This window comes from Fibrobacter sp. UWB3 (assembly GCF_002210405.1).
Taxonomy (GTDB): domain Bacteria; phylum Fibrobacterota; class Fibrobacteria; order Fibrobacterales; family Fibrobacteraceae; genus Fibrobacter.
Genome location: NZ_MWQJ01000001.1, coordinates 1 through 57671, shown reverse-complemented (window position 1 = coordinate 57671; position 57671 = coordinate 1). Strand labels below are relative to the sequence as shown.

General features: G+C 49.5%; 47 protein-coding genes and 1 other RNA gene (1 of these 48 running past the window's edge). 31 read left to right on the top strand and 17 right to left on the bottom strand.

Translation table 11 applies throughout. The annotated features are described in order from the left end of the window. Nucleotides 1–261 carry the 5' portion of a DMT family protein gene (locus tag B7991_RS00240; protein WP_088629078.1) on the bottom strand. Its footprint begins 111 nt before the window's first position, so the window shows 261 of its 372 coding nt (coding positions 1–261); the start codon lies at nucleotides 259–261; its stop codon lies beyond the left edge, outside the window. A 65-nt stretch (nucleotides 262–326) separates the two neighbouring features. After that, complete coding sequence (locus B7991_RS00235; protein WP_088629077.1) at nucleotides 327–893, bottom strand: DUF4416 family protein; 567 nt, start codon at nucleotides 891–893, stop codon at nucleotides 327–329. 26 nt (nucleotides 894–919) lie between these two features. Here B7991_RS00235 and B7991_RS00230 point away from each other — a divergent pair, with 26 nt between their 5' ends. The 4 genes from B7991_RS00230 (at nucleotide 920) to B7991_RS00215 (ending at nucleotide 4647) form a co-directional block, all read left to right on the top strand. Continuing rightward, nucleotides 920–1663, top strand: a complete 744-nt coding sequence (locus B7991_RS00230; RefSeq protein ID WP_235002959.1) for a glutaminyl-peptide cyclotransferase — start codon at nucleotides 920–922, stop codon at nucleotides 1661–1663. A 328-nt stretch (nucleotides 1664–1991) separates the two neighbouring features. Continuing rightward, nucleotides 1992–2352: a transfer-messenger RNA gene (gene ssrA, locus B7991_RS00225) on the top strand. A gap of 186 nt (nucleotides 2353–2538) precedes the next feature. After that, nucleotides 2539–2952, top strand: coding sequence for a hypothetical protein (locus B7991_RS00220; protein WP_088629076.1), 414 nt, complete (start codon nucleotides 2539–2541; stop codon nucleotides 2950–2952). A gap of 114 nt (nucleotides 2953–3066) precedes the next feature. Further along, the gene (locus B7991_RS00215; protein WP_088629075.1) at nucleotides 3067–4647 is read left to right on the top strand and encodes a glycosyl hydrolase family 8; all 1581 of its coding nucleotides are present in this window, start codon (nucleotides 3067–3069) and stop codon (nucleotides 4645–4647) included. A gap of 239 nt (nucleotides 4648–4886) precedes the next feature. Here B7991_RS00215 and B7991_RS00210 read toward each other — a convergent pair whose 3' ends face one another. The 5 genes from B7991_RS00210 to ilvB form a co-directional block, all read right to left on the bottom strand. After that, nucleotides 4887–5978 (bottom strand): radical SAM protein, encoded by a 1092-nt coding sequence (locus tag B7991_RS00210; RefSeq protein WP_088629074.1) that lies wholly within the window; start codon nucleotides 5976–5978, stop codon nucleotides 4887–4889. Beyond that, a complete protein-coding gene (locus tag B7991_RS00205) occupies nucleotides 5975–6634 on the bottom strand; it encodes a hypothetical protein (protein ID WP_088629073.1) in 660 nt (219 codons plus the stop codon). Before B7991_RS00205 ends, B7991_RS00210 begins: the two co-directional genes overlap by 4 nt. 25 nt (nucleotides 6635–6659) lie before the next feature. Continuing rightward, a complete protein-coding gene (locus tag B7991_RS14600; RefSeq protein WP_141099811.1) occupies nucleotides 6660–7205 on the bottom strand; it encodes a hypothetical protein in 546 nt (181 codons plus the stop codon). Nucleotides 7206–7618: 413 nt separating this feature from the next. Beyond that, entirely contained in the window at nucleotides 7619–8113 is a 495-nt protein-coding gene (ilvN, locus tag B7991_RS00195; protein ID WP_088629071.1) for an acetolactate synthase small subunit, read from the bottom strand. A gap of 15 nt (nucleotides 8114–8128) precedes the next feature. Further along, nucleotides 8129–9847 (bottom strand): biosynthetic-type acetolactate synthase large subunit, encoded by a 1719-nt coding sequence (ilvB, locus tag B7991_RS00190; protein WP_014547308.1) that lies wholly within the window; start codon nucleotides 9845–9847, stop codon nucleotides 8129–8131. Between the two features lie 434 nt (nucleotides 9848–10281). Between ilvB and B7991_RS00185 the strand changes: the two genes are divergently transcribed. The 23 genes from B7991_RS00185 to B7991_RS00075 all read left to right on the top strand — a co-directional run bounded on the left by B7991_RS00185 (nucleotide 10282) and on the right by B7991_RS00075 (nucleotide 38737). Further along, on the top strand, nucleotides 10282–10683 hold the full coding sequence (locus B7991_RS00185) for a hypothetical protein (RefSeq protein WP_088629070.1): 402 nt from the start codon (nucleotides 10282–10284) through the stop codon (nucleotides 10681–10683). Nucleotides 10684–10686: 3 nt separating this feature from the next. Beyond that, nucleotides 10687–12105: an MBOAT family protein gene (locus B7991_RS00180; protein WP_088629069.1), complete on the top strand. Its 1419-nt coding sequence runs from the start codon at nucleotides 10687–10689 to the stop codon at nucleotides 12103–12105. Between the two features lie 2 nt (nucleotides 12106–12107). Beyond that, entirely contained in the window at nucleotides 12108–13331 is a 1224-nt protein-coding gene (locus tag B7991_RS00175; protein ID WP_088629068.1) for a hypothetical protein, read from the top strand. Continuing rightward, nucleotides 13331–13828, top strand: a complete 498-nt coding sequence (locus B7991_RS00170) for a hypothetical protein (protein ID WP_088629067.1) — start codon at nucleotides 13331–13333, stop codon at nucleotides 13826–13828. Before B7991_RS00175 ends, B7991_RS00170 begins: the two co-directional genes overlap by 1 nt. A gap of 98 nt (nucleotides 13829–13926) precedes the next feature. Further along, on the top strand, nucleotides 13927–17481 hold the full coding sequence (smc, locus tag B7991_RS00165) for a chromosome segregation protein SMC (protein WP_088629066.1): 3555 nt from the start codon (nucleotides 13927–13929) through the stop codon (nucleotides 17479–17481). 165 nt (nucleotides 17482–17646) lie between these two features. Continuing rightward, complete coding sequence (locus tag B7991_RS00160; protein WP_088629065.1) at nucleotides 17647–18540, top strand: DMT family transporter; 894 nt, start codon at nucleotides 17647–17649, stop codon at nucleotides 18538–18540. Nucleotides 18541–18727: 187 nt separating this feature from the next. Next, complete coding sequence (locus B7991_RS00155; RefSeq protein ID WP_088629064.1) at nucleotides 18728–19807, top strand: hypothetical protein; 1080 nt, start codon at nucleotides 18728–18730, stop codon at nucleotides 19805–19807. Between the two features lie 77 nt (nucleotides 19808–19884). Next, entirely contained in the window at nucleotides 19885–20091 is a 207-nt protein-coding gene (locus tag B7991_RS00150; RefSeq protein ID WP_163443332.1) for a hypothetical protein, read from the top strand. Between the two features lie 127 nt (nucleotides 20092–20218). Then, on the top strand, nucleotides 20219–21967 hold the full coding sequence (locus B7991_RS00145; protein WP_088629063.1) for a 1-deoxy-D-xylulose-5-phosphate synthase: 1749 nt from the start codon (nucleotides 20219–20221) through the stop codon (nucleotides 21965–21967). 35 nt (nucleotides 21968–22002) lie between these two features. Further along, the gene (locus tag B7991_RS00140; protein WP_254917779.1) at nucleotides 22003–23172 is read left to right on the top strand and encodes an alpha/beta hydrolase; all 1170 of its coding nucleotides are present in this window, start codon (nucleotides 22003–22005) and stop codon (nucleotides 23170–23172) included. A 133-nt stretch (nucleotides 23173–23305) separates the two neighbouring features. Further along, nucleotides 23306–23746, top strand: a complete 441-nt coding sequence (locus B7991_RS15030) for a rhodanese-like domain-containing protein (protein ID WP_088629062.1) — start codon at nucleotides 23306–23308, stop codon at nucleotides 23744–23746. A gap of 9 nt (nucleotides 23747–23755) precedes the next feature. Continuing rightward, nucleotides 23756–25027, top strand: coding sequence for a bifunctional diaminohydroxyphosphoribosylaminopyrimidine deaminase/5-amino-6-(5-phosphoribosylamino)uracil reductase RibD (ribD, locus tag B7991_RS00130; protein WP_088629061.1), 1272 nt, complete (start codon nucleotides 23756–23758; stop codon nucleotides 25025–25027). Between the two features lie 84 nt (nucleotides 25028–25111). After that, nucleotides 25112–25711: a riboflavin synthase gene (locus B7991_RS00125; protein ID WP_088629060.1), complete on the top strand. Its 600-nt coding sequence runs from the start codon at nucleotides 25112–25114 to the stop codon at nucleotides 25709–25711. Next, complete coding sequence (locus B7991_RS00120) at nucleotides 25698–26945, top strand: bifunctional 3,4-dihydroxy-2-butanone-4-phosphate synthase/GTP cyclohydrolase II (protein WP_014547327.1); 1248 nt, start codon at nucleotides 25698–25700, stop codon at nucleotides 26943–26945. The genes B7991_RS00125 and B7991_RS00120 overlap by 14 nt, the downstream gene beginning before the upstream one ends. Before the next feature lies 1 nt (nucleotide 26946). Further along, the gene (gene ribH, locus B7991_RS00115; protein ID WP_088629442.1) at nucleotides 26947–27414 is read left to right on the top strand and encodes a 6,7-dimethyl-8-ribityllumazine synthase; all 468 of its coding nucleotides are present in this window, start codon (nucleotides 26947–26949) and stop codon (nucleotides 27412–27414) included. Nucleotides 27415–27416: 2 nt separating this feature from the next. Then, the gene (gene nusB, locus B7991_RS00110) at nucleotides 27417–27857 is read left to right on the top strand and encodes a transcription antitermination factor NusB (protein ID WP_014547329.1); all 441 of its coding nucleotides are present in this window, start codon (nucleotides 27417–27419) and stop codon (nucleotides 27855–27857) included. A gap of 5 nt (nucleotides 27858–27862) precedes the next feature. Next, nucleotides 27863–31084 carry a DUF2723 domain-containing protein gene (locus B7991_RS00105; protein ID WP_088629059.1) on the top strand — a complete coding sequence of 1074 codons (3222 nt, stop codon included), beginning with the start codon at nucleotides 27863–27865 and terminating at the stop codon, nucleotides 31082–31084. Nucleotides 31085–31099: 15 nt separating this feature from the next. Continuing rightward, the gene (locus B7991_RS00100) at nucleotides 31100–32038 is read left to right on the top strand and encodes a glycosyltransferase family 2 protein (RefSeq protein ID WP_088629058.1); all 939 of its coding nucleotides are present in this window, start codon (nucleotides 31100–31102) and stop codon (nucleotides 32036–32038) included. A 33-nt stretch (nucleotides 32039–32071) separates the two neighbouring features. Beyond that, complete coding sequence (locus B7991_RS00095) at nucleotides 32072–32785, top strand: polyprenol monophosphomannose synthase (protein ID WP_088629057.1); 714 nt, start codon at nucleotides 32072–32074, stop codon at nucleotides 32783–32785. A gap of 65 nt (nucleotides 32786–32850) precedes the next feature. Next, on the top strand, nucleotides 32851–34497 hold the full coding sequence (locus tag B7991_RS00090) for a glycosyltransferase family 2 protein (RefSeq protein ID WP_088629056.1): 1647 nt from the start codon (nucleotides 32851–32853) through the stop codon (nucleotides 34495–34497). Nucleotides 34498–34561: 64 nt separating this feature from the next. After that, nucleotides 34562–34819, top strand: coding sequence for a Trm112 family protein (locus B7991_RS00085; protein WP_088629055.1), 258 nt, complete (start codon nucleotides 34562–34564; stop codon nucleotides 34817–34819). Beyond that, complete coding sequence (locus B7991_RS00080) at nucleotides 34816–37635, top strand: tetratricopeptide repeat protein (RefSeq protein ID WP_088629054.1); 2820 nt, start codon at nucleotides 34816–34818, stop codon at nucleotides 37633–37635. Before B7991_RS00085 ends, B7991_RS00080 begins: the two co-directional genes overlap by 4 nt. Before the next feature lies 1 nt (nucleotide 37636). Continuing rightward, complete coding sequence (locus tag B7991_RS00075; protein ID WP_088629053.1) at nucleotides 37637–38737, top strand: type IV pilus twitching motility protein PilT; 1101 nt, start codon at nucleotides 37637–37639, stop codon at nucleotides 38735–38737. Between the two features lie 78 nt (nucleotides 38738–38815). Here B7991_RS00075 and B7991_RS00070 read toward each other — a convergent pair whose 3' ends face one another. Beyond that, complete coding sequence (locus tag B7991_RS00070; protein ID WP_088629052.1) at nucleotides 38816–40927, bottom strand: carbohydrate-binding domain-containing protein; 2112 nt, start codon at nucleotides 40925–40927, stop codon at nucleotides 38816–38818. A 238-nt stretch (nucleotides 40928–41165) separates the two neighbouring features. Between B7991_RS00070 and B7991_RS00065 the strand changes: the two genes are divergently transcribed. The 3 genes from B7991_RS00065 to B7991_RS00055 are packed head-to-tail and all read left to right on the top strand — an operon-like array spanning nucleotide 41166 to nucleotide 44518. Then, nucleotides 41166–42734 (top strand): hypothetical protein, encoded by a 1569-nt coding sequence (locus B7991_RS00065; protein ID WP_254917778.1) that lies wholly within the window; start codon nucleotides 41166–41168, stop codon nucleotides 42732–42734. A gap of 5 nt (nucleotides 42735–42739) precedes the next feature. Then, the gene (locus B7991_RS00060) at nucleotides 42740–44029 is read left to right on the top strand and encodes a U32 family peptidase C-terminal domain-containing protein (RefSeq protein WP_088629050.1); all 1290 of its coding nucleotides are present in this window, start codon (nucleotides 42740–42742) and stop codon (nucleotides 44027–44029) included. A gap of 27 nt (nucleotides 44030–44056) precedes the next feature. Next, complete coding sequence (locus B7991_RS00055; protein ID WP_088629049.1) at nucleotides 44057–44518, top strand: hypothetical protein; 462 nt, start codon at nucleotides 44057–44059, stop codon at nucleotides 44516–44518. A gap of 92 nt (nucleotides 44519–44610) precedes the next feature. Here the strand turns inward: B7991_RS00055 and B7991_RS00050 are convergent, their stop codons facing one another. The 6 genes from B7991_RS00050 to hisS all read right to left on the bottom strand — a co-directional run bounded on the left by B7991_RS00050 (nucleotide 44611) and on the right by hisS (nucleotide 53510). Beyond that, entirely contained in the window at nucleotides 44611–45678 is a 1068-nt protein-coding gene (locus tag B7991_RS00050; RefSeq protein ID WP_235002963.1) for a peptidoglycan DD-metalloendopeptidase family protein, read from the bottom strand. Nucleotides 45679–45852: 174 nt separating this feature from the next. Further along, entirely contained in the window at nucleotides 45853–46404 is a 552-nt protein-coding gene (locus B7991_RS00045) for a hypothetical protein (RefSeq protein ID WP_088629048.1), read from the bottom strand. Between the two features lie 274 nt (nucleotides 46405–46678). Next, nucleotides 46679–48529, bottom strand: a complete 1851-nt coding sequence (locus tag B7991_RS00040; RefSeq protein ID WP_085490479.1) for an MBOAT family protein — start codon at nucleotides 48527–48529, stop codon at nucleotides 46679–46681. 26 nt (nucleotides 48530–48555) lie between these two features. Next, the gene (locus tag B7991_RS00035; protein WP_088629047.1) at nucleotides 48556–50532 is read right to left on the bottom strand and encodes a GDSL-type esterase/lipase family protein; all 1977 of its coding nucleotides are present in this window, start codon (nucleotides 50530–50532) and stop codon (nucleotides 48556–48558) included. 19 nt (nucleotides 50533–50551) lie between these two features. Next, the gene (locus B7991_RS00030; protein ID WP_088629046.1) at nucleotides 50552–52168 is read right to left on the bottom strand and encodes a hypothetical protein; all 1617 of its coding nucleotides are present in this window, start codon (nucleotides 52166–52168) and stop codon (nucleotides 50552–50554) included. A 37-nt stretch (nucleotides 52169–52205) separates the two neighbouring features. Continuing rightward, nucleotides 52206–53510, bottom strand: coding sequence for a histidine--tRNA ligase (gene hisS, locus B7991_RS00025; protein WP_088629045.1), 1305 nt, complete (start codon nucleotides 53508–53510; stop codon nucleotides 52206–52208). A 184-nt stretch (nucleotides 53511–53694) separates the two neighbouring features. Between hisS and mdh the strand changes: the two genes are divergently transcribed. Beyond that, nucleotides 53695–54636 carry a malate dehydrogenase gene (gene mdh / locus B7991_RS00020; protein WP_014547218.1) on the top strand — a complete coding sequence of 314 codons (942 nt, stop codon included), beginning with the start codon at nucleotides 53695–53697 and terminating at the stop codon, nucleotides 54634–54636. Between the two features lie 625 nt (nucleotides 54637–55261). Here mdh and B7991_RS00015 read toward each other — a convergent pair. The 3 genes from B7991_RS00015 to B7991_RS00005 all read right to left on the bottom strand — a co-directional run. Beyond that, nucleotides 55262–56200, bottom strand: a complete 939-nt coding sequence (locus B7991_RS00015; RefSeq protein WP_088629044.1) for a T9SS type A sorting domain-containing protein — start codon at nucleotides 56198–56200, stop codon at nucleotides 55262–55264. Nucleotides 56201–56474: 274 nt separating this feature from the next. Continuing rightward, a complete protein-coding gene (locus B7991_RS00010) occupies nucleotides 56475–57461 on the bottom strand; it encodes a T9SS type A sorting domain-containing protein (RefSeq protein WP_088629043.1) in 987 nt (328 codons plus the stop codon). A 15-nt stretch (nucleotides 57462–57476) separates the two neighbouring features. Next, the coding region (locus B7991_RS00005) for a T9SS type A sorting domain-containing protein (protein WP_141099810.1) at nucleotides 57477–57671 on the bottom strand (195 nt) is incomplete at its 5' end.

Here is a 57671-nt window from a genome sequence, read left to right as displayed (position 1 = left end):
CGTAAGTGAAATGGCTTCTTGAATGATCTTCAATTGCATCAGGCTGAACGGACCGCCATTGATGCGGCTGCCGATGCTGTTTGCGGGAATCATAAAGCAGTATTCAAGGAAGGCAAGGCCCCACGAAGCGAGAATCACGAGAATCAGCGGCCAGTCGGTGCTGATGTGCATTTCTTTGAGTTTGAGGTTGCCGTACCAAGCGAACGTCATGAAAATGTTGGAACAGCAGAGGAGGAGAATTGTAAAAATACCAGCTTTCATAATTTAGTCATTAGCCAATGGTTATTAGTTGTTAGTGTTTTGTCATTGGGGCTTGCCCCATCCAGTTACTTCTGGGTCCGCAATCTATATGGTCTTCCTGTAGAATGTTGGTAGGCGAGGCGTTTGCGTACTTCTTCGAGATACTTGATGTAATTCTCGCTTTGGTAGTCGCGGTACGTCCAGTCAAAAGCGTGAAAATGTCCGTCCTGAAAATAAAGCGTCGGCTCCACGAAAATCCCGCGTTGCATATAAACGCGCTGGCGCTGGTCCTTGGTCGTTGCCAAAAAGAACTGCCCAAGCGTCATGTAGCCCGGATCGAGATTTACAGGGCGCAGTCCCGGAGTTCCGTTTGCTTTTGCAATTTCAAGTTCAATGTCGTTTGTCCAAAGCTTGATATCGACAATTGTTTCGCGGTCCACGAGCTGTTCGTAGCTAAAGAATGCTCGCACCGGAGCCATGCCGATTTCTTCTTTGTAGTAGTTGGTGAATGTGAACGGGAACGGTTCCAAGTTCAGGTCTTCTTCGCCGAAACGCGACTTGAGCACTCCGCGGACCGCTTCTACGGATTCGGCATCTTTTGCGAGAATGCCAACGATGATTTTCACTTTGGCAGGAGTTCTGATTTCACCCATGCGCGCAAATTTAGTAATTTTACGATATGTTTAGAAGTTTATCTTTTTGTGCTTTTCTCGTCTTTGCTCTCTCGTCTGCCTATGCCGAGGCTCCGCGTGTCGTGCCGACAATTCTTGATTCTATTCCGCACGAAAAGTCTCACTTTACGCAGGGGCTCTCGTTTGATGGCAAGGACTTGATTGAAACCACGGGCCAGTATGGGAAATCGGGGCTGTATCGTCGTACGCTCGACGGAAAAATTCTTGATTCCGCACGCATTGAAGATCGTTATTTTGGTGAAGGTTCCGTTGTGCTTGGTGACGAGATTTACTACCTCACGTGGAAATCGCACAAGGCTTTTATTTATTCTCGCAAGCCTTTCAAAAAGAAAGGGGAGTTTCGCATCCCGACCGAAGGCTGGGGACTTACGCTTTGGCGTGACCAGCTTTTGATGAGCAATGGCTCCGATGAACTTTTGCAAATTGCACCGGGTGGCTTTGCTGTGTCGGGGATTATTAAGGTAACCGACGGTCGTTATTCAATTAAGCTTTTGAATGAACTTGAAGTCGTCGGAAATCTTTTGTACGCAAACATCTGGCAAACGGACTTTATTGCTGAAATTGAACTTCCGAGCGGGAAGGTTCTCCGCTACATCGATTTCTCGAAAAAAGCGGGGGAGATTCGCGAAAAATTCCCTGGCGTAGATGTCTTGAACGGCATTGCCTACGACGGCAAGGATTTTTGGATTACCGGCAAGCTCTGGCCGCAAATCTATAAAGTCAAGTTTTAGATGAATCTTGTCATTCCCCTAACGGGGCTTGACTTGTTCGCCTCGGATATAGAAACATGCAAGCATGTTTCTGCATCGCTCGGCTCCGTTGTCATTCCCGGACTCCGTTCCGGGAGGAAATCTCCATCTCGAATCACTTTCCAAGTGCGATCGATTTTTGTATATTTGCGTTGAATCGGGGGTACTCTGGTTTGCTTCGAATAACGCTACTCGCGTTATTCTCACCCTTCGGGCTTTTCGAACGCACGGCGTTCTCAAAGGCTTAAACGCTCCTTAAAGTCGCGTTTAATCGACGGGTCTCAACCAGAGCACCCCCGGTGCAAGCACCGGGGGTGCTCTGGTTTCGACAGGGTTACCGAAGTGTTAGTTGCAAGTCGAGGTCTCAGACGAGGGCAACTCGTTAAAAAGTCTGAAAAAAAATAAGTGCTGACGAAAACTACGCACTCGCTGCCTAATTAACGGCAACGCCGGGCCTCATTCCGCTCCCATCGGGGTGTACGTCCGGACGCAATATGGGATAGGGAAGTGTCATGCCTGGGGGCATCTCCCGAGATTTACTAGGCTGGTCAAACTCCGCGCCGACCTTCTTGGGCGTGGATAAGACGAGATCTTAAATACGAAGGGAACACTTGTAGGAACGTACATGGACGTGATTTTGGACAGGGGTTCGACTCCCCTCACCTCCAGAAAAGAAAAGGGCTCTCCATGAGAGCCCTTTTCTTTTCTGTTTTATAAGAACCGCTCGGCTCTTGTGCAATTGGAAAAATCCATCTTCGCCTCGCTTTCGCGAACACGACCCGTTAATACGGGTCGCTTATCGCTCACAGAAGTAAATTTCAAAAAATCTTTCTAAATTAAATTCAAAAGGAGGTTGTATGGATTGCAGAATCTTAGTTCGCTTTATTGGAGTTCAAGAGGATCTTGATGCTTTGTGGTCCGAATTCATGGAGCATTTCCCAGAGGCCGAACTGCCGAGTGTCGATTCCGGAGAATGGTATTCTGTCGAAGACTACATGACTGATGAATACGAATGCCGTTTCGAAGAACTCCCTGAGTCCGAACTGTATGCGGTCGATGGAACCTTCCTTGTCGAAAACGAACCTCCTGAGGATGTCCTGACTGAAATCCTGGAACGCTTCGAGCGCGTGTATGCCGTGTTCAAGTGGTCTACGATGGATGTTGGCGTGGGCTGCGGAACGAGCGAAGGTTGGGGTGAATTCAATGCAGACCGCGCCGATGACGGTTCTGACGAAGCAAATGAAATCTCCGAAGCCGTGCTAGGTTTCTAAATATTTTTCGAATTGCTTTGTTTTTAAGCTCTTTTCTTGTCTAAAATTTTTCTTGCAATTTCAACATAAAACTTCTAAATTTGGTTTGGGTTGGATTAGGTGTGTGGAGGTTTTATGTTATTTTCTCGTATTTTGCCGCTTTGCATTGCAACGGCTTTCACCACGTCACTTGCTGTTTTGGACTTGCCGAACGCACAGCCTAAAGTCGATGCCGCCTATTGGAACAAGGCTCTTGATAGTACGTGGCAGGGCTTAGTTCGTCGAAATATCCAGCCGTATAGTGCTGGTGCTGGATTGATTCACCGTCCAAAGAGCGAAACCCCGGGCGATGCCGTGAGTGAAGGCGTTGGCTATGGAATGCTTGTCTCGCTTTATGCCAATGATCAGGCTTCGTTCAATAAAATGTGGGAACAAGCAAATACATTGATGTGGAGCAGCTGCTATTACAACTGGCAGATGGGCCCCGATGGAAAAATTACGGGCTTGGGTGCTGCTTCTGATGCCGAGGAAGATGTCGCTTTGGCTTTGATTTTTGCCGACAAGCTTGTGTCTGCGGGTAAGTGGCAGCCGTACACTTCGGCAAAGCTTGGTTCCGATTATAAGGCGCATGCGCAGAAAATTCTCGATTGCATGTGGAGCTCCAAGCAAATTACAAGTAATGGAATTTTGGCTCCGGGTGCAGGCTGGGGTGGTTATGAATTTGTCAATCCGGGGTATTTCTCTCCGGCTTGGTACAAGGTCTTTGCTAAGTTCGATTCCAATGGTGATCGTTGGAATACTGTGGTTGACAAGTCCTACGAAATCATTGCTCTAAGCCCGGGTTACAGCATGGGCATGGTACCGGACTGGATGACTCCAGAAGGCGGCTGGGTTGGTTCTGCCGGTCTTGGCTATAATGCTTATTTTGAAAGCCGCGCCTTTTTCAAGGATGCAATCCGCATTTTGTGGCGTGTCGCTATTGACGCTATCTGGTTTGACGAACAACGCGCAAAGACGTTCCTCAAGAATGCTTTGACGTTTATCAATTCGAAGGGTGGCGCTAAGGCTGCGAACTTCTACCAGATTGAAAATGCTGGCGAACTGTTGCCTGCTGAAGATAAATGGTATGATTTCAACAATTCCAAGGATTCTACGACATGGCGTTACCGCAGTGAACACAGCCATTTGACGATTGGCATGTGGGCAACGGTTGCTATGGCTGTGGGCGAGAAGGCTGACCGAATTGCTTTCAGTGAAGAAATGGGCAAGTTCTATGAAGGTGGCGATTACTTTGGACTTGCAAAGAACGAAACGGACGCGCTCGAAGATACGCTCCATAACGAGATGTATTTTGACCAGTTCCTTGCCTGGTTCGGCACTTCCATGATGAGCGGTGCTTTTGTGAACGTTGTCGATGCCATTGACAATCCGAAGGCGGCAACAGTTGGGGATTCTTCTTCGCTTACGCCTTCGTTAAAGCTTGCGGAAAGACGTCTTGCCGGTATTGCCGGCATGAAGATTAGCCATTTAGATGGCGCTGTGATGATGTCTGTTTCTGAACAGGCTCAGTGGAAAATCTTTGACTTGAACGGCCACGTTGTGGCGACTGCTTCTGGTAAAGATTTCTTTTGGAAGACGCGTGGCCAAAGCGGAATCTATATTGTGAAGGCCGTTGGCCGTAAACAAAGTTATTCTCGCAAGATTACAGTTCGCTAAAGGTGATGCCCCATCAAGTGGGGCATGACACGTTTGACTTTGTCATTCCACTTCGTGGCTTGACTGCTGTGGCTCGGCAATAAGAATGAGTATACTCATTCTTGCTGCGCTCGCCTTGCTTGTCATTCCCCTAACGGGGCTTGACTTGTTCGCCTCGGATATAGAAACATGCAAGCATGTTTCTGCATCACTCGGCTCCTTTGTCATTCCCGCCTCCGAGCGGGAATCTCCTTTCTATTCTACGCAGATATTTTTTCTAGCAATGTATCGCAGATTTCTGCGAGCATTCTCTCGTGCGTACACACTTCGGGCGACACTCCTTCTATTGTCCCCGTCGTGTAGTAGCTCGTGCAGGCGCATTCATGTGCACAGCAGCGGTAGCGAATATCGCACCCCTCGCATTCCTTTTTGTCGTTGTCCAAAAATTCTCGAATCTTGTCGCAAGCCGTCTCGTCAAAGCCGGTGAAAACGTTCCCCTGCACATAGTGGGTGTTTGGGTTTGAGGTGATGAACCGTGTGCAAGGGAACATATTTCCATTCGTGGCGACACCAATGGCTCCATTATATACATGGCACGAATAAAGCCTGTATCGTGAATTGATAAGCGTTATTTTTATTTTGTCGTGAATTGTGCCGAGGAAGAACTTGTCGCCTTTTTCGCGACATGCCCTCCAATATTCTGCCATTTTCTGGTATTGCAAGGCGAGCTTGTCAAAATCTTCGCCTGTCCATTTGCCGTCAAAATCGACACTTGTGGTGAGACTTTGGAATCCCTGTTCGTGCAGCCATTTGACGCTCTCGAAAAGCGTGCTAACATGTGCACGCGTGACTGTGCTCAATGCTACAGCGCCGAGTTTCACGAATTGTGGAATGTGCTTTTCGATGGCCTTGAAACTACCCGTATTGCTGACTGTGCGGCGGGCGATATCGTGATGGTATTCTGGCCCGTCGAGCGAAAGGTAAATGCGGAACTTTTCGCGCTCGCAAAAGTCAAAGAACTCGTCGTCAAAAAGCGTGCCGTTGGTGTTGACGGCAAATTGCAACCTAAAATTTTTAGAAATTTTGCCATTGTCCATCGCGTTATCGACAACCGCCTTTGCGAATTCGACACCTTTATAAATTGCGTCTCTTTGCAAAAGCGGCTCCCCCCCAAAGAACGTGATGTTTAAGTACGACTGCCTAAAGAAAATCGTGCGGTCGAGCGCAATTTTAATCGCCTGCTCGAGAGTCGCATCGTCCATGACCGTTTTGCGGTCCGCTTGCGATTCCTTGTAATAGCAGTAGGTACAACGTAAATTACATTGCTCTGTAAGGCAAAGAACTAAGTTCATGCTTGAATGTCATCTTGTTCGAACGTGGTCACCATGCTGACCATCTGGCATCTCGGGTCTTTAGGGTCGTCGCACATGTAAATTTGCGGGCAGAGCGGGTCGTTGTGTTGGCAACGCCAATCATCAATACATTTTTGATCGTCTGGAGCGCAATCACCGTAGGGAGTCTGTTCCGAAGAACTGCTAGATTCGTTTGCGGACGATGTCGGCGTGGTGTCGGAAGAACTGCTGCTTACATCCAGATCTTCTTCGTACGGCGGGAGAATGCCCGCTTCTATAATTGGCTCGTAAGACGAACTGCTAGGTTTTTCGACGGACGATGACGAATAAGTGTGAGGGATGCCTGCTGAGATTATTGAAGAACTGCTTTTGGGCAGTTTTGCAGAAGAAAGCGCTTCAATGGCTTCGCTGCTGAGGTGTTCGCCGCTTGAAGAAATGTCGGTATAGCTGGAACTGCTGAATTGTTCTCCGCATGCAGTTTCACCGCATGTCGGTTCAGGCTCTTGCTTTTTGTTGTCATCGCTTGTTGCAGACATGCTGTCATCGCAGGCTGTTGCGCCGATGGATGCTGCAATTCCGAGTGCGGCTGCGACTGCACTTTTGGTAAAATGGCTCAATTTTGAGCTTTTAACGACTTTTTTCTTCTCGATTTTCATGGTTACTCCAGGCTACAAAATTCAATTAGGACAAGTCAAGCATTTCGTATGTGGAAACCATGCTTGCTATCATACCGCGATCGTCATCATGGCACATGATGACATGAATTCCTGTGGAATCTACAGTTTCGCACATCCTTGGATATGGAGGGACTACAGTATCACTTGAAGAACTGCGAACGTGTTCTACAAATGTACTGCTGGAACTTTCGGATGAACTGCTGACGGCTTTTTCTGAGGAGCTAATGGGCGTTTCTGAAGAAGAACTGGCGAGATTTTCTGAAGAACTGCTCGGCGATTGTACAGATGAAGAAGAATGCGCTTCGATGGCTTCGCTGCTGAGGCGTTCGTGGCTTAGCGGAATATCTGCTACAGAGGAGCTGGACGTGTTTTCTGGACTTTTTGGGGTGTTGTTGTCTGGTTCGATTGGGCCTGCAACTGGACTGCTTTCGGCATCGTCTAAACAACCGCTCATCAAAATGGCGGACATGCCAAGCAACGAGGCTACCCCTGCCTTAGTGGCTTTGGATAAACGTGAATTTCCGATAACTTTCTTCTTCTCGATTTTCATAAAAATCTCCTTCAACCATAACACTCTATCTTAATATAGTTTGTTTTGGAATATAAAATGCAATTTTGGGCTGTTTTTATGAATAGCGCTGAACGATTTTGTTGCATCCGTTGCATATAGAGGGGGCAAAAGAAAAACGCTCGGTTTCCCGAGCGTCTTTATCGTAATTGTCAATTCGTCATCCTGACACCGAAGGTGGAAGACAACTCAGAAGGCGAGTGTTGCGACCATGCTTGCATGGGCATAACCGAGCCAAAGAGTTGGGGCGTAGCCCCATCTAGTTAAGTTTTATTACAAGATATAACTGGATTGACGCTTCGCGTCCGAGGCTTCGGCTCAGAAATAGGTTTGCGAGCAACCTGCTTCATTCGCTTCGCTCTCATTTCTTCGGGCTTTGCCCTCAGAATGACGTGCTACGTCTTGTCTTCACCGCGGAGCATGATGACCTTGCCCGTGCGGATGTATTCCACGATTTCAAACTTCTGCAACAAGCTCTTGAGCGTATCGACCTTCGTGCTGTTGCCCGTAATCTGGATAATCATGGAAGTCATCGTCATGTCCACCGTGTTGGCATGGAAATGGTCGCAAAGCTGCAAAATTTCGGTGCGCTGTTCTGCAGTGCAACGAACCTTGATGAGGGCTAGTTCCTTTTCCACAGCGTCCGTACCGGTATGGTCCTTGGCCTGAACCACGTCCACGAGCTTTTCGAGCTGCTTGATGATTTGCATCAAGATTTCGGGATTGCCATGAGCGATGATGTTCATGCGGCTGAAGTTCGGGTCGAGCGTGGGGGAGACGACGAGAGAATCGATGTTGTAGCCACGGCGGGAGAACACGAGTGCAATACGCACGAGCACGCCCGGGCGGTTTGCCACTAACAAGCTAATAGAATGTGCAATATCTTTCATTTTCTAATTCTCCTATTACGTCGATCCGGTGGGTTTTTCGAGCTGCGTCTTCGGCTGTTCGGTGATCATGCTTGTGATCGGAGCGCCTGCCGGAATCATCGGGAACACGTTGTCTTCCTTTTCGCATTCGCAGTGGATGAGAATCGGGCCGTCGTTGTAGTCCAAAGCCTTCTGGATCACGCGTTCAGCGTCTGCCGGGCGCTTGATACGGAGACCCGGGATGCCGTAAGCTTCAGCGAGCTTCACGAAGTCCGGGTTGCCTCTCATGTCCACGCTGGAATAGCGGTGGTCATAGAAGAGTTCCTGCCACTGGCGCACCATGCCGAGGTATTTGTTGTCCATCACGAAAATCTTGATGGGAAGCTTGTGGATGGCTGCCGTTGCAAGTTCTGCTTCGGTCATCTGGAAACCACCGTCACCGCTGAAGCTGCAAACCGGCCAACCGGTTTCGTTACCGAATGCGGCACCGATAGCAGCCGGGAAGCCAAAGCCCATCGTGCCTGCGCCACCGCTGGAGTGGAGCTGACGCGGATAGTTGATGTGGAAGAATTGTGCGACCCACATCTGGTGCTGGCCCACGTCCGTAGTGACAATAGCCTTGCCCTGCGTAAGTTCGCTCACGGTAGCAACGATGTGCTGCATACGGAGGCCACCCTGCTTGGCGTAGGTGAGCGGGTAGCGCTTCTTCCAGGTCTGGCAAGTCTTGATCCAGTCGGCGGTATCAAGCTTGTTCACCATCGGGAGGAGCTGTTCCAAGACGAGCTTCGCGTCACCGCACATGAACACATCCGGCTGCAACACCTTGCCTTCTTCGGCAGGGTCGATGTCGATGTGCATCTTCACGGCGTTCTTGCAGAATTCGCTGAGCTTACCTGTAATGCGGTCGTCCCAACGGCTACCGATCGAAAGGATCAAGTCGCATTCGAGGACAGCCTTGTTGGCGTAAATTGTACCGTGCATGCCGAGCATGCCGAGAGAAAGTTCGTGGTCGGTCGGGAATGCACCGAGGCCAAGCATTGTGCAGCAAACCGGAGCGCCGAGCTTTTCGGCAAGTTCCTTCACTTGGCGGTGTGCGCCAGAAATCATGGCACCGTGGCCCACGAGCAAAAGCGGCTTCTTGGAATTCTTGAGGTATTCCGCGGCCTTTTCGACGCTTTCAGTAGAAGCGTAGGTCGGAATCTTATAACCCGGAAGGTCCATCTGGTCCGTGAACGGAGCGGTGCAGGGGCCTGCAGTCACGTCCTTCGGAAGGTCGATAAGCACCGGGCCCGGACGGCCGGAACGTGCGATGTGGAAAGCTTCCTTCATCACGCGCGGGAGGTCGTTCGTGTCCTTCACCAAGTAAGAATGCTTCACGGTTGCAAATGTCATACCGCTAGTATCGCATTCCTGGAAGGCGTCCTTGCCCAAGTTCGGAGTCGTCGTCTGTGCCGTGAGCACGACGATCGGGCTAGAATCCATGAGAGCTGTATAAATACCTGTAAACGTGTTCGTTGCACCCGGACCGCTAGTGACAAGAGCTACACCGACCTTACCGGTCTGGCGGGCATAACCGTCAGCCATGTGGGTTGCGCCCTGTTCATGACGGCTGAGCACAACTTTGATGCTGGAGTCGAGGATGGCATCGAACATCGGAATGGCCGATCCACCGGGATAGCCGAAAATTGTATCAACGCCTTCACGCTTGAGGCATTCGATAATCACTTCGGCACCACTTAAGGTCTTGTTTGCCATAATTTTTCCTGTCTTTTAAAGAATAGATGAAAATTTAGATGGATTGAAATATAGGAGTATTTTAATGTGGTGGCAAGAGGTGAAAACCGTACTTTGTGAAAATTTTTGCAATTTTTGGTGAAATTTTTTGATTTTTAAAGTCTGAAAAATGTAAAAATTGACGATTTCTGTTAAAAGTTTGAATTTGATGAATTGTGGTAAAGTAAAAATTGAAGATTTTTGAGCTAAAATTTGTTGTTTGGCTCATTTTGTATCCAAAATAATGTGAAATTTTTGGCGAGTGTGCGAAAAATATATCCGAGAACGGATTTGCCCCGCAAATGTCTGACAACAAGAACCCAAAACTAATAACTAATGACAATTGACTAATGACCAATGGCTAAAGACTAGTCTTGTTCTAAATCTCTCACCATAAAATTTTCTAATTTGTAATTATGATTAAAAAGATTTTTCTCTCGCTGATTCTTGCGGCTGCATTCGTGTTTGCCGCCGACCCGATCACCATTGAAGGGCGTTTGACCGAAATTCCGGGCAAAATGCCGAGCAATGACTTATATAGCTATGTCTATGTATTTAAGTACAAGGTCTCGAAAGTTGTTTCGGGCAAGCTCGACGCTAAGGAAGTTCTCGTGGGCGTCTATAACCCGCTCATCGCCCGTGGCAAGGTCAAGGACAAGATGGCGGACAAGTCCAAGGGCAATGTTGGTGAATTCAAGGCCAAGGCAAAACATACGCTCAAGCTCATCCCGCTTGAAGGCAACTGGGACGGTGCAGTCGAAGATGAATACTTTGACGATGAATCCCCGCGCTACCTCGCAATTGAAGTGAATGAGTAATTAATGGTCTTCTCTTCCCAGATTTTCCTTTTCTACTTCTTGCCGACGTTTTTGGTTGGCTACTTTGTTCTCTTCAAGCTCGGGGCTAAGCATTCGTTCCTGAACTTGTTCATTACCATCTTCAGTTACGTTTTTTACGGCTGGCTCGAACCGTGGCTCGTGTTCCTCATGTTCGGCTGTACGCTCGTGGTGTACGTAGCTGGGCGGTTCATCTCGGCGCCGAATGCAAGTTCCATGCAGCGTAAGGTTGCCCTGTGGACTGCAATTGCGGTGAATCTCGGGGCGCTCGGGTTCTTCAAGTATTACATGTTCGGCATGGGGATCGTGAACGATTTTGCGGCCATGCTCGGCTGTGAGCCTTTCTCGATTATGACGGTTCTTTTGCCGGTGGGCATTTCGTTCTACTCGTTCCAGTCCATGAGTTATGCGATTGACGTTTATCGCGGTTCCGCTCCTCCGGTCAAGAACTTTGCGACATTCGCATGCTACGTGGCGCTTTTCCCGCAGCTTGTGGCAGGCCCGATTGTGCGTTACAATACGGTCGCCGAAGAACTTGAAACCCGCACGCATACGCTTGAAAATTTTGTGCGTGGCATCCTGTTTTTCTGCTTTGGCTTTACCGAAAAAATCTTCCTTGCAAACCAGGTGGGCATTATCGCAGACCGCGTTTTTGCGGCTGATGCTCCGGGCGTCATCAATAGTTGGTGGGGCTCGCTTGCCTACATGTTCCAGATTTACTTTGACTTCTCGGCGTATTCTAATATGGCGATTGGTCTTGGACTTATGCTCGGGTTTCATTTTCCGCGCAACTTCAATGGCCCGTACCGCTCTGTTAGCATTACGGACTTCTGGAAGCGCTGGCATATCTCGCTCACGAGTTGGTTCCGCGATTACCTGTACATTCCGCTGGGTGGCAACCGCGTGCCGACGGGTCGCATGTACTTCAACCTTTTCCTCGTGATGTTCGTGAGTGGCGTTTGGCATGGCGCAAACTGGACGTTCGTGTGCTGGGGCCTTTATCACGCCTTCTTCATGATTGTGGAACGTGCAAACAACAAGAATGCCTGGTACTACAAGGCTCCTCGCGTGGTGCAAATCCTTTTGACGCAGGTGATTGTGCTCTTTGGCTGGGTGCTGTTCCGTGCGGATTCTATTGGCGATGCTGTCCGCATGTGGAAGAATATGATTGGGCTTGGCGCAACGGCTGCTTCCGACGTGATTTTATCTGCTGAAATTTTCACGCCGACATGCGTTGTGTTCATGTTGCTGGCGGGTTTACTTTCGTTCTGGAAGTTCCGCAGTTACGATTGGTGCATTGACGTTTCTTTCAAAAAGTCGCTCATTGCGCTTGGCTTGTTTATTTTGGCAACGCTTGCGCTCTTTACCCAGAGTTACAACCCGTTCCTTTATTTCCAGTTCTAGTTATGAAAATAAAAAAAGTCTTTCTCTTGCTTTCTATGGCGGCTGGAGTTGCCTTTGCTGATCCGATTCCAACAGAAGCTTTAACTCAGGGCGGTCTCCAGATGCGTGACCGCCAACTCCGTGATATCGGCCTTGTGATGCGCGGTGGGCGAGGTGGCTTTGTCGATATCGGCTACACTTATACGCCTTCGTCTGAACAGTTGCAGTTGCAAAGCAAGTACGGCGTCCACGATGGTTTTGCCTTCAGGCACCATTATGGTATTTTCGGTAGCTGGGTCCTGGACTCCATTTCTCATTTGGGATTCCTCACATGGTTTGACCGAGCTGGTTGGGACACTCAGGACTTTTTCTTCATTCCGCACAATGGCGAACCGGCGCACATTTCATCGGCGTTGACATGGGGCTTTTCTTACACGAATACGGCGTATGATTTTACGGTTGCATTGGGTATGCAGCATCAGAATCTGGAACAGGCTTCGAGACGTTTTTACCCTGTGGAAAGCGATTCTATGCTCTTCTATTGGGGGCATGCTCGCTATAAGAATGTGAGCTTCCAGGGGAGTTTCTATCGCAATACGTTCCAGACGCTTCGCTTCTCTTTGGATTTGGAATCTCGAGAACTTTATGGCGGTGTAGGGAGTGGCTACAAAACTTATTTGCCTAACTTGAGTGCGACTGTTTATCGCCGTAAGAATAATGATGATGACGATAACTTTGTCCGTTTGAACTGGGAACAGAATCTTTACAAACAAACTGTTTATGCGGATGTCGCTTATGACTTCCCGAAAGGCGGTTTCCATTCGGCGACTTTGAAGTATTATCCGGACCCTTCGCGTTTGATGGGCTTTGAAGCGTCTTGCTTGCGCCGTAATGAAATTGGCGGCTCTAGGGAATTGCTTTGGGGTGGTGCCATTGATATATTTGTCCTTCGTCTTGCTTATAATTCTGCCTTTGACTACGACAACATGTTCCGTGCTAAGGGTACGTTTATTGCCGAATTCCACATTGACTTGGGTGCTTTTGAAGGCAAGTTCTTTGGTCGCGGTGCTGCAAAGGCGGCTCCGATGGAAACATCACAAAAGAGCTATGACTTGAACAAGTTTATGAAGCTTCGGGCGGAACAGCAGAAGATGGTAAATCCGACGGTGGATGCCCAGGGCAATAAGGTGATTGAAGCGAAGGGAATTCGCTACGAAAAAGTGGATGCAACTCAGGGAGGTCACTAATGAAGTATTTGCGTTTATTCCTTTGTCTGGTTGTATTTTCTTTGACGGCTTGCATGAGCCATGTGTTTATTGATACGACGACCAGGCTCCAGGTCGAAAACAAGACGGATGTCACGATTTTGGGGGTCGATATTATTTCTGAAGACGGAACGTCTGTTCAGCCGTGGATTCGCGATGCAATTGAACCGGGCGAAAAGAGCAAGGTTGTCGAAGAAGATTGGGTCGGAACGTTTAAGGTCCGCGTTCGCTTTGACAAGTGGGATGGCAAGTTGCTTGCGAGTATAGGTAAGTTTTGTGCATATAGCTCGACCAGTAGAGTGTACGATGTTTTAGCCAAACAAGGCGAACCGAATGTTTTTGAAAAAGAAGTAAAAGGCTGCGGCGAAGAAGATGTTCACATGATCTATTCTGAAACAACGCTTGACTTCGAAGGCGGCAGTCAGCACCTCATTGTATCTCAAGACGAAGATGGGAATGTTGCGTTTAAGTTGAAGTAGACTGTTAACGTCATCCTGAACGGTAGTGAAGGATCCAGTAAAGTCTAGTCTCATGAAATGACCGCCTACTTCCTACTTTTTTACTACATTTTGCTACAGTGCAGATAACTAAGTTAAAGATTTTTGGTTTTAAATCCTTCGCGCAGAGGACGGAAATTAACTTCCCGACGAAGGGTCTTACGGCTGTCGTTGGGCCGAACGGCTGTGGCAAGTCCAATATTACGGACGCCATCCGCTGGGTGCTTGGCGAACAGAAAGCCGCCGCTTTGCGTATGGGCAAGATGCAAGACGTCATCTTTAGCGGTACCGAAGAACGTGCCGCCATGAGTCTTGCCGAAGTTTCTATTGTCATCGATAATAGCGATGGCACTCTTGCTTCTGATTATTCCGAAGTCATTGTGACGCGCCGCGTGCATCGCGACGGTTCGGGCGAATACCTCATCAATAACCAGGAATGCCGTCTGCGTGATGTTCACGCCTTGCTCTTTGACTCGGGTCTTGGTTCCAGTACGTATTCGCAGATGAACGCCGACATGATCAAGGCTGTTCTTTCGGACAAGGCGGATGACCGCCGAGTGCTCTTTGAAGAAGCCGCCGGTGTGAGCAAGTACAAGCAGCAGCGCAAGGAAACTCGCCGCCAGCTCGAACGCGTGCAGATGGACATGGAACGTGTCGAAGACAATTTGCGCAGTGTGCGCCGTTCTGTCCGTCTCTATGAAACTCAGGCCGAAAAGGTCAATGCTTACAAGAAATTAAATACGCGCCTCCGCGAACTCGATTTGTCGGTCAGTTTGGACAAGTTTGAGGACTATAAGGAAGGTCTCGCCACGCTTGATTCTACGACCAAGCGCATGAATCACGAAGTGGAATCTTCCAAGACGCAGGCGACGGAATTGCAAGCTAAGATTGAAGAAAAGAAGCTTGCAATTAGCGAAGACGAAAATACTTATCGCGATTTGGAACGCAATGTCCAGGCGGCGACGATTGCCTTAAATGACCTGAACAACAACATCATGCGTTTGCGCGATTCCATGGCGGCCCTTGAATCTTCGAACGAAAAGGCTCAGGGCGAAATCGAACGAAGCGAACAGAAGTCGCAGGAACTCTCCGAAGAAAAAGCTCGCCTCGAAGAAGAAATTGCCGTTCTCGGTAGCGAAAACGACATGGACGAGCTGAATGCGCTTTTGGAACGCGAACGAGAAACGCTCCAGGTCATGCGCGACAAGGTCGATGACTTGCGTACGCAGTCCCGTGAACTTTCGAATGCTCGTTTGCAGGCCACAAACCGCGTGAACTCCCTCCGCGGGCGCTTTGAACGCATGGATGCTGAAGTCAACATGCTCCAGTCGAACATCGCGAAGTGGCAGACCGAAATCGAAGGTCTCGACAAGCAAAAGTCCGATGCCGAAGCGAATATCGCCGAAATCCAGGCGGGTATCGAAGACACGAATCGCGAAATTGAAAATCTCGAAGAACAGCGCGCCACGCGCGAAGAACGTTTGGAAACTGAACGTGCCGAACTCACCGAAGCGCAACAGAAATTGCAGGGCTTGAAGAACGAAGAAGCCCGCTTGCAGTCGAGAATCGATGTGCTCCAGAGCGTGATGAACGAAGGCTCGGACGCAAACCGTTACCTCAAGGAAAACAAGTCGAACCTCATTGGCGGTCTTGTTTCGGAACGTATCGAGGCAACACCGGAATACGCATCGAGCGTCGAAGCTGCTCTCGGTGAAATTCTTGATTCTGTAGTCGTGAATGGCGATAGTGCCGTGAACGAAATTGTGGATGCGCTCAAGAGCGAAAACGTGGGCAAGGTGCTCATGTCGCTTGTCTCGAGTGCGGCTCCTGCTTACGACAAGCCGGTGAACAATCCGGGCGTTGTTGGTTCGCTCAAGGATTTTGTGAAGACGGATGACGAAGTTTCTCCGTGGCTCTCGGGAATCCTCTCTCGCTATTTTGTTGTGGACTCTTTGCAGACCGCACTCAATTTGGCGAAGGAATACCGTGGCGAAAACTTGAATTTTGTCACTGCCGATACGATTGTGCGTACAAGCGGCCTTGTGTCGTTTGGCGTTTCGACGTCGGGGGCACTCTCCCGCAAGAACGAAATTGCTGATGCCGAAGCGCTTTTGGAGAAGGTGCTTGGCGATATTTCTGCCGGCGAAGAAAACGTCGACCGTTTGCGTGAATTGACCGAAGAAGATTCGCAGATGCTTTCGTCCTTGGTCGATGAAATCCGCGAAAAGCGCGATTCTCTGCGCGGTGGCGATGCTTCTATCCGCATTCACAGGAATACGGTTGAAAACTGCACGCGTCGCTTGAACCAGTTGAATGGGGAAGTGACGAACGCGCAGAACAGAATTGATGCGGCGGCGCAGTCCAAGAACAGCGATGCGGAACTTGCCGAAGCCGAAAGCGAAGTCGAAAAGGTCGAGGAACGCTACCAGACGATTTCGGACCAGCTCGGCGAAAACGAGACGATGCTCCGCGAAAAAGAAGAAGATGTCCGCGAACTCGAACGCAGTGCGCAAGACAAGACTTCTCGCTTAAAGCAGAACCAGAATCGCGTGGTCGCTATTGCCGACCAGATGGAATTTTTGGACAATACGATTCGCAACCGCCGTGAAGAAATCGAAAAGAACACGGTTTCGATTGAAACGTTCGAGACGGATTGCAACAAGCTCGCTGACGAAGCGCAAGTGAAGGATAATGCGCTCCGTGAACTGGAACGCAACCGCGACCTTGCTCGTGAACGTTATGACCTCGTGAGCGGCGACCTTGAAGGATGGCGCGACGAAGTCAACCGCCTCCGCGATGACATGATTGAAAAGATGAAGGAACTGAATGACGTCGGACGTCGTCAGGAATCCCTCCAGAACAATCTCGACCGCCTCCGCGAACGCATCACGAACGAATGGACTGTCGATTTGGACAATCCTGAAAATGTTGAACGTGTGGAATACACGCAGCCAGAAGCGGATCGTGAGATTCGTGAACTCCGCGGCAAAATCAAGGAACTGGGCCCGATTAACATCAACGTGATGGAAGATTACGAAGACGAAAAGAAGCGCCTCGAAGAAGTCGAAAAACAGTTCGACGACCTCGATCGCGCCCGCGCATCGCTCGACCGCACCATCACAAAGCTTGACGACATTGCCCGCCAGCGCTACCTGGATACGTTTGCACGCATCCAGAAGAACTTCCAGTTCGTGTTCAGTAAGCTCTTCCTCAATGGCGAAACGAAGATGAACCTCGTGGAACGTGTGGACGAAATGGGCAAGCCGATGGACATTCTCGATGCCGACATCGAAATCAACGTCCGCCCGACCGGCAAGAAAATGCGCGGTATCAAGGCGCTTTCCGGTGGTGAACACGCACTTACGGCAACGGCGCTCCTGTTCGCTATTTACATGGAAAAGCCGTCTCCGTACTGCGTGCTGGACGAAGTGGACGGTCCGCTTGATGACGCTAACGTCGGTCGCTTTATGGCGCTCCTCCGTGAATTCAGTAAGCAGACCTTGTTCATCGTCGTGACGCATAACAAGCGTACCATGGCCGAAGCCGATATGCTCTACGGTGTGACGCAGGAAATCAAGGGTATTTCTCGCATCGCTAGCGTGCAGCTTGCCGACGCAACTAAGTTTGCTATATAGACCGCTCGGCTCTATCGCTGATGGAAAAATTCCCTCTTCGCCTCGCTCTCGCCACCACGGCACGTTTGCTCAGTGCCGCTTGTGGCTCACGATGGCTGCTTGATTCTTTGTGTCATCCTGAGCGGAGATGCGTAGCATCGTAGTCGAAGGATCCAGTAAAGTTTTATGTTCCTCTCGTCTTTCGTCTCTCGTCTATCATCTCTAAAAGGTTTCGCTCTCGCGGCGGCGTCCGCCATTTGCTACGGTACGAATCCGCTGGGTGCATTGCATTTGTACGCTCAGAATTATTCGCCTGAAACGGTTCTGTTTTACCGTTTTTTTACGGCGGCGATTCTCCTTTTTGCAGTCGTTCTTGCGAAGGGCTCGCATTTTAAAATCTCGTTTCGCGAGTTCCTTGCGCTTGTCGCGTTCGGATTCCTCTTTGCGGTAAGTTCGCTTACGTACTACGCATCCTTCAAGTACATGGACGCAGGGCTTGCATCCACGCTATTGTTCCTTTATCCGCTTGAAGTCTCGGTGCTTATGGCGTTTTTCTTCAAGGAACGTATAAAGGCTTGGACAATCGCTTCTATCGCGGTCTCGATGGTGGGCGTGGCGCTCTTGTATCGCGGCGGCGATGGCTCGACGCTAAGCTCAGTGGGGTGCCTGTTGGTGTTCTTGTCTTCTATAAGCTATGCGATTTACATGGTGATGGCAAACCGCATCAACCTACAGATGGGCTCCGTGAAGATGACTTTTTACGCCATTTGCTTTTGCTTGTGTTTTTTGTTGCATTATTCAGTGACACTTGGCGCTGGCCTCCCGCCGCTCTTTACGCAGGCCAGTTCGTGGGGTTGGGGCTTTATGCTGGGCCTTGTGCCGACGGTGCTTTCACTTATTTTTATGGTCAAGGCTGTGAAAATTATTGGCTCTACGCCTACGGCAATTCTTGGCGCATTGGAGCCCGTAACCGCTGTAGCGATTGGCGTGACCGTTTTCGGTGAAACGCTAACGACTCGCATTATTGCGGGTATCGCCTTGATTCTCGGTTCTACCATGCTGGTGGCTGTGAAAAAGTAGAATAGTCGCACCGTAGGTGCCAAACTAAAATCTACTGACTAATGACTATTGACTAGTGACCAATTACAAACAACTAAGTTCTATATAATACATTCTGACTTTTTTTGGCGTAGTTTCTCGCATCCACTCCCGTTTTTCGTTCATTTTTGCACTCGTTTTTCTGTAGACATTTTATACTTTTATTTACATGAAAAATTTAGTCCAAACTCTTTTGCTTTCTTCGGTTGCGGCTCTGTTTGCGTCGTGCAATAGCTCAACATCTGGTCCGGAATCATTTCGGGAACCGATAAGTTACACTCCAGATGGCAAATGTACGATTGGATGGTCGGACACTAAAACGCAAGAACAGTTGGACTCGCTGCGTACTTTTTGCGATACCATTTTTGTCCGTAGCGTTGTGGATGTTTATAAGGACACTGTTTATGATGATACCGTAATTACAGACAATAAAAAGTATACCAGCTTTATTTACTTTGACCGGTATACGGAAAAAAACGATACGCTTACTCAACTCACGGCTGAAAAAAGTGGCGATTCAGGTCCGTGCGGCAGTGTACCTGTTTATTGTAATCTAGATTCTTCTGATATGCAAAAGACGTTTAGCTGCAAACAAGCTAGCGTTTGTTATATGTATGATCTTGATGCAAGTTCTGCTAAGACTGTTGTTGTTCGTTTGCCGGATATGCATTATGATTCAACTGTAATAGTAGTGAGTAAGTCTGTGTGCTCTGTACCGGGGTTCCGCTGTGTGCGTGATACTATTTTCCATGATGCTTTCCATACGACATATCGAACCATTGCCCGTGACACAACGTTCCTGAATTATGGTCCAACAGCATGGACGGATTATGTTCCTGCTATCAATGCGCCTGCTTTTGATACGGCTGCGTTCCGCAATGCGTTAGATACGCTAGACACGCAAAAAGAAATTTTTGGAATGGATACGTTGTTCACAGGATATTCTGTTTCAGTGGAAGGATTGCCGGACTGGGCATCGACAAGAAAAAAAGATGTGTGTAAGACGGTTAAGGATTCTGCATCGATTTGCGTTGTTACAATTACGGATGTGCTTCGCCCTTATGGAATAGCATATACTTACCCAACGCCTTATTACCGAAATTCCTTTTATCTGACAAACTATCTTGAATCGCCTTTGGAAAAGGACACTTTGATTACATGGAAATTGAAATACAGTTATTATAATGGACATTCTTTTAAAGGAAATAGTGGCTCCCTGGAAATAACCACGCTGTTTAAGGGAATTTAGATTGTTATATTAGCAGCATGCTAAGTACATGTTCAATTTGCAAAAAGGAATTTAATGACAAGGTGGGGATGTCCCCGATGGAAAGTAACCTTGCCATCCGTTATCGCAATAAAATCGGCAATATTTGCCCCGATTGTCAGGCTGAAATCCGCAAGACTAAGCAGGGGAGGTGGCGCCTTTTCTTCTGGAATATGAAGGTGGCTCTTTATTGCTTGCGATTTTTGGCGCTGTTTGCACTTCCGTTTATTGCGCTCGTTGTTGTTCTTGCGCTTTACGTGCTGTAGCTTCTGTATACTTATGTAACAAAATCCCGCGGAAATCTCAATTTTTGCGGGCGTTTTTTGTATATATTATTTTAAAAGTTTTTCTACCGCAATGTATTTCCCCGCTTGACGGGCATCATGAGGTCTCATGTTCCTAGAAAAAATCAAGTCCCCAGCCGACGTGAAAGTGTTGGACATCAAGAGTCTCGAACAGCTTGCCGCCGAAATGCGCACAGCACTCCTTAAAAAGCTTTCTAAGCGTGGCGGTCACGTGGCGCCGAACCTCGGCTTTGTCGAAGGGACGATTGCGCTCCACTACGTTTTTGATTCTCCGAGGGACAAGATTGTCTATGACGTGAGCCACCAGAGCTACAGCCACAAGATGCTTACGGGCCGCGCCCAGGCGTTCTTGGAAGAATCGCATTACGGCGATGTGACGGGCTATAGCGAACCGACTGAAAGTGAACACGATTTCTTTATGGTGGGGCATACCTCTACGTCGGTGAGCCTTGCGCTTGGCCTTGCGACCGCTCGCGATGTGCTGCGTGAATCTGGCAATGTGATTGCTGTAATTGGTGACGGTTCCTTGAGCGGTGGCGAAGCGTTTGAAGGTCTTGATAATGCGGGCGAATACGCTACGAATTTTATCGTTGTGGTGAACGATAACGAAATGTCCATTGCCGAAAACCACGGCGGGCTTTACAAGTCCCTGGCAGAACTTCGCGCGACTGCGGGCAAGTCCGAAAACAATTACTTCAAGTCTCTTGGCTTTGATTACAAGTATCTTGAACAAGGTAATGATATCGCTTCTCTCATTGAAATTTTCAAGTCTGTGAAAAATTCGACGCGCCCGGTCGTGGTGCATCTGCATACGCAAAAAGGCCGTGGCTATTCCTATGCCGAACAGAACCGCGAAGGCTGGCATTGGGCGGCTCCGTTCAATATCGAAACTGGCGAAATCAACTGGGGCAGTGGCGAAAATTACGGTGAAATTCTAGGCCTTTACCTGATGGCAAAAATCAAGAGTGACCCGAAGGTTGTCGTGATTCATTCGGCTGTTCCGGCGGGAATTGGATTCCATGCGGCTCGCCGTAAGGAGGCTGGCAAGCAGTACATCGATGTGGGTATCGCCGAAGAACATGCGGTGGCGCTCGCTTCCGGGCTTGCAAAGGGTGGCGCTAAGCCGATTTACAGTACGCACGGAACATTCCTCCAGCGCACTTATGACCAGCTTTCGCAGGACTTGTGCGCAAACAACAATCCGGCGACAATTTTGGTGACGATGTCGGGTGCAGACGGCATGAACGACACGACGCACCTCTGCATCTTTGATATCCCGATGCTTTCGAACATCCCGAATTTGGTTTATCTTTGCCCGACATGCGTCGAAGAATTCAAGACGATGGCGGATTGGGCGATTGACCAGACGGAACATCCGGTGGCGATTCGCGTGCCGAACGCTGTACATCACCGCAGCGATATTTTCGAGAAGGATTACTCCAGACTCAACAAGTTTAAGGTCGTGCATCGTGGCGAGCGTGTGGCATTGATTGGTCTTGGCGATTTCTATCAGCGTGCCGCAGCTGTGGCGCTTGAACTGCGTCGCGAAGGCATTGATGCAACGCTTGTGAATCCGCGTTATGCAAGCGGTGTGGATAAGGACTTGCTTTTGGAACTTGCAAAGACTCACGATGTGTTTGTCACGCTCGAAAATGGCGTGATCGAGGGTGGTTTTGGCCAAAAGGTCGCGACCTCTCTTGGCGATACAAGTGCGAAGGTGCTTGTGCGCGGGCTTTCTAAAGAGTTCTATGACAAGGTGAGCTTTGCGGATCTCTGTGAGAAAAATCACTTGAATCCGTCGCAGGTCGCAAAAGACGTGATGCAACTCCTATCGTAATGACCGATCGTCGCTAATTTTAGTATTATGTAGCTATGAAAAAAGTTAAAATAATCGTCATGATTATTCCGCTGGTGCTTTTCTTTATCGCATCGGCGGTTTATGTGTATTTTGCGAATGCCGAAGCGTTGCACGATGTGATGTTGGATAGCACGTCAAAAATTGATGTGGATCCCGATATTATTGAAAAGTCCCTGTCTAAAGTGCAGACGGACATGGAACTCGGCGAGCCTTTTAAAGTTTACCCGATTGAAACGAGCCCCGATAGCGAGGAAGTTTTCCGCTCGACGTTGATTGAGTATCCGTTTGGGAGTTCTCCGCGTGCGGATTCGCAGAATAACGTGAGCTTGCGTGGTATCATCTTGTACGTGCATGGCTACAACGACTATTATTTCCAGAAGGAACTTGCCGAAAAGGCGGACTCTGCGGGCTTTGCATTCTTTGCGATAGATTTGCACTATTGCGGACGCTCGTATGTGGATGGTGACCCGCGTGGTGACATGCGTAATATCAAGGAGTTTTATGCCGAACTGGATGTCGCTGTAGAACTCAGCAAGAAAATTGCAGTGGACGATTACGAAGAGGCGGAACGCGTTCCGTTTGTGATTGTGGCGCATTCCCAGGGTGGTTTGATTTCGTCGCTTTACGTGAATGACCGCAGTGATGAACATTTTGCAGCGCTTGTGCTCAATAGCCCGTTCTTGGATATGAACTTTAATTGGTTCCTGCGTAAAATTGGCCTTCCGATTCTTGCGGATTTGTCCATATTCTTGCCGGATTTTTCTGTCGGTTCTACGGGAAATCCCAACTACGCCTACTCCCTTTTGAAACATGAAAAGGGCGAATGGGAGTACAACGAAAATTTGAAGAGTGAATCGCGCCCGACGCAATATTTAGGCTGGCTCCGTGCCATTATGAATGGTCAAAAGCGAGTTCATTCTAAGCTTGATATTAAGTCTCCGGTGCTTGTGATGCATGGCGATTGCTCTGAAGATGGCGACGAATGGACGGACGATTACATGCATTGTGATGGGGTGCTGAACGTGGATCACATTCAGGAATGGGCTCCAAATTTGGGCGAAAAGGTGACGACGCGTACAATCCCCGACGGTTTGCACGATTTATTCCTTTCTCGCAAGGATGTTCGCGACAAGGCGTATCAGGAAACGTTTAGCTTTATCGATGCCCATGTGAAGAAAGATTAAATGCAACCTCATTCTGAATCCCAAAGATTATTACGTCATTCTGAACCCCAAAGGGGTGAAGAATCCAGTGCATATTTTGTTTGATCTTAAAAAAACAGTTATCTTTTACTTTGTATTTTCAAGGAGTTTTTAAATGAATAAGTTATTGGCTATTTCTTTCTGTGCCATGTTGCTCACAACGGCTTGCAATTCTTCTGAAGAACCGAAGCCGCAGGCTGTTGCAAAAAAGGTCGAGGCTGTCCAGCCGGCCGCAGCTGTTGTTGAACAGAAAGTAGCTCCGATTACGACTGTGGATTGGCAAAAGGCTTTTGAAATGCATAAGGCTGGTGCTGTCCTTATTGACGTGCGTACCCCGGCCGAAGTGGCAAAGGGCATGGCTGCTCCAACTGCAATTAATATTCCGCTTCAGGAAATGCCGCAGCGCTTGAGCGAATTTCCGAAGGATAAGGACTTGTTGATTTACTGCCGCAGTGGCAAGCGCAGCATGGCCGCTTCCAAGTTCCTCGTTGAAAACGGTTACACCCGTGTGTTCAACGTCGAAGGTGGCATCCTCGCTCTCCCGCCGCAGAACTAATTTTTTTGAATGACTCCAGAAATCACAAACTTCATGCAGTTTGCCTTAGAGCAAGCTTTCTTTGCGATTGGCGAAAGCCGCCCGAATCCGGCGGTCGGTGCCGTAGTCGTCAAAGATGGAATTGTCGTGGGGAAGGGGCGCACGCAGCGTCCTGGGAGTGCTCATGCCGAAGTCATGGCATTACGCGATGCGGGTGAACTCGCTCGCGGAGCCTCTATTTTTGTGACTCTGGAACCGTGTTGCCATTATGGTCGCACGCCGCCTTGCACCAAGGCGATTATTGAAGCGGGAATCCAGAAAGTCTATTTCGCACATTCCGACCCGAATCCTGTGGTGCATGGAAAATCCCGCAAGATTCTGGAAGACGCGGGGATTGAAGTTCACGAAGGCGTGGAAGCCTGCATTCTCGCTTGCGTTGAGGATTGCTCGAATGGTGAATCTTGTACGGAATGCCGTGTTTTTGAATTTACGAGCTCGTTGCCGTTGGATAAAGCTTCTCGTGAAGCCGAAGGTCGAGCGGTCTTTGCCGAAGTCGAACGCTATTTTGAAGCGTATGATTATTTTGTACGCACCAAGCGTACCTTTGTCGAAGTCAAGTCTGCTATTTCGCAAGACGGATTTATGGGCAGCGTTGATGCTTCTGACAAGCGTTTGCCGCTAGCAATTACAAAGCAAGGCGCAAACTGTTGGAATCATGAACTCCGTGCGATGAGTGATGCTGTTCTTGTTGGTGCGGGCACGCTCCTTGCCGATAACCCGGGCCTTGACGTGCGTTATGCCGCAGGCAACAATCCTGTGAAAATCGTCTGGGCGGGGCATCACGAATTTACTGCTGATGAAATTTCGCGTTTGAAAATTTTCAGTGCTAGCGATGTTAAGCCAATCGTATTTTCGTGCGTGGCGCAACCGAAATTGCTGAATGTTGCGGAATGCGTTGTACTCCTAAATGATTCCTTTGCTGAAAATTGGCGTGCGATGGTTGATGACTTGTCTGCTCGCGGAATGCACCGATTGATGGTGGAACCGGGAGCACGCCTTGCCTGCGAACTGTTCAACGACGAATCTCGCAATCTCTCGCAAACGCAAAATGCGCAGCCCCTTTGGAATCGCCTTGATCTTTGGCGCTCCACCGATTCTTCTGTTGATATTGCCCTTGAAAATCTCATCGAGTCTGGCGCCGTCAAGGCTGGCCTCGAATACCCTGAATTGCCTGCCAACATCGTCGCCAAAGAATCCGCTGTCATCGGCCCCGATGTCTTGACGGTGTATTATCCGGGATAGTCGAAAACTAATCCGCCTTTTCCCCCTAGTAACTAGTAACTAATAACTAATAACTAACGCCATTTTTTCTACATTTATGCTCGTATGTTTACGGGTATAATTCAAGCAACCGGCGAAATCATTTCCCTCGAAAACAGGGGAGATGCGCTTACCATGCGCATGAAGTCGCCGGGATTCTTCAAAAACAGCAAACTGGGCGACAGCATTGCCAATAACGGCGTGTGTCTCTCCGTTGAAAACTGTACCGATGACGAAGCAACGTTCTGTCTCATGCACCAGACCGTCGTGAATACGTCCTTTAAGCAGGCAAAAGTCGGGGATCTCGTGAATCTCGAGTATCCTTGCCGCGCCGATAGCTTTATGGGCGGTCACTTTGTGATGGGGCATGTGGACTGTACCACCGAAGTCTTGCGCGTCACTCCGCGCGAAACGGGCGTGGAAGTCGATTTGGCTCTGCCAGCTGACTTGCGCCGCTATGTCATCCGTCGTGGATCCATCACCTTGAACGGCATTAGCCTTACGGTGGCCGAAAAAGGGGAGGATTACATCCGCGTTTGCATTATTCCCGAGACCTTAGCCCGCACGAATCTCAGGAACTGGGTGCCTGGCACCGTGGTGAATGTGGAAGTCGATATGCTCGGCAAATATATTGAAAACTATCTAAAGGAACGTGACCTTGCTTAATACGATTGAAGAGGCCATTGAAGATTTCAAGAACGGTAAGTTCTTGGTCGTGGTTGATGACGAAGACCGTGAAAATGAGGGCGATTTCATTATCGCCGCCGAAAAGATTACACCGGAAAAGGTGAACTTCATGCTCCACGAGGGGCGTGGCGTGCTTTGCTGCCCGCTTCCGATTTCTCGCTGCCGCGAATTGAATCTCACGCGTCAGACTGCCGAAAACACTTCTATGCTCGGCACTCCGTTCACCGTCATGGTTGATAAGCTCGAAGGCTGCACCACGGGTGTTTCCGCCCACGACCGTGCAGCGACCATCCAGGCTCTCGCCGATCCGAATTCCAAGCCGAGTGACTTTGGCCGTCCGGGGCACATTTCTCCGCTTTACGCTCAAGAAGAAGGTGTTTTGCGCCGTGCTGGCCACACCGAAGCCGCAGTGGACCTCGCCAAGCTTGCCGGTCTTCGCCCGGCTGCCGCTCTCATCGAAATCATGAACGAAGACGGCACGATGGCTCGTATGCCGCAGCTCCAGGAAGTCGCCAAGAAGTTTGACCTCAAGATTATCTCCATCCGCGACTTGATTGACTACCGCCTGAAAACGGAAAAGCTTGTGCAGCGCGTGGCCGCTCCGCACGTTTCGACCAAGTACGGCGATTTCACGGCTTATGCGTACCGTAGCAAGACCGATGGCGTCGAACATGTGGCCTGGGTTGCCGGTAATCCGGACTTCAGCAAGCCTGTCTATGTGCGCGTCCACAGCGAATGCCTCACGGGCGATATCTTTGGTAGCCTCCGTTGCGATTGCGGAGACCAGCTTGCCGCAGCCATGAAGTTCATTGGTGAACATGGCGGCGTGTTCCTTTACATGCGCGGTCAGGAAGGCCGTGGCATTGGTCTTTGCAATAAGCTCCGCGCTTATGAATTGCAAGAAAAGGGGATGGATACGGTCGAGGCGAACCTCCACCTTGGGTTCAAGTCCGACTTGCGTCAGTACGGTACGGGCGCCCAGATTTTGGCAGACCTCGGCGTGAAGGAAATGCGACTCCTCACGAACAATCCGAGCAAGATTTCTGGTATTTCCGCCTATGGTCTCAAGATCGTGGAACGCGTGCCTATCGAAATCAAGCCCAACAACATCAACCGTTTTTATCTGCGCACCAAGAAAGAAAAGATGGGCCACGAGCTCCATCTCGACAATGCAGATCATGGCGCAGCCGAAGTTTTAGATGAAGGAAAATAAGATGAAAGAATTCAAAAATTCCCTCAATGGTTCTGGTTTGAAGGTCGCGATTGCAGTCGCCCGTTTCAATGAAGTGGTGACTGACCGCCTCCTCGAAGGCGCAGTCCGCGAACTCGAAACGCTCGGCGTCGATAGCGATAATATCGCTGTGGCTCATGTGCCGGGCGCTTTTGAACTGCCGGGCCTCTGCCGCAGATTTGTGGATTCTGGCAAGTACGATGCCGTGATTGCTCTCGGTGCCGTTATCCGTGGCGAAACAGGACACTATGACGTTGTCGTGAACAATTCTACGGGCGGAATCGCTTCGCTCGCTGCCGAAGGCAAGATCCCGGTGATTCTCGGAATCTTGACGACTGACACGGTCGACCAGGCGATGAACCGCGCAGGTCTCAAGGCTGGTAACCTCGGCTGCAATTGGGCAAGAACTGCCGTTGAAATGGTAAATCTTTACAAGCAGATTGGAAAATAATTATGGCACAAGTAAGTTTTAGACCTGCTCGCGTCTTTGCGATGCAGTTGCTTTACGCAATGGAAATTTCTGGCGGTACGGTTGCTGATGCACTCCCGGGCGTTTTGGAAGCCCAGCCACTCCAGGACAACATGAAAAAGTACGGCATGAAGCTTGTCGACTTGGTCCTGGCTCACAAGGCCGAACTCGATTCCGAAATCGAAGCCTGCTCCGCTCATTGGGGAATTGAGCGCATGGCGACTCTCGACAGGATTGTGCTGCGCATCGCGATGGTCGAACTTTTGTATGTTCCTGAAATCCCGATGAAGGTGGTCATCTCTGAAGCTGTTCAGGTGGCTGCCAAGTTCAGCACGGATTCTTCGGGTACATTCGTGAACGGACTCCTCGCTGGGTTCTTGCAGAAGCGTGGCATGGTTGCAAACAATACTAAGAAGGATGCTTAATTTTTATGAAGATTAACGAGAAGTGGCATAAGCACATCTTTGCCGGTATCGCTGGCTTTATTGCATTGATCGTTTACATGATGACGATGGCTCCGACGGTCTCTTTCTGGGACTGCGGTGAATTCGTCGCTTGCGCAAATACGCTTGGCATTCCGCATCCTCCTGGAACGCCGTTCTTCGTGTTCTTTGCCCGTGCGGTCATTCTCCTTTTGCCGTTCGTGGGTGAAATCGCAAAGCGCGTGAACTACATCTCCGTGGTGAGTTCTGCCGCAACGGTCTATGTGACAGCCCTCTTTGCCTGGGAACTTTTGGCAACGGTCCTCAAGACGGACAGCCTTGCCGAAAAGATTTCTGAAAAGATGCGCACGTTTGTGCTCGGCACTGCCGCTCTCGTCGCTGGATTCCTCCTTACGTTCTCCGATACGTTCTGGTTCAACGCGGTCGAAGCCGAAGTCTATGGCGTCGCTATGCTCATCTTGATGCTTGTCTCTTACCTCGGTCTCGTGTGGTACAACAAGCGTGAAGAATCGGGTAGCGATCGCATCCTCATCTTCATTTGCTATATCGCATTCCTCGGCGTGGGCGCTCACCTTTATACGATGCTCACGGTTCCGGCCGTGTTCGTTTTGCTCCTCGTGGCTCAGCCGAAAAAGATTGTCGAACGCATTCCTATCTGGATTACGGGTACGCTCCTTTGCTCCGTGATTTACATGGTCTCTGCTTTCATTGAAATTTCCCTGATTTGCGTTTTCGTTTTGGGCCTTGTCCTTCTGTTTAGCAAAAGGTTCCCGTTCCAGCAGACCGCTGTGGCCGGATTGTCGATCTTGGTTGCTGCCGCTTTGATGATGATTACGGATAGCTGGCCTATTACGATTATTGGTACTTTGATTGTCGCTGGTTTGGGTTATGCAGGCATTAGCCAGAGTGTATTCAAGCCTAGAGAAGCTGGATTTAAGCGTAGCTTCGTTCTTTCCCTTGCTTTTGCATTCTTTGCTTTGGTCGGCTACAGCACGCACCTTTACATCCCGATCCGTTCGGAACTCAACCCGACGATTGATGAAAACGACCCGGAACTCAACATCCGTGACGAACAGGGCAACCTCCAGCTCGGAAACCTCTTCGAATCGAAGAACTGGGATGCCTTCAATGCCTTTATTGAACGTAAGCAGTATGGTTCCGAAAGCATGATTTCCCGTGCTTTCTACCGTCGTTCCCGCTTGGCTCACCAGGTGCTCTCCTTCCCGAGCATGAGCTATGGTGGTTACCAGATGGCCCAGTACTTGCCGTATAAGGTGGGTGGGGTGAACTATGCTAACGGTGTCTATACATTTGACGCTTCTGAAAATGAACCGGTTGAACGCCTTGGCTTTAAGTTCCCGACTCAGATGACGTTCATGGGCGATAATACCTTGATGCAGCTTTTCTTCTTCTTGCTGTTTAATGGCCTTATTATCGCTACTTGCGTGTATGTCTATAAGCGCAATAAGCATGTGGGTGTCTTTGTATCGGCACTTTATGTCCTTTGCTCTCTCGGCCTTCTCTTCTATATCAACTTTGCTGATGGAACCCGCATGGAACAGCGCGACCGCGATTACTGGGTTAGCGCTATGACTCGTAATGTGGCGGACTTGAACAATGCCGGCGCTGGCATTACTGCCCTCCCGGATCCGAATGAACTCATCGATCTCCGTCAGACGATTGACTATTCCAAGCTTGCGATTGAACGTCTTCGCATGCGCAACGCTCCGGCTGCTCGTATCGCTGAATTCGAAAAGAAGGTTAGCGATGCCGAAAATACGGCTGCCTGGAGAAACTGGCAGAAGATTGAAGAAAGCTTTGCCCGTTTTGGCCAGCGTGCTCCGTTCCCGGAAGCCGTTCATATGGAAGTCCGTGAACGTGACTACTTCTACACGCCAGCATTTATTTTCATGAGCATGATTTACGGTATTGGTGCTGGTATTCTTGTGCTGATTGCAGCAACGACCGCAACAACGGCTGCTTTTGCCTCTCCGATTGCTGCCGCACTCGTGCTTGTTTCGCTCCTTGTCCCGAGCATTTCTAACTACAAGGAACATGACCGTTCTGGCCTTTGGGTTCCTTGGGATTACGCATACAACCTCCTCAACAGCTGCCGCCCGAATGCTATTCTTTTCACGAATGGTGATAACGATACGTTCCCGTTGTGGTTTGCTCAGGAAGTTGCTGGTATCCGTAAGGACGTCCGCGTGGTGAACCTCTCCTTGGGCAACACGGACTGGTATATCAAGCAGATGCTTACCAATGAACCGATTCTCAAGCTTTCTTACACCAAGGAAACAATCGATAGCGACATGGTCCTTGACAACGGCAGTGCAAACAACCCGAACCATCTCGTGTCTACGTGGGTTCGCCGCGCTGAAATGCTCAAGCCGAAGCTTTTGGAAAGAATCGACCAGATGCAAGCTAAGGGCTACCTCTCTGACGCTGATTCTGCAAAGCTCCTCCAGTTCAAGGTGAACTACCAGGTGTGGGATGCCTTTACGGATTGGGCTAAGAGAACCCGTTCGAGCATGATGCTCACGCAGCACAAGCTCGTGATTGATCTTGCTCTCCAGAACATGGACCGCCCGATTGAAATTTCGACGACCGTTGGTACGTCTAACTTCATGGGTCTCGAAAAGTACATGGTCCAGGAAGGCATGGTCTATAACCTTGTGAAGGGTGACCTCTCTCCGAAGCAGAATGCCTTTGACGCAGCAAAGACCGCTGCTCTCATCGACAGCGTCTACAAGTTCCGTGGTCTTGGTGACGGTTCTGCATACATCAACTCCGAAACGGAACGCTTGCTCAGCAGCTATGTTTCGCTCTACTTGCAGATCTCGTTCGATGCTCGCGAAAAAATCGCAAAGCTCGTCTCTAAGAAGCCGTTCCGCGCAGCAGACAAGGCTGAAGTCGAAAGAATTGCTACTGACGCCGCCAAGTATCTTGAACTCGGCATTTACCAGTTCCCGAGAGAATGGCGCAATTACTGGGCTGCTTCTTATGTCTACGCATCTGCAGGCATGAAGGAAAAGGCTCTTGATGTCGTGGATCGCGGCCTCAAGAACATTCCGTCTTACGATGCTCCGGGCCAGAGCCGCCTCACGATGAGCCGTCAGCAGATTGAAACGATTACGGACGAAACGCTCAAGGTCGATGAAGAACCTGCAGCAACGCCTGCCGCAGAAACAGCACCTGCAGTAAACTAGTCTTGAGGTATTGTCATGGATTTGAGCTTGGTTATCCCTGTTAAGGAAGAAAGTGAAAATCTTCCTGAGTTGATGAAGGAAATTTGGGCCGCTATTGAGCCGACCGGTATGGAATTCGAGGTCATCATCATTGATGATGGTAGCCGCGACAATACCTGGGAAGTGGTAGAGGGGCTTGCAAAGGAATATGGTGTAAAGCCGAAATCATCGGTGAGCGCCTTCCGTTTCCAGTTCAACTGCGGCAAGGCTGCTGCACTCGCTCTTGGTTTCTCCAAGGCACGCGGCAAGTACGTCGCAACGCTCGATGGCGACTTGCAGGATGACCCGCTCGAAATCCCGAAGATGATCAAGATTCTCGAATCCGGTTACGACCTCGTTTCCGGCTGGAAAATCCGCCGCTTGGATCCGTGGCACAAGACTATGCCTTCCAAGCTTTTCAACTTGACGGTATCGATGGTCTGTGGCAAGCGCTTGCACGATTTCAACTGCGGCATCAAGGCGTACCGCAGCTCCGTGGTGCGCTTTATCCAGCTTTACGGTGACTACCACCGCTTTATCCCGGTCATGGCCAAGTGGCAGGGCTTCCGCATTACTGAAATGCCGGTCGCGCACCGCGCTCGTGTTCATGGAGTCTCGAAGTACGGCGTTTCCCGCTTGGTGAGTGGCTTTTTGGACTTGGTTTCCCTCATGTTCATGCGTAGCTTCTCGTCGAAACCGCTCCATTTCTTTGGTCTGATTGGGCTTGTCTTGATGCTTTTCGGCCTTGGCACGTGCGGTTATTTTGGCTATGAATGGTTTGAGACCGGTGCGATGCATGTTCGTCCGCTCTTGTTGGCTGGCGCCTTCTCGCTCGTCATGAGCGTTCAGTTTTTCTCGCTTGGACTTTTGGGCGAGATGATGAATGGCAATAAAAAACGGACATATCCGGTTTCTGATGTCATTGGCGAACTGTAATTTTGTATAGATTTGTGTTTAGAGAGGTATTTAATGGCGTTTCCTAAGAGTTTGGTGATTGTTCCGACTTACAATGAAAAGGAGAATATTCTCCTTATCATGTCTGCGATTCTGGAACAGAATGAATGTCTAGAAATTTTGGTGGTGGACGATGGCTCCCCGGATGGTACGGGGGATCTCGTGCAGGCCGAAGCGGATAAGAATCCGCGAATCCACTTGATCCGCCGTAAGGGCAAGATGGGTCTTGGCTCTGCCTACGTGATGGGTTTCAAGTGGGCTCTCGAACGCGATTACGAACGCGTTTTTGAAATGGACGCCGACTTTAGCCATAGCCCAACGGACTTGAACCGCTTCTTGGAAACTGCTGAAAATGCCGACCTTGTACTGGGTAGCCGCTACCAGGATCACCGCATCAGCGTAGTGAACTGGGATTTGCGCCGCTTGATTTTGAGCTATGGGGCAAACGTTTACACCCGCATTGTGACGGGCCTCCCGATTAGCGATGCTACAGGTGGTTTCAAGTGCTTCCGCCGTGAAGCTTTGCAGGCTTTGAATCTCGACAAGATGAAGAGTGACGGATACTGCTTCCAGATCGAAACGACCTTTAAGATTTGGAAGAAGGGGCTCCGCGTCAAGGAAATCCCCATCATCTTTACGGACCGCACCCGTGGTACCTCCAAGATGAGTGGCGGAATCATTTCCGAAGCATTCTTCCTCGTGCTCAAGCTTCGTCTCGGACTCGCTTAGTCCTGCATCTCGTCATCCTGAGCGCGTAAGCGTGAAGGATCTAGTTAAGTTTGGAATTGTCTACTATGCTTTCTTGTTCTGTCATTATCATTGCATATAACTCTTGCGATTTCATTCCGGCATGCCTCAAGTCTGTTCGTGATGCATGCGAAGGACTGGATTCGCAGATTATCGTTTTGGACAACGGTTCCAATGAGCCGATTATTCCTGAAATCAAGAACTTCTTCCCGGAAGTGGAATGGATTGACTCTAAGGAAAACCTGGGCTTTGGTAAGGGCTGTAACCTCGCTGAAAAGCATGCGACCAAGCCGTATCTGTTCTTTATCAACCCGGATACGATTATTTCGAAGAACGCTTTCCGCGAAATGCTCAAGTTCATGGAAGAGCACCCGGAAGCGGGCACGGTCGGTTGCCGAATTCTGAACGAAGACGGTACGCTCCAGTGGGCCTGCCGCCGTTCTTTCCCGACGATTGTGTCTGCCGTTTCCAAGACGATTGGCCTTGCGGCCCTCTTCCCAAAAAACAAGACGCTTGCAAGCTACAACATGTCGTATGCGGATCCAGACGAGATGATTGAAGTCGATGCCATTAGCGGTTCGTTCTTCTGCATCCGTCGCGATGTCTATGAAAAACTGAACGGCTTTGACGAAGACTTTTTCATGTACGGTGAAGACCTTGATCTTTGCTTCCGCACCAAGGAAATGGGGCTCCACAACTATTACACGCCGGTCACGAACATTCTGCATTTTAAGGGCCAGAGCTGCCGCACGCGCCGTTGGGGCTCGTATGTGGATTTCTACAAGGCGATGCTCATCTTTGTGAAAAAGCACAAAGATCTTTATTTTGTCCCGAATTTCCTCGTTTCGTTCGGTATTTTATTTGCCGCATTCGTGGGAATGTTCTCGCGCCTTATCCCGAAGTTCTGGAAGATGTTCCTCGATTTGGGCGTGGTTGCCATTTGGGCACTTGTATTTTTGCCCGGTTTGGGAAACGACGGATGCATTTTTACATCCATTAAGGAATCCATCGGGGTGATAACGACTTTTGAAGACTGGTGGCTTGTTGGCTTGGTCGCCATTGTTAATATGGTCTTTCTTATTTTCCGTGGGGAATACACGGAATCCAGCCTCAAGGGCGAAAAGTTCTTGCAGTACCTTGTGCCACTGAACCTTTTTGCTGTTGGTGGGTATGAGGTATTCCGTTACTTTGCCCAATTTTCTTATGTCCCGGGAGACAAGTCTACAATCTATCCCAGTATTGGGTGGTGCGTCTATGCTGTCTGTTCCAGTCTCTTTATCCCGCTGGTTCTCCTTGCTTGGCGCCGCATTGCATTCTGGATAAACTATTTCTACCGCATCTTTGCGAAAAAGCGCCACCGCTCCATCTTGCTGGGTGGTCGCGAAGATTCCCTCAACAACTGGTTCGATAGCTACAACGTGATTCCGGGCATTGAAATTCTCGGTTGCGTGAGCTCTGAACCCGAAATGTTGAGCGAAGAAAACCGCAAGCATCTCCTTGGACCGCTTTCGGACATGGAGTCCATTCGCAACCGCACGGGCTGCCGCGAGCTCCTGGTGGTCTCGAATTTCTCGGGTTATCGCGAAGAATTCAACATCAATTGGCTTGATAAATTGGGCATCTGCGTGTATTTGCTCATCGGAAATGGCAAAAACGGCAATTTTGCCCTCGTAAACCTGAAATATCTTCGTTAAAAATCGCCCTTTTTTGTAAAAATGTGTTATTTTTTTTAACGAAATAACACATATAAAAGGTTTTATGCTCGATTCTAAATTGTTAAGTATTCTTTGCTGCCCGGAAACTCGTCAACCTCTTTCCCAGGCGGGCGAGGACTGCATCGCTCTTTTGAACAATGCAATTAAGGCTGGTACGCTCAAGAACGTTGCTGGCGAAGCTATTACTGAACCCCTGACCGAAGCGCTTACGACACCTGATGGTTCTCGTGTTTATCCGGTTCGCGAAGGCATTCCTGTACTTTTAGCGGATGAAGCTATTCTTCTTCCATTGGAGAAATGATGGCTGTAACGTTGGATTCTCTCAGAAAGGCTGTAAAAAAGAATAAGGGGCGTTCTCAGGCTTTGGCCTGGCTTGCTGACATGGAGCGTGCTTCGGGTGATTACGAAGCGGCTCTCAAGACTGTGGATGCCGCTCTTGCTGCATCTCCGTCCGATATTCCGGCAATGTTGGTCCGTGCCAAAATTTTAGCGGGCCAGCAGGATTTTGCGGGTAGCATCTCTGAATACAAGAAGGTGCTTGCCAAAGATCCGTTCTGCCTTTCTGCTCATAAGAGAATGGGAGAATCCTACGATAAGCTTGGCAAGGAAGCCGAGCGTAATGCCTGTTTCCGTCGTGTCCACGATATGGACCCGCTGGATCCGTTCTGGAAGGATGAATACGATGTCCTGCCAGAAGAGGAACAGACGCTTGTTCCGCCGCCGATGGACGAAAGCTCGTTCACGATGGATGTTTCGGATGATTCTGAAAATGCGGAAAATGGCGAAGACAATATCTTTGCAAATCTTGCGGCGTCACTCCCGAATACAGACGAAGAAGACAACGCTTCAATGGATGCTTTACGCAATTCCTTGAATTTTGCATCGGATGAAATCGCCAAGAATCCGGATGGAACAGAAATTCCGGACTTCGATGGTCATGTGCTGAATTCTTCTGAAGTGTCTTCTGCCATTTCTGGAATTTTGGGTGGCGATGACGATCTTGACTTGGGTGAATCTGCAGAAAAGAATGAACCTGCTGCAGAGGAATCCGCTACATCTTCGCTCTTCTCGCATTTCTCTGATGAAAGCGAAAAGGCTGAAACGGTTGAAGAACCGAAGCTCGATGATATTCCGGAAGAACTTATTGACGAACCGCTTCCAGAAGCTACAGAAGAAAAGTCCGAAGACGCCGAATTTAGTCTTGACAGTTTGGACGAACCGCTGGATGCGGATGAAAAGGCGACGAATGTCGATGATGCCTTCTCTTCGCTTTTGGGCGATGATGAACTTCCGGAAGAAAAAGCAAATGAACCGGTTGAATCGGCTAGTGCAGAACCTGAAAAAACGGAAGAACTGACGGAACCGGCTGCTGAAAGCGCAATCCCTGCTACGCATATGGATTTTTCTGATGAAGAAAACGTTGGCGCTGCGGATTTGCTTAGCTTAGACGAAACTCCGAAGTCCGAAGAATCGGAAACAAATATTGATGATGCTTTCTCTTCGCTTTTGGGTGACGATGAACTCCCGGAAGAAAAAGCAAATGAACCGGTAGAATCCGCTAGTTCTGAGCCTGAAAAAACGGAAGAATCTACAGAAGCTCCTGCTGAAGAAGAATCCTTTGGTAGCTTGTTCGAAAAGTCCGCAGATGCAGACTTTAGCTTGAGTGAAGACAATTCTGCTGATGCATCGATTGATTCAGCGACTGAAGCAGAGGAAACTGCAGAAAAGCCCGCTGAAGTTGAATTCGAAGAAGTTGCATCTTCTGCTACAGAAGCTCCTGCTGAAGAAGAATCTTTTGGTAGCTTGTTCGAAAAATCCGCTGATGCAGACTTTAGCTTGAATGACGAACCTGCTGAAAATCCGACTGAAGAAAATGCTGAAGTTTCGGATGCTGCGGAAACAGCTCTTGAAAAGGCTCCGGAATTTACTCCGACAGAATCCGCTGAAAATGTGGCTCCGGTTGAAGGCCTTGTTCCGACATCCCATATGGATTTCTCGGATGATGAAGATGCCTCGAAGTCTGATGATGATTTCATTTTCGATTTAGATGAGCACTCTCCGGAGGCGGAAAAGTCTGTTGAAGAACCTGCTGCCGAAGAAAAAGCTACTACTGAAGAAGAATCTGCAGCTGAAGAAGTGGATGGCGCTTTTGACGCTCTCTTTGGCGATGATGACGACGTTCCTGCAGAAGAAACTTCTGCTGAAGAAGCTCCTGCTGAAGAACCTGTCGCGGAACAGCCGAAAGAAGAAAATTTGGCTGAAGAAATGGGTGGTGCTTTTGCCTCCATGTTCGGTGACAAGGATGATTCTGCACCTGCAGAATCTGTTCCTGCCGAAAAATCGGCCGAAGAAACTCCTGTTGAAGAATCTTTGAGTCAGGAAGCGACGAGCGCAGAACTTGAAGAAAGTGCTGTCAAGGAAGACGTAGAAAAGAGCGTCGATGAATCCTTTGATAGTATTTTCGGTTCTGATGCAGATGACCTTCCGGAAGAAAAATCCGAAGTTGCTGAAGCTCCTGCTGACGCTTCGACTAGCTCAGTGACCGAAAATATTGAAGAAACCGCAGCTCCGGCCGAAGAACCGACAAGTGTATTCTCTGCTCCGTCTGAAATTCTTGAAGAACCGTCTGACGAGACTCTCGAAGAGCCTGCCGCAGAACAGCTTGAAAAACCTGTTGCTGAAACGGCTGAACCGGTCGCAGAAGAAGCTCCTGCTGAACAGGCTGTAGAAGAGACTGCTCCGTCTGCAGAACTCGATTCTATTGACTCCGAAGTTTCTAACGCATTCAAGGGCCTCTTTGATGAAGATGATTCCCTGCCGGAATCCGATGAACCGAACAATAACGGTGTAGACTACCTGATGTCCGGTGATTCTGATGACGAAGTGGCTGCAAGCCTCGTAGAAAATGCGGATGCTCCGCTTTCACGTGGCGCTGTCGATTTAGACGACAGTCTCAACACGCGTACGCTTGCGGATATTTATATGGAACAGGGCGTCTATTCCAAGGCTCTCGAAATATATTCGGACTTGGCAAAGAAGAATCCGGATAATGCTGAAATAAAATCTCGTCTGGAAGAAGTCCAAAAACTCTGCCGCGAAAAGTTTGGAGAAGGCTAATATGGCTGAACTTCGCATTGAACAGCTCTTGCGTGAAATGGTAAACCGCAAGGCGTCTGACTTGCATTTGCGAGTTGGCGTTCCGCCTGTTTACCGTATCAATGGTGCTTTACAAAGGCTTTTTGATGTGCGCATCGATAGCGCTATGATGGATTCCTTCTTGGATGATATCATGAATCGCGACCAGAAGCAGCGCTTTGAAGCGAACAAGGAATGTGACTTTGCTGTTGGTGCCCGCGACATGGGCCGTTTCCGTGTGAACGTGTTCCGTCAGCGTGGTACGATCGCTGTTGTCATTCGTCATATCAAGGCTGTGATTCCGCCGTTTGAAGAATTGCATTTGCCCGAAGTCATTCGCGATTTGGCCTTGACCAAGCGCGGTCTTGTGCTTGTTACGGGTACGACGGGTTCTGGTAAGTCGACGACGCTTGCCTCGATGATTGACTACATCAACCACAAGGAATCCGTAAACGTCATTACCGTCGAAGACCCGATTGAATACCTTTATAAAGATAACGTAGCGATTATCTCGCAGCGTGAAATCGGCGTGGATACGCTTTCGTATGCGAATGCACTCCGTGCGGCGCTCCGTCAGGATCCGGATGTGCTCCTCGTGGGCGAAATTCGTGACCTTGAAACGATGCAGATTGCATTAACCGCTGCTGATACGGGCCACATGGTCTTTGCGACTATCCATACGACGAATGCTGTGGAAACGATTCACCGTGTGCTTTCGATGTATCCGCCGCACCAGCATGACGAAGTGCGTTTGTTGCTTGCAGAAGTCTTGGCGGGCATCATTTCGCTTCGTCTTTTGCCGACGAAGGATGGCAAGGGGCGAGTCCCGGCTGCTGAAATTCTCGTGAATACGGGCGCTATCAAGGAATACATCCAGGATAAGAACAAGATTGACATGGTGGAACAGGCTGTTGCTGAAGGCCATATCCAATACCATAGCCAAACGTTTGACCAGGCGCTCTTGGAACTTTACCAGAACGAGCAGATTTCGCTTGAAACGGCAATGAACGCCGCTACGAACCGCGATGACTTTGATCTTAAGATTCGTGGTATTTCTGGTACATCTGACCGCGGCTGGATGTAGTTTAGACGAAAGGCGAGCAATATTGCTCGCCTTTCTAGTAACTAATGACTATTGACTAGTAACTGCGGCTATGCCGCACTACTTCGTATAAACGCAGCGATCGGTGCTGTTGCCGAAGCAGGTTTTGGTCATGCCGCTTACGCTGCTTACGACGCCCGGCTTACCTGCGCTAGAAACCATCTTGCTTCCAGAGAAGCTTGGCTTGAACGCGATATCCGATGTGCCATAATAGCTATTGGTGTCGAAATTAACGCTGTATTGTGTACCTTCTTCGGAGTTGTTTGTGCCGAATCCGAGCAACTTGCTGCCTGTAATCGATGTCGTTCCGTCCGAATCGACCATACCGCCCATGCCGCCGTTCATGCGGCATTCCACGATGATGACGCCGCCGGTAATGCTGATGCCGCCATTGCTGTCGATGCCGTCTGTGTCGCCTGTGCCGACGTAGATGTAGTGGTAACCGCCTGTGACCTTGAGGTTGCCTGTGCTACCGCCCATGCCGCCGAATCCACCGCCTCCAAATCCACCAGGACCGCCGCGACCCGTGTTGCCACCGTTGTTCCCGGTCGTTGTGCTCGTGCCACCAGCGGCATTCCAGCCATCGTCTGTAGTGATGACGCTTGTGATGCCGCCTTCAAAGTTCATGTCCGGAGATTCCATACCTTCGTAGGCGATGGTCACGCTCACGTTGGCATTGTCCTTGACGTAGAGAGCTTTTTCGGCGTGAACGCCGTCGTCGTCTGTAGCGATGGTCATTGCGCCGCCGCTGAGAGTAATCGTGCCACTGCTGTGGAGACCATCATCACGGCTGTTGATGTCGATAACGCCACCGCTAATGGTAATGCTAGAATCGCCCTTGATGCCCTTCATGCTTTCGCTCGGGGAGCCGGAACTGCCGCCCATTCCGCCGCGTCCGCCGGTCGTGCTGGTGTTCAAGCTGAGGCAGTTTTGGCCGCCGCCAGCTGTAACCTTGATGCTTGGGGCTGTTGATTCGCCGTTTGCAACGACAACGGCGTTAGCTGCCGTGATGCCGTCAAAAGCGGATGTGACGGTGATTGTACCACCTGTGATTTCGATGGAACCCTTGCCGTTTGCCAAATCAGTTGCGTCTTCGGTATCGCTCTTGATGCCGTCGCCTTCGGTTGTGGTGATGTTTATGGTACCGCCGCTGATTTCAACGGAGCCTTTACCCTTGAGGCCGTTGTTCTTGGCGTTCACAGTGATGAGGCCGTTTTTCACTTTCAAATCATTGCTGGTATGGATACCGTTGTTGTAATTAGCCTTGACGATAAGCGTACCTTCGCCTTTGATGGTGAGGTCGTCCTTGGCGTAAATGCAAGCGCCAGTCGTATCGGTCTTGGCTTCGCCGGAGTCATTGGTATAAGTGTAGTTCTTTGTTCTTGAAGAACCGTCCGTGAATGTGTTGGTTGTGCCGTTCTTGGCGACAACAAAAGCCTTGCTTGCCTTTTGGATGTAAATCGGGGCGTCAGCAGTGTTCGTCAGTGTGAGCCCCTTCATGTTCAGGTAAACGGAGGAGTCCGTTTTGGCTGTGTTCACGAGAATCTGGGCATCGCTACCGCTGTAAGAACCGCTAAAGTCGTATTCGCCACCGCATTTGATAGTCACTGTACCGCCTGTAACGGAGACGCAGTTGCCTGCGTTTGTAGCTGTGGCGCCACTTGCGGCGTAAGTGATTACAGGGCGTTCCCCGGTGTTGCCGCTCACTTGTTCAGGCTGAGTGCTGGAGGAACTTTGCGTCACAGGAGCGCTCGAAGAGCTTTGTGCTGCGGGAGCACTTGAAGAGCTTTGTACGGTCTGGGTTGTAGAACTGCTCGAATTGATGGCCGGAACAATGCTGCTTGACGATGCGGTTACGGCGCTGCTCGTGCCATTGCTTGCACTACTTGTGCCGTTGTTCGCGCTACTTGTTGGCGTATTTGTGGAATTGCTAGATGTTGTAGAATTGCCGGAATTTGTAGCGCTGCTAGTTGCGCTATTGGAATCGTGGCTTTCGCTAGAGGTGATGATTTCGATATCATCTAGAGCAGAAGAAGAACTGTCTCCATTGATTTCTGTAGCAGTGTCGTTTGCGCTGTATGGATTAACAGCCGAAGTCGAGTCCGAGCAGCCGGAGTACATTGCTAATGAAAGGCTCGAAATACAGCCCATGGTCAGAAACTTTTTATTCATAGAATATCTCCCATTCAACATTTTCTTAAAACTTATATTAGATGAAATCGCTTTTAAATGTGTGAATTGTTCTTTTTTACGGACATTGAATTTTTAAGCGGAACAAAAAGTTCCATATGGAACGAAAGGGCTCAAATTTTCCCGTTTAAGCTAATTTCATGATTGAAAATGCTAAATTTGGAAAATGCTTTTTAAGAAAATATTTCCCCTTTTATCTTGCGTTTTTCTTTTTGCGGGTGTGAGCAAATCTTTTGCTGCTTCGCCGGTGATTGAACCGGAACATTCTCGCAATTTGCGAAATCTTGAAACGGCGCCAATGCTGTTTGAGTATCATCGTCAGACAATTGGTAATGAGCGCCAGTACTTTACGTATCCGCGTAGGGACACGACTTTCCGCAAGAATTTCTTTAAGACCGAAGGAAACGCACTCCTTTATTTTGATAATGTGCGAGGTCCTGGTATTCTGGGGAAGGGCTTTGGCCCGTCTGATACGGTAAATCCGCGTGTGGCAATTGCAGCAAGCATTGTTGGTGGGATTGATTATCGTGGCGGAGAATCTCTCGGTGATACGATTTTATCTGGACAAGATTATCGCATGAATCGAAAATCTGTTGGAGATACGATTTGGCCGGGTCTTGATGGCGGTATTTACTTGCGTGGCTTTGTCGATTCCGTTGACTTTGTGTTGGATGCCCGCATTTACAATGAAGGGCACTCGGCTAGATGCTTGCGCAACGGAAAATCGATATCGTGTCCGAAATCCTATGATGGTGAATTCCTGGAAGTCCAGAGAGAGGAAAACAATTCCGGCGTCGAATACACGAGCTATGCTCGTTACCGCACGCACTTTGCTTTCAACTACGACTGGTTGCGCCTGGACTTTGGCCGTGACGTGATGCACTGGGGCCCGGGTTACTATAACAACTTGACATTGAACCAGTTTGCGCTTCCGTACAACATGTTGAGCCTTGATTTGATGATCGGCCCTCTTCGCGTGATGAGTTTTTATGCGGATTTGCGAATCTTCAATAACAGTATGAGCATGTCGAATAAGGATAACACGAGAAATCTTTTTGGCCATCGCTATGAACTTGCTGTTGGCAATGCAACGTTTGGTATTAGCGAACTCCAGATTCTCTATGACAACATGAAACCGTGGCTCTTTGTCCCGACGGCTCCTTTGTTTATGGAAAAGGGTAATTATTCAGAAAACAGCAATAATGGATCCCTTTCGTTTGATTTTAACTATCGCTTGTTCAACACGGTTCGCTTCTATACGGAATTCTTTTTGGATGATATGGAATCTCCGATCAGCTTGATCAGGAACGACAATATCGAAGCCAAGTGGGCTTGGATGGCGGGTATCCAGGCAGGTCATGACTTTTATTACAAGGGCCATAAGATTGAGACGGGTACGATTTTTGAATATGCCCGTGTAGAACCTTACGTCTATTCGCATTTTGACAGAAATACGGCTCAGGTTGCTCACTTAGGTTATCCCTTGGGAAATCAGGGTGGGCCGAACAGCAGAACGATTGACTGGAATTTGTTTGCTCGCTTGGACGGCCGCATTTTCGCATCGGTTCGTCAGACCTGGTTCTGGAAGGGAACGGATTACGGTAGTGCCGTGAATGATACGACACCAGGTAATCACCTAAAACTTCCAAAGAAGTTCCTCAGTGGCGCAAAGCTCCAGTACATGCTTACGCCTGCGATTAGCTACGAAGGCCAGCGTTTTTCGTTTATGGGCGAGCTGACTTTAATTGATGATAAAAAAGCGTATATTCGCGCGGGATTCAAGTGGTAGAATGTATGAAAAAGCCTGAACTTTTAGCACCTGCGGGTGACCTTGTACGAATGAAGTATGCATTTGCCTATGGTGCAGATGCTGTTTATGCCGGACAGCCGGCGTTCTCGTTGCGCGCTCGCGAAAACGGTTTCAAGAATCTCGATGACCTTGCCGAAGGCATTACGTACGCCCACGAACATGGCAAGAAGTTTTACCTGACGAGTAACGTGATTCCGCGTAACGTGAAGGTGGAATCGTTCCAGAAGGCTTTGAATGCCGCATTGGAACTCAAGCCGGATGCCTTGATTGTCGCAGATCCGGGCTTTGTGGGCTGGCTTTTGAAAGAACATCCCGAAACTGAAGTTCACTTGTCTGTGCAAGCGAATACGACAAACTATCTTGCCGCTTCGTTCTGGAAGAATTTGGGTGTTCGCCGTATCATTTTGAGCCGTGAACTTCGCCTGTCTGAAATTTTAGAGATAAAGAAACAAGTTCCGGACCTTGAACTTGAAGTGTTCGTCCATGGCGCTGTTTGCATGGCTATGTCTGGCCGCTGCATGCTTTCGAACTGGGTGACGCACCGCGATGCAAACCAGGGCGCCTGTGATAACAGCTGCCGCATGCCTTATCGCTTGTATGCGAACTCCGGTCCACAGGTCGAGGACTATCGCGAACATGAAGGCTCTTTTGCGCTTCAGCGAACTGACCGTCCGGAACTTGATCCGATTGCCCTCGACGAAGACACTTGGGGCACCTACTTTATGAGTAGTCGTGACCTCTGCGCCTTGGATGTGATTCCAGAACTTGTGGCGGGCGGTCTTGATTCCTTCAAGATCGAAGGTCGTACGCGTTCTGTGTATTACTTGAGCCAGGTCGTGCGCGCTTACCGCATGGCTATTGATGCCGTTGCAGAAGGAAATCCTGTACCCGAAGAAAGCCGTCGTGCGATTAGCTTTGTCGATGGGCGAGGCTTTATGCCGGGATTCTTGCGCGGACCGTTGCCGCAGAATTACGAGGCGACTCACGTGGATGCCGCTGGTGGCTGCGTGGCGGCCCAGATCAAGGACTATGACGATGCTACGGGCGCATGCCTTGTGAATGTGAAAAATCCGTTCTCTATGGATGATACGTTGGAACTCATGACTCCCGATGGCATGCAGAAGTGCGAAGTCGAGGAAATGCTGGATTTCCGCGGTGCAGCTGCGGATCGGTTGAATCCGGGAACTGAAGGACGCGTTTTTTTGGGAAAAAATACCTTAAATAGCGAAAAAATCGCCAAATTTGGCTTTCTTGTGAAACGTGCAAATTCATAATATACCATAAAAAAATAGATTTGGAACATGGCAGTCGATAAAGCGACAAAAGAACAGGATGAACTTGAACTTTATCAGATTGATGATAAAGCGATTGTGCCATTCTTCCAGAAACATCTGGAAGAGTTGCAGCAGTTCATTCACGATCATCAGTGCAATGATCATCTTTGCTTATTGGTATTGCTAAAGCAGTTTATTCGTACTTACCGCATGCCGTTCAACATGCAGCGCTATATGGAAGTCCAGAGAACTTTCATCCAGCGTTCTTTGCATGACAAAATCCAGGACCGCCAGCAGGCCGTGAGCCACTGGATTCAGGAATTTGCCGGTCGCCATCGTAACCGTATGATCCAGCTGCAGTGCCTTTACCTTGATAGAGTCAAGGATCGCCTGCTACCTGAAATCGAAAAGCTGCTCGAAAACCGGATCGACCACCTGCAAGAAAAACTCGACGAAAACAAGAATCAGAATCAAAACCAGAATCAATAAAGATTTGTTTGATTAAAAAATTAAGCCGCGCTTTTGAAAGGCGCGGCATTTCGTTTGATAAACTTCTGACCTTTGAAGGCTACTGGGGCTGCTTACGAGCAGCGGAGCACTTGGCCTGGGCGGATTTTTTCGGACTTGAGGTTGTTCAGGCGCTTGATGTGTTCGACAGATGTGCCATACTTGTGGGCGATCTTGCCAAGGCAATCGCCGCGGCGGACCTTGTAAAACTTGCTCTTGCCGATTTCCCTTTGGTAGGCGGCTTCGACTTCTTGAAGTTTATCTGTATCAAGCGTGACGGAAATATCTCTGAAAGTGCCTTCGGCAAAGTCGTAGACTGTTTCAGGATTGATGTACACGCCGTTGTAGCGCATTTCGAAGTGCAAGTGGGCGCCGAACGAGCGACCTGAGTTGCCTCCAACGCCAATCGTATCGCCGGCCTGGAGTTCATCGCCGACCTTGACCTTCCAGCGTTCAAGATGGGCGTAAAGCGTTGTAAGACCGTTGCCGTGGTCCAAGATCACGTAGCGGCCATAACCCTTGCGGCGGCCCTGGTTGCGGACTTTGACGACCTTGCCTGCAAAAGCGGCAACGATTGTGCGGTCTTCACCGTGGCAGAGACCGAGGTCTACACCGCGATGCATGCGGTGCTTGCGCGGACCGTAATGACCTGCAATACGGCGGCTTTCCGTCGGGATGATGGACGTCGTCATGTCGAGGACAAATAGCTTAGCAGGTGCGCCTGTAGAGGCAGAGTCCGTTGTAGCCTTGATGTCGGCATCGGCTTCTGCGTATTCGCGGACGGCTTCTTCGGTGTCGAGGCTATCGCTATTGATGCCTTCTTCTGTTCCGAGATCCGCTGCTGCAGAATCGTTAATCAAGTCTTGCTTGGCGACTTTTTCGACTTTTTCGACCTTGGGCGCTGCCTTAGCCTTGCGAGACTTGGACTTTTTCTGAGTAAAATTGCTTTCGTTGATGTAGAATTTTCCGACGGTAGGTGCTTCTGCTTCAGGGGCGAAGTCATTTATGCCGTCAATAGTCTGGTTCAATTCCGTGTTTTTGGAGTCAACCAAGCGAGGAACAATTTTTCCGGCCATGTCGTCGTCTTTTGCAAAAAGGGCGAGAGGCAGGACTCCTGCAATGAGTATAGTCTTAATCTTCATATAAAATACGCAATCTATATATATGGGCTCAAAAATACTCTATTTTTGGAGTTTTGTCACTATGTTTAGAACAATTTTTCACGAGATATTAACAAGAAAACTTTGTGTAGTATTCTTGTAAACTTATGGAAGCCCTAGAATGCGTAAATTTCTATAAAAATGGTCAAAAAGTCGTTATTGCACTTCGCATTTTTCTATGCCTTCGTTGATTTCTTCGAGTGTGCTTTTAACGGTTTCGTAATAGTCTTTTTCTTTGTGTTGGAGAGCCGCTATGTAAGCGTCGTCGATGCGGACTCCTTTATAAATGCTGTAGATGGAGGTGCTGTCCATTTCGCAAGGAGTCAGGCCTGTGGGGCATTCTGGAACACCATATACAGGCGCGTTCCCTAGATGACCTAAGAGATCCCTGTAACAACTGTTATTGCCGTAATAGTCCGGATTATCCTTGTGCTGTTCATCGAGCTTTTCGAAGGCGATAGATGCTGCGTGAGCTTGGGCGTTGTAATGGTTACTCCAGCCTTTTGTCATTTCGCAATATTGATATTCGGGAATGCATGTTCCTCTGAGCCCGGTTGTATCCGTTGTTGTTAATTTGGCGAGCTCTTTGTCAATGTCGATAAATGCTGAAGGTTTTTCGGCTGACGTTCCTGAATCGCAGCTTGTCCAAAAGAACGAAGCCCCCGAAAGGAACAGTTTCCCCAGAATGTTATGAAATTTTTTAAGCATCGAATTTCCTCCACATCACTTACTATACAAAATAAATTAATGGGATGTAAAGAAATGTAAGAATTGACCTCAAAAGCGCAGTTTCTTGAGGGTTGTTCTGTATTTGTTTGGATAAATGTATTATATAGAACAATCTTATTGATGAGGCTTGTCTATAATAAAAAAGGCGTGCTTGGCACGCCCCTTTTGTCTTTGTACAAGTACCAAATGCTAGGCTCAGAAATAGACTTGCAAGCAAGTCTGCTTCATTCGCCTTACGCATTTGTCGTCTGATTTAGAATTGGAAGTAAATGAACGGGCAGGAATCTGCGCTCATGAACTGGTAAATCACGAAGATGATGAACGCTGTTGCCGCCACCATTCCCGGAATCGGGAGCGATGCAAACGTGATGCGGTAACGGGACTTCACGCGCTTCGGAATCCAGTGGATAAGCATACCAGCGATGAACACGAGGATGATATTGATGTGTTCCCATGCAATCGGGAGAATCGTGTCCCAGCGCCAGGCGGTACCCATCTGGTGCACCATGTTCTTTGCCGTGTTCCATGCGACTTCGTTTGCTTCTGCCGGGTCGAGGTTTGAACCTGCGCGGAAGAAGAGACGCGTGAACGTGATGAACACAAACGTGAGCGTCACATTCCATGCGGTTGTGAGCCACGGCAGTTGTTTTTGGCAGAACAAGTGGTAGATAATGGTCGAGTAGATGCCTACGAAGAGCACGCCGAACCATACAGCGGTAATCGCGCATATAGGAATCGTGTAGTGCTTGTAGAGGATCGCGCTCAGTGCAAAGAAACCAAGTGCAATCGATGCTCGGACGGTTGCGCTGCGCTTGACCCAGAGCTTGTTGAACACCTGACCAAAGCCGTTCAAGCCGCCCCAGATGATGAAGTTCCAGCTTGCGCCATGCCACCAACCGCCGACTATCTGCGTTGCCATGGCGTTCATGTTTGTGGTAATCGTCTTGCGGGATTCCGGCTTGAAGTAAGCAAAAATCGCGATGTAGAGGAAGAACACGCCAAGAGCAATGCCGACCCACATGCTGCCAGAAAGGAGAATGGCCACAAGGCTCAAGAATCCCATCCAGAAGAACGTGCCGACGGTTGCGTTTCTGTTACCGCCAAGAGGGATGTACAAGTAATCGCGCCACCAGCTAGAAAGCGAAATGTGCCAACGGCGCCAGAATTCGGTCGGGCTCTTTGCCTTGTACGGGCTGTTGAAGTTTTGCGGCAGGCGGAAACCCATGAGGAGGGCAACGCCGATCGCGATATCCGTGTAACCCGAGAAGTCGGCGTAAACCTGTAACGAATAAGCGAAAAGGGCAATCAGGTTTTCAAGGCCGGTAAAGAGGAGCGGCGTGTCGAAAACGCGGTCCACAAAGTTCGTGGCGAGGTAGTCACTCAAGATGATTTTCTTGGCGAGACCGTTCAAAATCCAGAACACGGCCATGCCGAAGGCGCGGCGGGGGAGGAAATACGGCTTGTAAAGTTGCGGCACAAACTTGTCTGCACGCACAATCGGACCAGCCACGAGCTGCGGGAAGAACGAAAGGTAAAAGCCGAAATTCAAAATGTTGTCTACAGCCTTAATCTTACCGCGGTAAATGTCGATGCAGTAACTCATTGCCTGGAACGTGAAGAACGAAATGCCCACCGGGAGGATAATTGTATCCACGAGCGAGTGCGTGTTGAACATCGCATTGCTTGCGGCGGCAAAGAAGTTGTACACGTGGAGCTCGATGCCGGTAAAGTCGTAAAGTGCGTCCAGGAAGAAGTAAGAGTATTTATAATAGCAGAGCACCAGCAAGTCGATAATCACGACTATAATCATCAAAAGTTTCTTTTTCCACTTTTCTTCAGCTTTCTCAATCCACTTGCCGATGAAGAAGTTTGCTATCACGCAGAAGATGAGGATGCACACGTAGCTGCCGCTCGTCTTGTAGTAGAAGAACAAGCTCGTCGCAAACAGGAACGCGTTGCGGAGCAGAAGCTTGCTGTGGACTAACGAGAAGATGGCGAAGACGACCGCGAAGAAACCCCAGAAATAGAACTGGGTGAAGAGTAACGGGGAGTTCGGGTCAAACGCAAATGTGCGGGTCAGGTAGGGGATGATATAGTCAAGCATGATTTTTGGGCTTGTAAATTAGAAAATTATTTAGCGTCCTGTGCTTCGGGTTTCAGCGGAACTTGAATTTTTGGTTGCGCGGGTTGTGCTGTTTGCTTTACGACTTCAGGCATCGGGACATCTTTATGGGCGGCAGCGGCAAGCTTTGGCATTTGCGGAGGGGCGACCGTTTTTTCGGCAGTTTGCTTGGCCGTCGATTCTGGTTTTGCCGGGGCGGCATCAGCCGATTTAGAAGGAAGCGGCGTTGCTACCTTTGCCTGGATGGTTGCTGCAGTCTTTTCGACTGGAGTCTGTGGAGCCTTAGCCTGAATGGTTGGCGCTGCGCTAGAGGCTGTTTTGGCCGTAGGTGTCGCCTGAACCTTTGGAGCTACGCTTGATGCTGCCGGAATTGTTGCCGGTGTCTGAGGCTGTGCCGGTTTAGATTGGACAACGGCCGGCGATTCTGCAGGGAGGCTTGCGATATGGTCAAAGTAGGCCTGTATTAAAGCCTTGTAGAACATGTCGCCGAGCAACTGGTAGCCTGCGGTTTTGAAGTGGACTTTGTCTTTCTTGGCGAGGTCCGCCTTTTCCCACTTGGCCATGGAACCAAGACCACCCATGATGGAGAACTTGTCCCAGACGCCTGCCTTGTGCTTGTCGGCGAGCATAAAGAACGATTTACGTGCAACTTCGCCGTTTGGGTGCTGCACGTACTTTCTTTTACGGACTTTGCGGTAAGAATCGTTATTGGTCTCGAAAATGAATGCGGTTTTCGGGCTTACCTTGCGGATTCGCTGGATGAGCTTGTCGTAGTCTTCGCGGAAGATTTTGTCGTTAAAGACATCGACGTTAGCATCGTTAATGCCAATCGCAAAAATCACGAGGTCCGGCTTGTAATAAGACATTTCCTTTTCGAACAGCGGGCAAACTTCTTCAAAGTAGTTCGAAACCTTGGCGCCGTTAATGCCGACGTTCGTGTAGGTGATGCCGGGGGCGTTGTTCTCTGCCAAAATGCCTGTGAGCGTAAAGTGCGGGCGAGGCGGAACTGTATCTGCGGCGGCTGAATCTAGAGTAGCTTGCAAATCTTCGTCGCGGTTCAGGCAGTTCGTGTCGAGGACGTCTTCGCAGTCGCCCTGGAACATCGAATCAGCTGCGGCCACTTGCGAGGCTTGCTGAGAGGATGCTGGCGGAGGCGTTATTCCAAGCGAATCCATGCGCAAAGAATCTGCAACACGAGCGAGAGAGTCTGCGCGGGCGACGGAATCCTTGAAGAGCGAGTCCGTGATGAACGCGGCCACTTCGGCTTGCTTGGTCGTGTCTGCCCAGCGGAATGCAATCTGGATCGTGTCAATCGGGCGCGGGCTTGTGAAAACGTAGCTTTGGCTCGTGGAATCAAATGTTCCAAAGACATCCATCGAGTCTATGCGAAGCACCGGTTCAACGTCGTTGCTGTCGCTATAGCCGAAAACTCTAAAGCTTGTTTCGCCCCAAATCGGTTCGGTATTGTACTTGTCCAAAAGGAGCGTGATTTCGGCACGCGGGTCGCGAGTGCTGATGGCAATGCCGAGGAGACCGAGCGGTTTAGTGATTTCGTGCTGAACGTTCTTGTTCTTGTCCCAAATGCCCTTATAATAGCTAGCGTAGCTTGCGGGGGTGTTTGTCCTAGCTGCCGAATACGGGAATACGAAACCGCGGCCAGCCGATGCACCCGGATATTCTTTTACCAGGTGTTCGCGGATGCGGCCCGAGATGACGTCAGCCTGCAAGTGCGAACCGCCAATGTGGAGGATGCGCACCTTGCCCCTGTTCTCGAAAACGAGCGTGTCAAGCTTCTTGAAGAACGGCTCGAAACTAGCGCTCCCTTGCGGGAACTGGATGGTGTTCAAAGACGTATCGATAAAATCGTATTTCGTAAAGTCAACGTCATAGTAGCCCGGGGTGATTTCCATGTCCTTTGCAGAAACCATGGAACCCATGCTAACAATGCCAAGTATGGCAGCAATGACGGCAAGCTTTTTCTTCACTTAACACCCCCTCCGGTATTTAAGGATTTAGCTTTTCTTTGTTCAAATCAATTACTTTAGTCGTGTCGGCGTTTGCCTGTTTTTTGTCCGAGAACTTGCGAATGTCCTTAAGTTTCGAATCGTTCAGGTGATGCCTGTCGCGGAACTGGAAGTAATCGTAGTACATGTGGAGCGATGAGCAGAATAGATCGCCCATATAAGAGGCTCCGCGGCGCGTAAAATGCACGTGGTCTGTAAAGCCGAGCGGTGGGGACTTCTTGACCCACTTGATCATGGCGTTTTCGCCACCCATCACGCGGTGCATATCCCAGTAGGCAAGGCCGTTTTCAAGAGCCACTTCGCGCAACATCTTGATGGTGATGCCAAGTCCCGGGTATGTTTGCCATCTTCCGTTAATTTGTTTTGCCATATCGGCCGGACCGATGAACAAAATGTCTGCATCCGGATTGGCTTTCTTGACGGATTGAATTTGTCTGGTAATGAGTTTCTTGCTCCAGTCAAGATTCTTGGGGGTCATGCTCGGAACCATGTTTCCGCCGTATTCCATGATGATGAGTTTTGCATTCATGGCCTTGTAGGATTCGGCAAGAAGTTGGCTATCGATCTTGTGGAATACCGTACCCGAGCTTCCGCGCATGGCAACGTTGTCCACAGCGACACCGTAAGAACCGTCTACAGAAATCGCATAGATTTCCGTGCGTCCGCTCAGGTAGAGTTTGATGTTCGAGGTCGTATCCGGGAGTTTCCACGTATAAACGTTCAGCTTCGTGAATTTTTCAACGGCAGGAGCGGCTGCGGTTTCCTTTTTGTTCTTGATTTTGAGTTTCGGCGAACCGTCGGCATTTGTTCCAACTTGTTCCGTCACTTCGTGTTCGTAGGTGAGGCGGAGCTTGAGGCTGCCCTTGTTGCTTGCGAGAACCTTAATCGTGGAGTAGCCGCCTACGTGCGGGAACATGTCCTTGCGGCCTTCGCGCTTCTTGACGCCGATAACGGCAGAACCGTTGAGCTCACCCACCTGGGCCAAAGGTCCATAGCGGTTGTGCGTGGCGTGTTCTTCCTTGGGGCCAAAGATGATGTAACGCTGCAAGTCGCCGTTGTTCCACTGCGATGTCGACTGAGACGGAATGTGCATCACGGCTGGGAGCATGCCCGGACCGTTACCTCCAAATTCAGTCTGCAAGTCTTCGCGGATCGTAGAGGAAATGCGGTCTTCTTCGAGCTGCGAGTCACCGTAATGGATGACGTGGACAACGCTCGAATCCTTCTGCGCATTCTGGAGGCTTGTGAAGAAACGGTCAAACCACGTGAGGTCGTTGTTCGGCAAGTCGAAGCGAGTACGGCCTTCTCTAAAGAAGTCTTCGTAGTACTTGAGAGAATCCGAGTATGCTGCAAATTGCTTTGCCTTGGTCTCTTCCATCATCTGGCGGATGGCGTCTTCTGGGTCTACCTGTTCAACCTTGACCTTGTTCCCGGCGGAGTCCGTTGTTGTCTCGGCCTTCTCGAAAACTTGGGAAAGCTTCGGGTAGCGGAGCGTCGTATCGCCAACATGGATTCCGTCTTCAGGGTAGGCAAGCGCCATCAGCCCGAGAACGAGGTACAGAGAAATGATGCTGAGTAATACTTTTACTGGAGTCATGCAGAGATGTCATCCCCGGCTTGACCGGGGATCTCCTTTATGATTTTTTCGATTCGATGTTCTGTTTGCTGCGTTCGATGATTTCGGCGACATCGCCAACGTGCATGGTGCCGTCACGGAGGTCCTTGAATTCGAACTGACCTTCAGCCGCCTTGTCACCATCGACATAAACGACGATGCTTGCGCCCTGGTAGTTTGCCTGTTCCAACTGCTTGCCCATCTTCATGGTGGCGAGCGGGTGAGAGACAGAGTTTCCGTTTGCGCGGAACACCTGGGCTGTTTCGAAAATCTTCTTCATGTCGTTCGTGAAGCTTGCGATGTAGAAATCCACATGCTGCTTCGGGCTCGGCAAAAGTCCACGTTCGCGGAGGAGGTCGGCGAGCACGACGTCGCCCATGCCAAAGCCGACACCCGGGATGCGGTCGCCACCGAGCTTTTCGGTGAGGCTGTCGTAACGTCCACCGCCTGCGATGGCGCGCATGGATTTACCCTTGTCGAACACTTCGAACACAATGCCGGTGTAGTAGGCGAGGCCGCGCACGATCGAAAGGTCGAGGTTCACGCATTCGCTAAAGCCTGCGGCGGCAAGCGTTGCAAAGAGGTCTTCGATTTCCTTGAGGGCTGCGGTTGCGTTTTCGCTCTTCACGGCGGCGCGCACTTCTTCGATGGACTTGCAGCTCATGAAATCGTCAAGCTGCTTGATCTGTGCTTCAGAGAGGCCTGCTTCGGTAAGAGCCTTGGCAAAAGCTTCCGGACCGATTTTCAAGCGACGATCGAGAACCGGGTAAACGAGCGCCGGGTTCGGGGCACCAATTTCTTCGAGGTAGGTGGCGAGGAGCTTGCGGCTCGAAACGCCAATGGCAAAGTCGGAGTCCTTGAGGCCGAACTTGCGGAGCATCGTTGCGATGGAGGCGAGCAAGTCTGCTTCGGCGTAAATGCTTTCGGTGCCGATGATGTCCATGTTCAGCTGGAAGAATTCGCGGAGGCGACCCTTCTGAGCTTTTTCGTAACGGAACAGGCGCGGCATGGAGAACCACTTGAACGGCTTCTTGAGTTCGCGGGCCTTCTGGATCACGAGGCGGGCGAGCGTCGGCGTCATTTCGGGGCGGAGCGCAATTTCGCGGTCGCCCTTGTCCTTGAAGTTGTAGAGCTGGCTTACGATTTCTTCGCCGGACTTGCCGGTGTAAAGTTCCAGATGCTCAAACATCGGACCTTCGTATTCTTCGTAGGCGAAGCTTTCGGCGACTTTGCGCCAGGTGTCAAAAATATAGTTCTGGATGCGCTCGGCTTCCGGGTAAAAATCACGTGTGCCCTTGGGCAGTTGAGGAATTGCAATACTCATAGTGCGAGCAAAGATAGAAAAGTAACTAGTCAGTAGTTACTAGTTACTATAAAAATGACGGGTTACGATGTGGTTGTCTCCATCTCGTATGACAAAGAAATAACATTGTAACGTTGCCGGTTTTACATTTGTTTTGCTATATTTGACACGTAAATTTTTAAATACCTTAAAAGGAAGGTTAATCATGGCAAGAAAGAAGATTGCACTCGTTGGTGCTGGTCAAATTGGTGGTACAATGGCTCTCGTGCTCGCACAGAAGAACCTCGGCGACGTCGTTCTTATCGACATCCCGATGACTCAGGGCATGCCGAAGGGTAAGGCTCTCGATATTATGGAAGGCCGTTCCGTCATCAATTCGTCTGTTGATCTTCAGGGTTCTACTGATTATTCCGCTATTAAGGGTGCTGACGTTGTTATCGTTACCGCTGGTTTCCCGCGTATGCCGGGCATGAGCCGTGACGACCTCCTCGACAAGAACTGTGGCGTTATCAAGACTGTTGCTGAAGCCATCAAGGAAAATGCTCCGGATGCATTCGTGATCGTTATTACGAACCCGCTCGACGCCATGGTCTACAACATGCAGAAGCAGTCTGGCCTCCCGGCCAACAAGGTTATCGGTATGGCTGGCGTGCTCGACTCTGCTCGTCTCGCTTGTTTCGTCGCTGACGAACTCGGCGTTTCCGTCGAAGACGTCAAGGCTCTCGTTATGGGCGGCCACGGCGACACGATGGTCTCCATCATGGAATGCGTCTCTGTCGGTGGCATCCCGGTTTCTCAGCTCATGAGCAAGGAAAAGTTTGCTGAACTTGCAAAGCGTACTGCTGGTGCAGGTGGCGAAATCGTGAACCTCCTCGGTCGCGGTTCTGCTTTCTACAGCCCGGCTACTTCTGCTATCCACATGGCTGAAGCTTACCTCCTCGACAAGAAGAGCGTGTTCTCCTGCGCTGCTAAGCTCAATGGCGAATACGGCGTGAACGGCCTCTACTGCGGCGTGCCGGTTGTCGTTGGTGCAAACGGTGTCGAAAAGATTCTCGAAGTCAAGATGAGCGCCGAAGAAAAGGCTGCTTTCGACAAGTCTGTCGAAGCTTGCAAGAAGAACGCTGAGTGGGTTGACGCTCATACGTAATAGACCGCTCGGCTCTTATGCAAGGCGGGGACTCCGTCTTCGCCTCGCTCTCACGAACACGACCGGTTGATACCGGTCGCTTTTCGTTCACGGGTGACCGTTCGCGTCTAGAATCCATAGAAATATGTGAGCGTCGCTCACTCTCGTGAAAACGCCTGGCTAATGCCAGGCGTTTCTCGCTCGCACCTAATAAGACCGCTCGGCTCTATCGCAAAACAAGAATGTGATATCGCCTCGCTCTCGCCAACGCGACTCGTTAATACGAGTCGTTTATGGCTCACAGAGACCGCTCGGCTCTTATGCATGGCGGGGACTCCGTCTTCGCCTCGCTCTCCCCATTCGCGGACCATGTCCACATAAGCACTAAAGTGCTAAGTGGAACAAAGGTCGCAATCGCGCTCGGTTAAATAAATCTAAACCGAGTGCAGCAGAAACAAAACTTGTTTGTTTCTATTGTTGAGGTGCCGGTTTATGCGATGTAATCGCAATACCGAGCGCTTTTTGCTCACAGAAAATCTAAGAAATGTCATTCCCGCCTCTGAGCGGGAATCTCCTTCTTAACAAAACAGCCCTCGGGTGGAGAGAAAACCCGAGGGCGTTTTTTTATTTTGCTTTTGTGTGAATGTTATTTCAGCATGATTTCTTTTGCGAAATTGACGTTCTTGCCGGTAACGCGAATCATGTAAGCCCCGGCATCGAGTGTGGCGAGGTTGAGCGAAGATGTTGTGATATCAATTGTACCTCTGAGAACAACTTGACCTTGGCTATTGATGATTTCGGCTGTTGCTGCAGATTTGACTCCGGTAAAGCTGAGTGTGCGACCGGTAAGTGTAGCCTTGGCCGATGATGCGCTACGAGTTGCATTGATGGCTTCACTGTCGTCAGAGCAATCTGTTAAGGGGCCGATTTTTTTGATGTTGAAATTATAGTCGCCATCGTTTGCTTGGATCTTGAATTTGACGGCGACAAGACGCTTGGCGGCTTCTGTACCGGAAATTTTTACTGAACCCGTATACCAGCTGGGTTGCGCGAATTTAGACCAGGGAATGGCTTTGGTTGTAGGGACGTCTTTTGCTTTTGAAAGCTTGGCGACTGGGTTTGCGTATTCGATTTCTGAATCGAAGCTGCCGAGGCCGAGTTCTAGATCTGCTGATATATCGCATGTGTAAGTAATGCAGATGCCTTCCCATGCTGAAGCGTCGCCAGGTTCTGGGTCGCCTCCGCCAACGGCTTCTCCGACAACGTTGAAACCGATACCGACAAAGGGGCTGTATTTTAACGTGGACTTAGACAGAGATGCTACGCCGCATACTCCTTTGCAGTGTGTGATTACCGCATCTAGAGATTCTCCGGTGTCGGTGCTTGTGTCTACAGGCCAATTTACTTTCGATTTACCTCCGTCTTCATTGTCGGCATAGCTGAACCAGTAACCTGAAGTTTCAGAACCATTATCAAGTCCTGTTTGGACTTGAGATATTCCGTCTTCGCCATTCCATGTTTGGAATGTTCCGGCGTATGCAACTGATGCTGCAAAGATTGCGGCTAGTGTGATTGTATTTTTCATGGGGCTGTTCTCCTAATCCAAATGTTGAACTATAGATAAGATATACTTGTTTTGTATAAATGTTTTGAAAGCGAATTGAATAAAACGAAAAAGTATGAATTTGTTAATAATTGTATTTCTATGATACGTATCATATGTATAACAAAGTATCTTTATGATACGTTGTGTGCTATATGATGAAAATTAGTGATTGACGATAAATTTTTTTATGAAAAAAAACGCCTGCAGAAAATGTCTGCAGACGCTGTTGAAATGAAAAAGTTTTTGTTTTAAATTATTTCAAAATAATCTTCTTTGCAAAATTGATGCTTTTCCCGCTCACACGCACCATATAAATTCCGGCGTCGAGCGATGCGAGGTTAAGTGTTGCCGCGTTACTCGTGGCGTTGTTAATTACGCCTTTCATCACGACTTGCCCAAGAGTGTTCATCACTTCGACGGTTGCGGAGGCCTTGATCCCCGTGAATCCAAGCGTGCGCCCGTTCAAAACGGCGCTGACTGCGGATGTTCCGCGGACAATCTGAATTCCTGCACTAGACATACCGCATTTTTCTGGGCATGTTCCGTCTTTCGGGCCGACCGCGCAGATGTTGAACTTGTATTTGCCGGGGGCTGCCTGAAGTTTAAAGTGTATGGCGGCGAGCTGTTTTGCTGCCGTCTCGCCGTCGATTTTAACGGCTCCATCGTACCATGAAGGCTGTTTAAAGTCGGACCAGCTGACAACTACTTTGTTTCCGTCTTTTCCGTTGGGCGATAGAATGTCTGTAGCTTTTGCCGCGGGAAGTGTTACTGCGGGATTTGCGTAATTGATCGTTGAATCGACAACAGGACCAAGGCCGAGTTCGAGTTGTAAGTCCGCATCGGAAGTGTAAGTTACGCAGAGTCCGCCCCAAGCGGATACATTGGCTGCGGCTGGGGTGACGTCGGTAAAAGATGTCTCACCAACGACATTGAAACCAAAACCGACATAAGGCAAATCTGTTTGAGAGCCGTTGTCGAGTTCTGCTATTGAACAAAATCCTTGACAAGTGGGGAGTATTACATCGGCGCAATAGATATATGGTGGGTCGATTCCATCGTCTGGGCATATTGTTTTTGAACCAAGGTTGTCTTCGTAAGTGTACCAGCGGCCTTGGGTTTCTGTTTCGTTGCCAAGTCCGGTTTTGACTATGGGATCTTCATCTGCTCCGTTCCATGTGGTGAACTGCCCTGCGAAAGTTGCCGTTGCGGCACAAAGTGTAGCCAATGTAATATTTTTCATCGTGACCTCTCCAAATTATCTTAGCACAATCTTCTTTGCAAAATTTACGTTTTTCCCGCTCACACGCACCATATAAATTCCGGCGTCGAGCGATGCGAGGTTAAGTGTTGCCGCGTTACTCGTGGCGTTGTTAATTACGCCTTTCATCACGACTTGCCCAAGAGTGTTCATCACTTCGACGGTTGCGGAGGCCTTGATCCCCGTGAATCC

Coding starts and splice junctions, on each gene's coding strand:
- B7991_RS00235 (WP_088629077.1), bottom strand. CDS start 893: ATGGGTGAAATCAGAACTCCTGCCAAAGTGAAAATCATCGTTGGCATT.
- B7991_RS00230 (WP_235002959.1), top strand. CDS start 920: ATGTTTAGAAGTTTATCTTTTTGTGCTTTTCTCGTCTTTGCTCTCTCG.
- B7991_RS00220 (WP_088629076.1), top strand. CDS start 2,539: ATGGATTGCAGAATCTTAGTTCGCTTTATTGGAGTTCAAGAGGATCTT.
- B7991_RS00215 (WP_088629075.1), top strand. CDS start 3,067: ATGTTATTTTCTCGTATTTTGCCGCTTTGCATTGCAACGGCTTTCACC.
- B7991_RS00210 (WP_088629074.1), bottom strand. CDS start 5,978: ATGAACTTAGTTCTTTGCCTTACAGAGCAATGTAATTTACGTTGTACC.
- B7991_RS00205 (WP_088629073.1), bottom strand. CDS start 6,634: ATGAAAATCGAGAAGAAAAAAGTCGTTAAAAGCTCAAAATTGAGCCAT.
- B7991_RS14600 (WP_141099811.1), bottom strand. CDS start 7,205: ATGAAAATCGAGAAGAAGAAAGTTATCGGAAATTCACGTTTATCCAAA.
- ilvN (WP_088629071.1), bottom strand. CDS start 8,113: ATGAAAGATATTGCACATTCTATTAGCTTGTTAGTGGCAAACCGCCCG.
- ilvB (WP_014547308.1), bottom strand. CDS start 9,847: ATGGCAAACAAGACCTTAAGTGGTGCCGAAGTGATTATCGAATGCCTC.
- B7991_RS00185 (WP_088629070.1), top strand. CDS start 10,282: ATGATTAAAAAGATTTTTCTCTCGCTGATTCTTGCGGCTGCATTCGTG.
- B7991_RS00180 (WP_088629069.1), top strand. CDS start 10,687: ATGGTCTTCTCTTCCCAGATTTTCCTTTTCTACTTCTTGCCGACGTTT.
- B7991_RS00175 (WP_088629068.1), top strand. CDS start 12,108: ATGAAAATAAAAAAAGTCTTTCTCTTGCTTTCTATGGCGGCTGGAGTT.
- B7991_RS00170 (WP_088629067.1), top strand. CDS start 13,331: ATGAAGTATTTGCGTTTATTCCTTTGTCTGGTTGTATTTTCTTTGACG.
- B7991_RS00160 (WP_088629065.1), top strand. CDS start 17,647: ATGTTCCTCTCGTCTTTCGTCTCTCGTCTATCATCTCTAAAAGGTTTC.
- B7991_RS00155 (WP_088629064.1), top strand. CDS start 18,728: ATGAAAAATTTAGTCCAAACTCTTTTGCTTTCTTCGGTTGCGGCTCTG.
- B7991_RS00150 (WP_163443332.1), top strand. CDS start 19,885: ATGGAAAGTAACCTTGCCATCCGTTATCGCAATAAAATCGGCAATATT.
- B7991_RS00145 (WP_088629063.1), top strand. CDS start 20,219: ATGTTCCTAGAAAAAATCAAGTCCCCAGCCGACGTGAAAGTGTTGGAC.
- B7991_RS00140 (WP_254917779.1), top strand. CDS start 22,003: ATGAAAAAAGTTAAAATAATCGTCATGATTATTCCGCTGGTGCTTTTC.
- B7991_RS15030 (WP_088629062.1), top strand. CDS start 23,306: ATGAATAAGTTATTGGCTATTTCTTTCTGTGCCATGTTGCTCACAACG.
- ribD (WP_088629061.1), top strand. CDS start 23,756: ATGACTCCAGAAATCACAAACTTCATGCAGTTTGCCTTAGAGCAAGCT.
- B7991_RS00125 (WP_088629060.1), top strand. CDS start 25,112: ATGTTTACGGGTATAATTCAAGCAACCGGCGAAATCATTTCCCTCGAA.
- ribH (WP_088629442.1), top strand. CDS start 26,947: ATGAAAGAATTCAAAAATTCCCTCAATGGTTCTGGTTTGAAGGTCGCG.
- nusB (WP_014547329.1), top strand. CDS start 27,417: ATGGCACAAGTAAGTTTTAGACCTGCTCGCGTCTTTGCGATGCAGTTG.
- B7991_RS00105 (WP_088629059.1), top strand. CDS start 27,863: ATGAAGATTAACGAGAAGTGGCATAAGCACATCTTTGCCGGTATCGCT.
- B7991_RS00100 (WP_088629058.1), top strand. CDS start 31,100: ATGGATTTGAGCTTGGTTATCCCTGTTAAGGAAGAAAGTGAAAATCTT.
- B7991_RS00095 (WP_088629057.1), top strand. CDS start 32,072: ATGGCGTTTCCTAAGAGTTTGGTGATTGTTCCGACTTACAATGAAAAG.
- B7991_RS00090 (WP_088629056.1), top strand. CDS start 32,851: ATGCTTTCTTGTTCTGTCATTATCATTGCATATAACTCTTGCGATTTC.
- B7991_RS00085 (WP_088629055.1), top strand. CDS start 34,562: ATGCTCGATTCTAAATTGTTAAGTATTCTTTGCTGCCCGGAAACTCGT.
- B7991_RS00080 (WP_088629054.1), top strand. CDS start 34,816: ATGATGGCTGTAACGTTGGATTCTCTCAGAAAGGCTGTAAAAAAGAAT.
- B7991_RS00075 (WP_088629053.1), top strand. CDS start 37,637: ATGGCTGAACTTCGCATTGAACAGCTCTTGCGTGAAATGGTAAACCGC.
- B7991_RS00070 (WP_088629052.1), bottom strand. CDS start 40,927: ATGAATAAAAAGTTTCTGACCATGGGCTGTATTTCGAGCCTTTCATTA.
- B7991_RS00060 (WP_088629050.1), top strand. CDS start 42,740: ATGAAAAAGCCTGAACTTTTAGCACCTGCGGGTGACCTTGTACGAATG.
- B7991_RS00055 (WP_088629049.1), top strand. CDS start 44,057: ATGGCAGTCGATAAAGCGACAAAAGAACAGGATGAACTTGAACTTTAT.
- B7991_RS00050 (WP_235002963.1), bottom strand. CDS start 45,678: ATGAAGATTAAGACTATACTCATTGCAGGAGTCCTGCCTCTCGCCCTT.
- B7991_RS00045 (WP_088629048.1), bottom strand. CDS start 46,404: ATGCTTAAAAAATTTCATAACATTCTGGGGAAACTGTTCCTTTCGGGG.
- B7991_RS00040 (WP_085490479.1), bottom strand. CDS start 48,529: ATGCTTGACTATATCATCCCCTACCTGACCCGCACATTTGCGTTTGAC.
- B7991_RS00030 (WP_088629046.1), bottom strand. CDS start 52,168: ATGACTCCAGTAAAAGTATTACTCAGCATCATTTCTCTGTACCTCGTT.
- hisS (WP_088629045.1), bottom strand. CDS start 53,510: ATGAGTATTGCAATTCCTCAACTGCCCAAGGGCACACGTGATTTTTAC.
- mdh (WP_014547218.1), top strand. CDS start 53,695: ATGGCAAGAAAGAAGATTGCACTCGTTGGTGCTGGTCAAATTGGTGGT.
- B7991_RS00015 (WP_088629044.1), bottom strand. CDS start 56,200: ATGAAAAATACAATCACACTAGCCGCAATCTTTGCAGCATCAGTTGCA.
- B7991_RS00010 (WP_088629043.1), bottom strand. CDS start 57,461: ATGAAAAATATTACATTGGCTACACTTTGTGCCGCAACGGCAACTTTC.